Genomic DNA, 55,976 nt, shown 5'->3' with positions numbered 1-55,976 from the left:
CTTCAGCTGGGACGTTCCCGCCGATTACAACGCGGCCCACGATCTGGTCGGGAAACACGACGAACCCGACCGGGTCGCCCTGTATCAGGCCTGCCCGGACGGCCGCCGGGAGCGCTACACCTTCGCCGACCTCGATCGTCGGTCGGATCGGCTCGCCGCGGCGCTGGCCGATCGGGGGATCGGGAAGGGCGATCGGGTCGGGGTCGTGTTGCCGCAGGTGCCCGCGAACCCGGTGACGCATCTGGCCTGCTGGAAACTCGGTGCGGTCTCGATGCCCCTCTCGGTGCTTTTCGGCCCGGACGGGCTGGGGTATCGCCTCGAGGACAGCGGCGCGGCCGCCGTCGTCACCGACAGCGACAACTACGGGACGGTCGCTTCGGTTCGGGGCGACTGTCCGGCCCTCGAGACTGTCCTCGAGGTCGATTGGCGAAACGCGGGGGGCCACGACGGGGCGACGGCGTTCGGGGCGGCGATCGAGGCGGCCGATCCCGGCTTCCGGCCCGTCGAGACCGGCCCCGACACGCCGGGTATCATCATGTACACGAGCGGTTCGACGGGGCCACCCAAGGGCGCGTTACACACCCAGTCGGTCTGGGTCGGGCACTGTCCGGCCTTCCGGATGTACTTCGAACTCGACGTCTCCGAGGGGATCTTCTGGACGCCCGCCGACTGGGCGTGGATCGGCGCGATGGGCGATCTGCTCTTCCCGGCCTGGCACTACGGCCGGCCGGTCGTCGACTATCCGATGGAGGGCTTCGACGCCGACACGGCGCTTTCGATCATGGCCGAGTTCGACGTGACCTCGACGTTCCTCCCGCCGACGGCGATCCGGATGTTGATGGGAACCGACGTCTCGGCGTACGACCTCTCGCTTTCGGCGATCTGTTCGGGCGGCGAGCCGCTGACCTCCGAGATCCTCGAGTGGGCCGACGACGAACTCGGGGGCGTCGCGGTCAACGAACTCTACGGCCAGACCGAGGCCAACCTGCTCGTCTGCAACTGCCGGGAGTGGTTTCCCGCCGAGGCGGGCAGTATGGGCAAGCCGGTCCCCGGCCACGACGTCGCCGTCATCGACGGCGAGACGGGGACGGAACTGGATCCCGGCGAAGTCGGCGAGATCGCCGTCAAACACGGTGACGATCCGGTCATCTTCGAGGAGTACTGGAACGAGCCCGAACAGACCGACGCCGTCCGCGTCGGCGAATACCACCGGACCGGCGACCTCGGCGAGTTCGACGCCGATGGGTATCTCTGGTTCAAAGCGCGCGACGACGACCTCATCATCACCAGCGGCTACCGGGTCGGCCCCGGGGAGGTCGAGGACGCGATCCTCGAACACCCCGACATCGAGCAGGTCGGTGTCGTCGGCGTCCCCGACGAGATCCGCGGCGAGGTCATCAAGGCGTTCTGTCAGCCGGTCGAGGGGGCGGCGGCCGGCGACGACCTCCGGGAGTCGATCCGATCGCTGGTCAGAGAGAATCTCGCGAAACACGAGTACCCCCGCGAGATCGAGTTCGTCGAGTCGCTGCCGACGACCACGACCGGCAAGATCCGCCGGACGGAACTGCGCGAACGTGAAACGGAGTAGCAGTCGCCGGCGTTTTTGACGACAAACGATAGAAACCCGAACCGGGCGCTGTCGGGCGCTGTCTTCGGAAAAACGAGTAATACACGGAATCGCGCTAGCGAGGCCGGTGTGTGCTTACGAACCGATCGCGGGTTCGAGCGTTAGTTGCGGACGACGTTCGTCGCGCGGGGGCCCTTGGGGGCGTCCTCGATCTCGAACTCGAGTTCCGTTCCTTCCGTCAGATCCTCTCCGCCAACGTCCTCCATGTGAAAGAACACGTCCTCGTCGGAATCCTCAGTCGAAATGAAACCGTAACCGCCAGTGTCGTTGAAGAAATCAACCTTACCGTTTGACATTGCAAATAAACGTACAGTCGACACGCGTATAACCCTTGTGCGGGTCGCGGTACCACGAGTGTCGGCCGACGAACGACGCTTCGAGGGCCAAGGCGGGCCGGTCAGTCCGCGAGTTCGGCTCGTTCGAGGGCCTCGTCGGCGCCGTGACCCTCGTGAACGACGAGCGAGACCGCCCGGGCCATCCGTTCGGGATCGTCGTGCTGGAAGATCGTCCGGCCCATCGAGACGCCGGCGGCGCCGGCGTCCATCGCGCCCCGGACCGCACGAAGCGACTCGCGGTCGCCGTCCGGCGAGCCGCCGGCGATGAGCACCGGTCGGGCCGTCGACTCACACACGCTCTCGAAGCTCTCGGCGTCGCCGCTGTAACCGGTCTTGATGAGGTCCGCGCCGAGTTCCTCGCCGAGCCGGACGGCGTGGCCGAGCGCCTCCGGGTCGTCCTCCTCGGTGTCGGGACCGCGGGCGTACGTCATCGCGAGTACCGGTATCCCGTATTCGGCGGCCTCGTCGGTCAGCTGACCGAGTTTCTCGATCTGTTCGCGCTCGTACGTCGAGCCGACGTTTATGTGAAAGGAGACGGCGTCGGCGCCCGCACGCAGCGCGGCCTCGACCGAGCCGGTCGCCCGCTTGTCGTTCGAATCCGGGCCGATGACCGTCGAGCCGTTGAGGTGGACGATGTATCCCGCCCCGTTTTTGTTGCCGTGGACCCGGTGGGCGATCCCTTTCTGGGTCAAAACCGAGTCCGCCCCGCCGCGGGTGACGGCGTCGATCGTCGATTCGATGTCTTTGAGCCCCGTTACCGCACCGAGTGTGAGTCCGTGATCCATCGGAACCATGACGTAGCGGCCGTCGGTTCCGATGCGTCGCAGGCGTGCGTCGATCCCTGGTGTCATGGTATCTGTGAGTGTGAGAGGTTCCCTCATGTTCCTTCCGGTCGCGGACGACGCTCCTTGCCGGCCAGCGCCCCCGCTTTCAGCTCCGCCGCGAGTGATCGGAGTTTCCCGGCGGTCCGCTCGGTTTCCTCGCCGGTTTCGTGTCCTTCGGCGACGATATCGACCAGCGCTGAGCCGACGATCACGCCGTCGGCGCCCGCCGCGACGACCGCCTCGGCGTGTTCGCCCGTCGAGATACCGAACCCGACGGCCTTCGGGACGTCGTGGCCCTCCAGTCGGGCGAGCGTCTCCTCGGTCTGATCCGAGAGATCGGACCGCGCCCCGGTCACGCCCAGACGGGCCTGCACGTAGACGTAGCCGGAAACCCGCTCCATCATCCGATCGAGCCGATCGCCGGCTGTCGTCGGGGCGACGATGAAGATCAGATCGAGGCCGTACTCGTCGCAGTATCCCCCGAGCCGGTCGGCCTCCTCCGCCGGGAGATCGGGGACGACGACGCCTTCGATTCCGACCTCGGCGGCGCGCTCGACGAAGGGCCGAACCGGATCGGTGTCCTCGGGGCCGAACTGGTAGATCAGGTTGTAGTAGGTCATACAGACCAGGGGAACGTCGACCTCGAGCGCCTCGACGAACTCGAAGTAGCGTTCGGGCGTCATCCCGGATTCGAGCGAGCGGACGATCGCCTGCTGGATCGTCGGTCCCTCGGCGATCGGCTCCGAGAAGGGAAGCCCGAGTTCGATGACGTCGGCGCCGCCGGCCGCGAGCGCCTCGACGTACGAAAGCGAGGACTCGAAATCGGGGTCGCCGGCGGCGAGATAGGGGACGAACGCCGGCTCGTCGAAGGCGTCCGCGAGGGTCACGGTCACGGGTCGAACACCTCCATTCTCGGTGCGTTCTCCAGTTCGCGTTTGTCGGTCTCCTCGATCACGGCTTCCAGATCCTTGTCGCCCCGCCCGGAGACGTTGACGACGACCGTCTCGGGCAACTCGACCGAGCCGTCCCCGTCGGGGCCGGCGACCGTCTCGAGGAAGCCGAAGGCGTGGGCCGTCTCCAGGGCGGGGATGATCCCCTCCTCCTGTGAGAGCCGGTGGAACGCCTCGAGCGCCGCGTCGTCGTCGACGGCGGCCGGCGTGACCCGCCCCTCGTCGACGAGATGTGCCAGCTCCGGGCCGACGCCCGAGTAGTCCAGCCCCGAGGAGACGCTGTGGGACTCCATGATCTGGCCGTGGCTGTCCTGCAGCAGTTTCGTCCGCGCGCCGTGGAGAACGCCCTCCTCGCCGGTCGACAGCGACGCCGAGTGCGGGGCGACGCCGGCCTCCTCGTCGACCGAAAGCGAGGAGCCGCCGGCCTCGACGGCGTACAGCGAGACGTCCTCTTCGAGCAGGTCCGCGAAGGCGCCCATCGTGTTCGAGCCGCCGCCGGCGCAGGCGACGACCGCCCCCGGCAGTTCGCCAAACTTCTCGATCGATTGTTCGCGGATCTCCTCGGAGATGACCGAGTGGAAGTCCCGGACCATCGCGGGGAACGGTGCCGGGCCGACGATCGACCCGATGACGTAGTGTGTCGTCTCGACGGTGCTCGCCCAATCGCGCATCGTCTCGCTGATCGCCTCCTTCAGCGTGCCGCGCCCGACGTCGACCGGCGTCACCTCGGCGCCGTTGAGCCGCATCCGGAAGACGTTGGGCCGCTGGCGGTTGATGTCCCGGCGACCCATGTAGATCTCACAGGGCATATCCAGGTGGGCGGCGGCCATCGCCGTCGCGGTCCCGTGTTGGCCGGCCCCGGTTTCTGCGATGATCCGCTCTTTGCCCATGTACTTCGCCAGAAGGACCTGCCCGAGGGCGTTGTTGAGCTTGTGGGCGCCGCCGTGCAGCAGGTCCTCCCGCTTGAGATATATCTCGACCCCGTACCGGGCGGAGAGCTGATCGGCCCGTTGCAGTGGCGTCGGCCGACCGCCGAAGTCCTCGATCCGCGCCTCGAACTCGTCGACGAATCCGTCCTCGTTTCCGAGGACGTATCGTTCGTAGGCGTCGGTCAACTCCTCGATCGCGGGCATCAACGCCTCGGGGACGTACTGCCCGCCGTACTCGCCGAACTTCGTGTCTGGTTGGGACATGGTGTTATTTTCTCGAACCGCCGGTCAGCCGCGCCGTGTTCGCTCGTACGTCGCCGTCCATGATCGCGGAGCCGACGAGCAGGGCGTCGGCGCCCGCGTTCCGCATCCGCGAGACGTCCTCCCGCGTCGATACGCCGCTTTCGGCAATCAGCGTGACGCTTTCCCGCTTCCCTGCCGGAATCGTGCCGGCGACCCGATCGAAGGTGCCGAGATCGACCTCGAGTTTCGCCAGATCGCGGTTGTTCACGCCGACGATGTCCGCGCCGGCCGAAAGCGCCGCTTCGAGTTCGGCCTCGGTGTGGACCTCGACCAGAGCCTGAAACCCCCGACTTCTGGCCGCCTCCAGCATCGTTCCGAGGTCGTCCAGAAAGCGGGCAATCAACAGGACGACGTCGGCTTCGACGACATCGAGGTGCTCCTCACGGAGCAGAAAGTCCTTCCGGAGCACCGGAACGCCGACCGCCGTCCGGACCCGCCGGAGCGTCTCCGGGGAGCCACCGAAGTGCGTCGGCTCGGTCAGCACGGAAAGCGCCGCCGCGCCCCCTTCGACCATCGCCTCGGCGAGTTCGACGGGGTCGTCGGTCCGTTCGCCCTCGGTCGTCGGGCTGGTCGGTTTCAACTCGGCGATGATCGGCACCCGACCGTCGGCCTCGGCGGCCGCGATCGCGTCGGGGAGCGACCGCGGCCGCACCGACACCGGTTCGGAGCGGCCCGCCCGCCCATCGGCCGCATCCAGGATCGACCGGACGGCCGGAGCGAGCCCATCTCTGGTGTTCATTACTGTACATTAACGCACTCATTTGCACATAAGGATTGCGTCTCTGTCCCACGGGCCGTGCCGACAGACAGCCGCGGCTGTCCGCGTCGTCAACAGAAACGCCGAAACCGACGGGCCCCAGCGTTATATATCCGGGACGTCGCCGCCGAACTCCTCGATGAGCGCGGGGATGACCTCGAAGAGATCGTCGACGATGCCGTAATCCGCGATGTCGTAGATCGGCGCGTTCGGGTCGGTGTTGATCGCGACGATCGTATCGGAACCTTTCATGCCGGCGACGTGCTGGACGGCCCCGGAGATCCCGATCGCGATGTAGACGTCGGGCGTGACGACCTTCCCGGACTGGCCGACCTGGCGGTTCTGGGGGAGCCAGCCGTTGTCGACGATCGGCCGCGAGGACGAAAGCGTCGCGTCCAGGGCGTCCGCGAGCGCTTCGATCAGCGGGATGTTCTCCTCCTCTTCGATCCCGCGGCCGATCGAGACCAGCACCTCGGCCTCGGTGATGTCGACATCGCCCGCGCCGACCTCCTCGAAGCCCTTGACGGTCGTCCCGAGCGCCCCCTCGTCGATGTCGGTCTCGAAAGTCTCGACGGTCGCTTCGCCCCCCGCTGTCGCCGTCGGCCACTCTGCCGGCCGGACCGTCAGGACGTACTGCTCGGCGCCGATGTCGTAGGTTATCTCGACTTTCCCGCCGTACTGCTCGCGGGTGACCTCGACCGGATCGCTGCCCTCGAGGGCGATCACGTCGGTCACGAGCGGGAGATCGAGCTGTTCGGCCACCGCGGGCGCGTAATCGAGCCCGTTGACCGAGTTCGGCAACAGAAGCGCCGCCGGGTCGAGTTCGGCGTGAAGCTGTTCGATTGTCTGTGCGTAGATCCCGTGGTTGAACTCCTCGCCCTCCGCAACGGTGTAGATCGTGTCGACGCCCTCGCGGTTCAGTTCCTCGACGAATCCCTCGACGTCGCCGCCGATGACGGCCACGGCGAGGTCGGATCCGAGTTCGTCGGCCAACTCGCGGCCGGCGGTCACGAGTTCGAAGGAGACGTCCCGGAGGTCCCCCCGGCGGTGTTCGGCGACGGCCAGCACCGTCATCCGTCGACCACCCCCTTATCACGGAGGAACGCCGCCAGCTCGCCCGCGGTCTCCTCGGGGCTGCCCTCCCAGACGGTCGCGTCGCTTTCGGATTCCGGCTCGTACATCGACGTCCGCTCGACGGGCGAGTCGACGACGCCGGCGTCGAGTCCCAGATCCTCGAGGGAGTTGACCTCGAGTGGCTTCCGCTGGGCCTGCCGGATCCCCCGGAGGCTCGCATACCGCGGCTCGTTGATCCCCGTCTGGATCGTCAACACTGCGGGCAGCTCGACGTCGGTGAGCTCTTCGATCCCGCCCTCGAGTTCGCGGCGGACGGACGCGATTTCGGCGTCGGCATCGAGTTCGAGGTGGTTGACGACGGCGGCCCACTCGAAGCCGAGTTCCTCGGCCACGGCGACGCCCGTCGCCCCGTTGGCGTCGTCGCCGGCCTGTACGCCCGAGAGCACGAGGTCCGGGGCCTCCTCCTCGGCGACGGCGGTAATGAGTTCGGCTTTCGTCTCGACATCGAGGAACTGGGCGTCCTCGAGGGTGTCGTCCCACACGCGGATCGCCCGGTCGGCCCCCTTCGCCAGCGCCATCCGGATCGTCTCTTCGGCGCGTTCGGGGCCGACCGTGACGGTGACGACCTCGACGTCGTCGTGTGATTCGCTCGTCTGGACCGCCTCCTCGACGGCGTAGTCGTCCCACTCGTTGAGATCGTATTCGAGGGAGCTTTCGGCGATGTCGAGTCCGGAGATATCGAACTCGTCGTCGACTTCGGCTACCTCTTTGACTGTGACGAGTATTTTCATAACGGCTGGTACGCTATACTGACGGACGTTCGCGATTAAACGTTTCCGAAACGTCCGTCGTTTGCCGTCCCCCGCCGGATTTCGAACAATGTTCAGCCGCGTGTCTCAGGAGTCGTCGGTGTCGCTTTCGATGTCGCCGACGCCCTCGCCGGGGAGACTGATGAGGTTCTCCCTGCCGATCCGGAGTTTGTCGACCCGGTCTTCGTCGGCCATCGAGGACAAAAGCTGGGAGACCTTCGCGTTCGACCACCCGGTCTCTTTGACGATCGTCGCCTGCTTCATCCGGCCGCCGCTCTGCTCGAGGAGGTACTCGACCTGCTCTTCGTCCGAGAGGAGTTCGAAGTCCGGTTCGTCGTCCGCCTTCTCGACTGCGGACGCGGCCGAACCGTCGGCGTCGCCCCCGGCTTTCTCCCCCGGTGGCGGAGTCCCGGGGGCCGACGGCTCGGACGCATCCGGGCCGGCCGCCACGGGCTGTTCGTCGTCCTCCGTGGCCGTCTCACCCCGGCGGCGCGCCACTAGCAGGTAGACACCGAGCGACAGCGCCGCGAGGCTCAGCAGTATCGCCCCGCCGACGAGGGCGGTCGGGAGTTCGGACCCCTCCCCCTCCTCCTCGGTCGGCCCCGTCGAAACCGGGTGATACACGATCGAAAAGTACCCCGGCTCGAACGTCGCGGGTCCCTCCCAGTGGAGGTCGCCGTCCTCGGCCCCCACGGGCGAGGTCGTCGGGCCACCGTACCCCGGCGGCGCCCGGATCGTCAGCGACTGGCTCGCCCCGAGTCCGGGGAGCCAGGTGCCGTCGGTGGTGTTAAAGGCGTCGTCGACGTAGATCGCCCTCTCCTCTCCGACCCTCGCGAACGACTCCCAGGTGAACGATAGCCGGAGAACGCCGTATCGCTCCGTCTCCCCGTCCGCTCCGGTGTCGTTTACGATCCGGCTCTCACGCCGGACCGACGCGATCGACATCTCGCGGCCGCTGGCTTCGCTCGCCTCGGTCGCCGCCTGCTCGAAGGTGTCCGTTCCGAGATCGAAGCCGCTCTCGCCCGCCTCGAAATCACTCGCGAACGTCTCGAACGTCTCGCGTTCGTGCCCGTCGGCGATCGGGATCCGGGTCGTAACGTTCCACGCCGCGTCGCCGTCGGCCTCGAGTTGGACCTCGAGGTGGGTCCCGTCGGTCTGTTGCTGTCCGGCTGCCGGGACCGCCCCGAACACGACAGAACAGACGAGGAGGGCACACAGCAGGGTGGGGACCCGACACCGCATGCCTGGATCGTGGACACCCGGGCGGCAAAACACTTTCCATACCGGGATAAAACGTCTCCGGGCCGGATAAACGGTTTCGAGGCCTCTCGACGGCTGGATTCCGCGCCGATCGAGACGGCCGGGTTTTTGTTCTTCGGCAACGAGACCCGAATATGGTCGGTGCTCGCGTGCTCGTGGTCGCCCTCCTCCTCTCGATCGCCCCGATCGGCGGCGTCGTCGTCGCCGACACGTCCGGCGAGGACACCGCAGTGTCCCAATCTCACCCCCTCCCCCAGCAGACGGCGGAGTCGGATCGGCTGATGACGGTCGTGACCCCCGAAAACACCTCCGAGTACCTCGCGCCGCCGCCGGGAGAGACCGACCGGAACGACGGTCGACGAACCGGTCTCGACGTCGCCGCTGCGGTCGAGACCGACGCCCGTGGACTCGAGAGCGCCTACCGGAGGTCGACGCTCGAACGCAGATACCGGGACGCCGACTCGGACGCCGAACGGCGCGAGATCGTCGAGAACGGGATCGACCGCCTCGCCGAGCGGGTCGACGAGTTGCGGCAGACCGAACGGACCGCGGTACGGCGCTACAGCGACGGTGAGATCGATACGCGGGAACTGCTGTGGACGCTCAGTGTCGTCAGCCAGTCGGCGAGCGAGACAGACGCCACCCTCGAGTGGCTGGAGACGACCGCCGACGAGATCGGCGCCGAGCGTGTGGCCGAACGCGCCGCCGCCGAGCGGGTCCGGCTCGTCCCGACCGACGGCCCGGTTAGAACGCGGCTCGTCACCGCTCTTGCCGGCGGCAGTCCGGGCCGGATCCACGTCGAGACGGCGGCGGACGGCATCGTTATCGCCACTGTCGACCCGGCGACCGACACGTACCTCCGGGAAGCCTACGATCCGACCGCGAAAACCGAGGGCGTCGACGACCAGTTCGGGGAAAACCCATCGCCGGCCCTGGAACGGTTCGGGGAACTGTACCCGTGGTCGATCGACAGTTTCAGCTCGATCAGCATGCTCGGCCCGGAGCAGGCCCGCCTCTATCGCTTCGGGGCGACCCACTCACACGGCAACCTCGAGACGTATCTCGACGGCGGGTCGGCGGACGTCCTCTATGAACGACAGTGGATCAACGTCCGCGAGGCTCCCTCCTCGAACGTCGGACGAACCGACGGCGACCTCCGGGTCATCGCCACCACGACCCGGGCCGGAGGCCCCATCGGTATCGCCGTCCGTGATACGACGACCGGGCGCCCGGTCGACGGCGACGTCGCGTTGAACGGCGATCCGATCGGCTCGACCGGGGGCGACCAACTCTGGACGGTCGCGCCGCACGGCCAGACGACGATAAACGCGACCTACGAAGGTGAGACGATCTCGCTCGACGTGGATCTCGAGTAAAGCGACGGCCGACGGTTTATATACGACCGGGCGACCAAGGGGCCCATGCGTTCCCGTGGGCTCTCTCCCGTCATCGGTGTCGTCTGTCTGGTCGGTCTTACAGTCGGACTGGCGGCGGTCGTCGGACTGGCGGTTCCGACCGACGTCGCCTCCGAGCCGACCGTCGCAGCCTTCGACGCGTCCGTCGAACCGACCGGCGAACTCCGGATGACCCACCGGGGCGGGGATCCGATCGATCCCGGGGCGATCGATCTCGAGATCCGGATCGACGGCGATCCGCTCGAACGGCAGCCGCCGGTGCCGTTCTTCTCGGCAGGGGGGTTCGAGAGCGCCCCGAAAGGAGCGTTCAACAGCGCGAGGACGGAGCCGTGGCGGACGGGTGAGACCGCCTCGCTCCGTATCGCCGAGACGAACGAGCCGACGATCGAGGCGGGCGACACCGTCGTAATCCGCCTTACAGTCGACGGATACAGCGTCGCGGAACTGGAGACGACCGCCTAGCTCGACTCCCCGAGCGCCGATCCGTCTCCCTCCGCCGGTCCCGCCTCCGGCACGCGCGCGATCGTGGTGATCGCCCGCGGCGTCCCGGGCGCACGCTGTTGGATGCGGTGTTCGAACGCCTCGAACCCCGCCTCGGCGAACATCCGGTCGGCCTCGTTCTCGTCGTAAAACAGCATGATCGCGTCGGCCAGCGCCCCGAAGAGCGTCGTCTTCGGGTAATCCGGCCCGACGACCAGGACGGGACCGCCGGGTTTCGTCACGCGGCGGGCCTCCCGGAGGGCCGCGACGGGGTCGGGCCAGTACTCGATCGATCCCGACGACCAGTAGGCATCGAAGGTATCGTCGGCGAAGGGGAGCCGTTCGGCGTCGCCGCGGTAGAACTGTACGGGGCCGCGCTTGCCGAACTTCGAGAACGCCCGTTCGAGCTGGTGGGCCGACTGATCGAGTCCCCAGACGTCGTCGGTGTACTCCAGTAACCCTTCGGTCGCGAAACCGGTGCCACAGCCGACGTCGAGGACGCGGTCCCCGGACTCGATGCCGAACCACTCGAGAGCTTCATCGCGCATCTCCTCGTTCCAGATGAAGGGGTTGACCCTATCGTAGACCCGCGAGAGGTACTTATAAAAAAGGCGGGCGCGGGCCTTGTCTTCGAGAACTCCCATCGGTGTTCAGTTGGGTCCTTCGGGGCATAACTCCCCGGATTTTCCGCCCGGAACGTGGCTCATGCTTGGCCGAAACGGCCCGGAAATCGTGAACACTCATTACGGGGCCCGCCCACAGACGAAATATGTCTTTCGAGGAGATGGACGTCGACACCATCTGGATGGACGGCGAGTTCGTCGATTGGGACGACGCACAGGCCCACATCTTGACCCACTCGCTACACTACGGCACCGGCGTCTTCGAGGGCGCCCGGTGTTACGATACCGCGGACGGCCCGGCGCTGTTTCGCTGGGACGAACACCTCGATCGGCTCTTCGACTCCGCGAAGGTGCTCGACCACGACATCGACCATACCCGCGAGGAGATCACCGAGGCGACGCTGACTCTCATCCGCGAGCAGGACCTCGCGTCCTGTTATATCCGCCCGCTGGTGTACTACGGGTACAACAACCTGGGCGTCTCACCGGAGGAGTGTCCCTCACGGACGATGGTCGCCTGCTGGCCGTGGGGCGCGTACCTCGGCGAGGACGCGATCGAGAACGGCGTCGACGTGATGGTCTCCTCGTGGCGGAAACACGCCTCGAGCATGATCCCGACCAACGTGAAGGCGACGGGTCCCTATCTCAACTCGATGCTGGCCGGCGAGGAGGCCCGCCGGAACGGCTACGTCGAGGCGATCGTTCTCAACAAGGAGGGAAAAGTCGCCGAAGGTCCCGGCGAGAACGTCTTCATGGTGAACGACGGCGAGATATTCACGACCGGCCTCTCCGAGTCGATCCTCGATGGGATCACCCGTGATACGGTCATCGAACTCGCCCGCGATCTCGGCTACACCGTCCACGACGAGGCTTCCATCGGCCGTGGCGAGCTCTACACCGCCGACGAGCTGTTTTTCACCGGGACCGCCGCCGAGGTCACGCCCATCCGGAGCGTCGACGACACCGAAATCGGCAACGGATCCCGTGGCCCGATCACCGAGGAACTCCAACAGCAGTTCTTCGATCTCGTCGAGGGACAGCTCGGCGGATACGACGGCTGGTTCCTGCCGGTCTGACTGGATCCGACTCAAACGGGGATCCGGACGCCGCTTCGACGGTTCGTTTCGTCGCGTTCGGTTCCGGAGGGTGATCGCCCGAACGGCGGCTCGCCGACCGCCCAAGCCCGTCGATACGCCCGATACCTTACTGAATTTCAAGGAGAAAGCCCGTGTTTTAGCGCGGGGATGAATCCGACAAATTGGAACCAAGTCGTGCTTGTATCCACAGTTAGATATTCAATAGGAGTAACGGCTGTTTGGCACAGCCATCGGTACGCCTGTTCGACAAATCAACGGGGCAAATAGCCCCACAAAAACAGGTCGTCTCGTAAACCACAATATCCCAACGGCGGTCAGGAATCCTCTCGCTTCAGGGCGGGGTGGATGTCAATAGTTGGCAATCAGAGATATACTGAGACCTCTGTGTTAACTGGTAGCACGTTTGACGTCCCGATCAGACCGGAATCCTCCAGACTAGTTGGCAATCGACCGTATACCGCCCAGACCGACGTTCCGGTGGGTACAAACCCATGAGAGAACCCAAACGACGGAGCGTTCTGAAGACGCTCGGAAGCACAGGTCTCCTGTTGGCCGGCGGCGTCGGTGCCGCGAGCGCCGCCGGACGGGACGGAGCGAGCGACGACAGACAGCTGACGGTGTTCGCGCCGACCGACGAGGCGTTCAACGCTGTCGGGATCACCGAAGACAACGTCGGCGACCTCGACGACGAGTTTCTTTCGGACGTCCTTACCTATCACGTCACACCGGGACGGCGGTACGCCGAATCGGTCCTCGACGCGTCTCAACTGCCGACCTGAACGGGGACCCGATCGCAGTCGACGGTACGGCGCTGAACGGCGATCAGGCCGAGATCGCTGTGACCGACACCGAGTCGTCGAACGGCGTTATCCACGCCATCGACGGCGTGTTGCTCCCCCGAACCTGCGGGTGCGATCGACACGGTACCGAACGGAACGGAAAGAAACGGAACGAAACGGAACGAAACGGAACGGAGCGGCCGGTCAGTAGAAGGCGATCGGGGTTCCCGGCGACTCGTCGTTTTCGATCTTTTCGAGGGCAGATCCGAAGTCCGCCCGTGTGACCTCCGTCCGGCCGTCACGGATGGCGAACATCCCGGCCTCGGTCGCGAGGCTCTCGAGTTCGGCCCCGGAGAACCCCTCGGTGTCGGCCGCGATCGAGGCGAGATCGATCTCGGATGCGAGCATCATCCCGCGGGTGTGAATCTTCAGGATCTGTTCGCGCCCTTCGGCGTCGGGTTCGGGCACTTCGATGAGTCGATCGAAGCGGCCGGGCCGGAGGATGGCGCGATCGAGCATGTCGAAGCGGTTCGTCGCCGCGATGATCGAGATGTCGCCGCGCTGATCGAAGCCGTCCATCTCCGAGAGCAGCTGCATCATCGTCCGCTGGACCTCGGCGTCGCCGGAGGTCTTCGATTCGGTCCGCTTCGAGGCGATCGCGTCGATCTCGTCGATGAAGATGATCGCCGGCTCCCGCTCTTCGGCCATCTCGAAGAGATCCCGGACCAGCCGCGCCCCCTCGCCGATGAACTTCTGGACGAGTTCGGAGCCGGCCATCTTGATGAAGGTGGCGTCGGTCCGGTTGGCGACGGCTTTCGCGAGCATCGTCTTGCCGGTTCCCGGCGGGCCGTACAACAGGACGCCGGTCGGCGGATCGATGCCGACTTCGCTGAACTTCTCCGGGTTGGTCAGGGGGTCCTCGACGGCCTCCCGTACCTCCTGTATCTGGGTCTCGAGCCCGCCGATATCCTCGTAGACGACGTCCGGTTTCTCGGATATCTCCATCGCCTGTGCGCGCGCGTCGGTCTCGGCGTCGAGGACGGTCTGGATGGCAAAGGAATCGTTGATCGCGACCCGGTCGCCGGCCTCCAGCCGTTCGTAGAGCCGCGGCGAGACGTCGGTCAGCACTTCCTGGTTGTTGCCGTGTTGTTTGAGCAGTACCTGATCGTCGGTCAGTTCCTCGACTGTCGCCAGATACAGAGAGGAGGTCTTCAGCGCCTCGTTTTCCGCCTGGAGGTCCGTTACCTCCTCGCGGAGTTCCGATTGGCGGTCCCGTGCGGTTTCGAGCTGGGCCGTCAGCTCGTCGTGGACCCGTGAAACGTCGAGAAAGTGATTCCGAAGCGCGGCCAGCCGCTCCTCGACCGGCATGTCGGGATCGAGGTTGAGCGTCGGCCGGTCCGGGAGCGAGGGGCTATGCGACATTAGTGACGGCTACGGGTCGGAGGTTAAAAGGGCCTTTGGGTGGGGGAGACGCTTGCGACACCCGGTATCATGCCGTCCTCGATCGATCGTTCGGTCGCCTGGTCCCGGTCTACCTCAGTGACTCGAACTCCCCGAGGGTCTCGTCGTACCGTTCGATGGCTGCCTCGACGGGATCGGACGTCGACATGTCGATGCCGGCGGTTTCGAGCAACTCCAGCGGATACGCCTTCGACCCCGACCGGAGGAACTCCCGGTAGTCGGCCGCCGCGGACTCGCCGTCGCTCGTGATCCGGTCGACGATCGCGTTGGCCGCGCTGATCCCGGTCGCGTACTGATACACGTAGTAGGCCCGATAGAAGTGGGGGATCCGCATCCACTCACGGGCGATACGGTCGTCGACGGCGGCGGGCTCGTAGTACTCCGCTTTCAGCCCGCGGTAGAGGTCGTCGAGCCGATCCGGCGTCAGGGCCTCCCCCGCCTGCTCGAGTTCGTGAGCGCGGTGCTCGAAGTCCGCGAACATCGTCTGTCTGAACAGCGTCGAACGGAACCGCTCGAGGTACTCGTCGATGACGTGCCGGCGGAACCGGTCGTCGTCGACCGTCTCCAGCAGGTGCTGCGTCAAAAGCGCCTCGTTGACCGTCGAGGCGACCTCGGCGACGAAGATCTCATAGCCCGAGTAGACGTACGGCTGGGATTCGCTCGTCAGCTCGGAGTGCATCGAGTGGCCGAGTTCGTGGGCCAGCGTGTACATCGAGGCGATGTCGTCCTGGTAGTTCATCAGGATGTACGGCTGGCTGTCGTAGGTGCCGCCGCTGTAGGCGCCCGACTGTTTGTTCTTCGTCTCGTAGACGTCGACCCACCGCGAGTCGAGCCCTTCAGCCATCCGGTCTCGATACGCGTCCCCGAGGGGTGCGACGGCCTCGATCACGTACTCTCTGGCCCGATCGTATTCGAGATCCGGGCTCTCGCCGTCGGCCATCGGGGCGTATAGATCCCACATCCAGAGTTCCTCGAGTCCGAGCGCCTCGCGTTTGAGTTCGGCGTGTCGATGCAGAACATCGAGGTTCGCCTCGACAGTCTCGACCAGCGTGTTGTAGACCGAGACGGGGACGTTGGGCCCATCGAGGGCGGCCTCCCGGGCGGCGTCGTAGTGTCTCGCCGCGGCGAGTTTCTCGTCGGCTTTGACGCTGTTCTTGTAGGCGGTTCCGACGCTGTTGCGGTACTCCTCCCACTCGTCGTAGAAGGCCTCGTAGACCCGCCGTCGGAACGCCCGATCGGGGTGTTTCTGGAGCTTCGTGAAGTTCGAGAGCGTGATCCGCCGGGCGTCGCCGTCGGGACCCTCGACGGCCGGAAACTCCATGTCTGCGTTCGTCAGCATGTTGTAGACGTCCCCGGCCGCGCCGGTCACCTCGCTCAGATCGGCCAAAATCGCCTCGATCTCCGCCGACCGGGTGTGGGGCTTCATCCGCAGCGTGTCGTCGAAGTAGTGTTCGTAGGTCTCGAGGGCGGGGTTCTCCTCGATCAGCCCCGCGACGGTTTCCCGATCGAGTTCCTGTAGCTCGGGTTCGATGTAGCTCGCGGCGCTCGAGGCGTCGGCCGCGAGCGAGCGGCCCCGCGCGGCGAGTGCCTGGTAGGTCTGATCCGTCGTGTCTTCGTCCTTCCGCATCCGGGCGTACGCCGAGAGGTTCGAGACATCGCGCATGATCGATTCCCGAAGCCCCAGGACCGCCTCCAGCGTCGCGGCGCTCTCGGTGACACGACCCTCGTAGGCCGACAGTTCCTCGATCCGTTCCTCCGTTTCGGCGTAGGTCTCTTCCCACGCCCCGTCATCGGCAAACAGATCGGTCAGATCCCAGGTGTAGGCGTCGTCGATCTCGCTTCGCTCGGGCACGGAACTCATGTGGTATGATACGGGTAGCGATACCCTAAACCCGTCGTCCGACGGCGCGGCTCGGATTCGAAACGCGGGCTCACTCGGACGGTTCGACCGCCAAAAGCTCTCCGGCCACGCGGGCGCCGGCGAGCCGCCGTCGTCGCCGCCGTTCGAAGACCTCGCGGACGGCATCCAGCGCCCGATCGTCGACGCCGAACTCGACGCCAGGGTAGCGGACGTCGACGAGAACGAGCGGCTCGGGGGCGGCCGAACCGATCCCCCGGGGTCCCGAAAGCGGCGCCGGGGCAAGCGCCCGATCGATGAATTCCGGCGGTCGTTTTCCGGCGGCGACGGCATCGAGTACCGAAACGAGCCGGCGAACGAGCCGTCTGGCGAAGCCGCCCGCCCGGCAATCGACGACGAGGAACGCGCCGTCCCGACGAACGGACACCGAAAGCGCCCGTTCGGTCCCCTCGTCGTCCGGCGTGAAATTGTGAAAATCGTGTTCGCCGGACAGTTCTGTGGCCGCTTTCTCGGCCAGACCGTCGTCGGCTTCGGGTGCGTACAGAAAGTATCGATAGGCGCGTGCGGCGGCGTCGTGGGTCGCATGGAAGGGCTCCGGAACGTCCGCGGCGGCCCACGCACGGACCGACGCCGGGAGTTCGCCGTTGAGCGCGCGCGGCGAGAGCCAGGCCGGCGCCCCGAAGGCGACCGTCTGGGCGCGCGCGGAGACGCCGGCGTCCGTCCGTCCCGCCGCCGCGTAGCCGACCGGCGAGCCGTCCTCAAACTCGACCTCGAGGTCCAACAGAGCGTCGAAGAGGGCGTCTTCGACGGTCTCGCCGTGTGGCTGTCGCTGGAATCCGCGGTATTCGGTCCCGTCGTAGGCGAGCCGGAACGCGCGCATCTACGTTCGAACAGACGCCGGGTCGGTTTGTGCGTTCCGGAGCCGCGTTTTCGGTGTCGCTCTGTACGTTTGACCGTCTGAGAACGGGCTCTCTCGCGTCGGCTGGGGAAAAACCATTACAGAGAGTTTCATAGAACAGTTCATATGCTCCGTCAGCCGCCACAGAGAACCCCGGCTGTTCCATCATAAGCATAAAGACCTCAGATTATAATTATCAGGTAGCTAATAAAATGTTTGAGACAGGAGATGATTTCGATAATAAAAAGAATCGGATCCAACACGCTCATGCTTTTAGAAACGGGGGTTCATCGTACTATGTTCTCCATAAGGGTGGAAGAGACCCATATAAATTGCATATCGCTGACTGGCGGAAACTTGTCGCTGTTCAAGACCCAGAAGGAACGTTATACGTTTTTGAAGGATGGAGTGATCCAGTTAAGCCAGATCATAGTACTGGCAGCGTTGCCTGGTGGAACAGAAAGGAAGTAACTCGTCGTGAAGTTCCTGGGATACCCGTTGCTGTTATGACTGTCGAAGACAATCTACACATTCCTCCTAGTACCCCGACAAACTCAGATAAGGGCCCGAAGAGTGGGACAGTCAAACTCAAAGATGAACAAATCGTCGTAAGAGTTAGCGATAGCTTTGCTCCCAAGATATTCTCATCAATAAGTGGTGTGGATGTCGTGCGTGATGTGACTGACTCTGCCGAGTGGCGGGCTGACAAGGACCTATCGTAATAAAGTTTAGTAATAGCTTTGCTCACAACATGATCTCGTCACTAATCAGAGACATCATTCCCGCGTCGGCGCCGACGGTTTCCCCCGGCACGTCGACGACTGAAGCCGCACGATTGCTCCGCCGAGCCGACGTTCCCGCGGTTGTCGTCCTCGAAGACGACACGGTCGAGGGGATCGTCACCGAATCGGATATCGTCGCCATGGTCGCCGAGACGGACTCCCCACTGGACGTGAGGGCGGTCATGTCGACGCCCGTCCCGACGGTCTCGCCCGAGTCGACACTCATCGAGGTCGCCGACACGATGCGAGAACACGGAATGGGACAGCTCCCCGTCGTCGAGGGCACCGACTACCGCGGGGTGGCCTCCGTGGAGATGCTCGCCCCGTATCTTTCCCGCCACCGACTCGGTATCGATCCGGACCGGGGGGCGATCCGCGCCGAAGCGACCGACTCCGCGGAGATAGCGGTCGGGGACTGAAACCGTAGCGCGGTCTTCATACAGGTTCGGTACGTCGGCCGGCTTCCGTTCGGAGAAACGCCCGCGGCGGTATCGGCGTCCGATCGCTCAACAGCAGAACATAAACGGATACATCAGCGCGACGCGGTCGCCGTCCTCGAGTTCGGTGTCGAGTCCCTCGAGGTGTTCGTTGAACTGCCCGTTGATCGCCACGCGGGCGAACGCGCGGGTCTGTTCGCCCTCGGGGTTCTTCTCCCACGCTCCGGGGGGATCGTCGTCCGTCGGCGCCCAGCCGTTCGTCCGCGCTTCGTCTTCGGTCTCGGCGATGAGCATGTCGGCGACGTCGTACTCCTCGAAGAACGCCTCGAGGAACGCACGGAGCGTCGAGCCCGCAAACGAGTACTCGAAGCTGTGTTCTCCGATCTCGGTTCGGACGTGCCCGGTACACCGGACCTCGACCGTCGTCTCGGCGGCCGACTCGCCCCCCGACCGTTCGGTTATCGTCCCATCGCTGCTCATACCGTACTGTAGGGCACACCCGCCCCTGGGGATTCCGCCGAACATCTTCGATCGGCGCGCCCCGCCACGATCGGGCGCCGCTCAGGCGAAGTCCTCGTAGGTCGGCCGCCCCTCCGCCGGCGGGAACGAAGACAGCGGCGCCTGGGTCTGCTCGCCGGATTCCATGTCCTTGATCGTCACCGCGTCGTCTTCGAGGTCCTGCTCGCCGACGATCACGACCGTCCCGGCGCCGATCCCGTCGGCGTACGAGAGCTGATCGCCGAACCCCCGTCCCGAGAGGTCCGACTCGACGACATGGCCGAGCTCCCGGAGCTCCCGGGCGATCTCGAGGGCTTTCCGTCGGGTGTCGCCGACCGTCAGCACGTAATAGTCCGTTCCGGCCGCGTCCTCGGGCCAGACGCCGGCGCGCTGACAGAGCAGCGACAGCGTCTCGTGGCCGATCCCGACGCCGACGGCCGGTGTCGGCTCGCCGCCGTACCCCTCGATGAGGTCGTCGTAGCGCCCGCCACCGAAGACCGATCGGGAGACGTCCCCGGCAGTGTCGAAACACTCGAAGACGACGCCGGTGTAGTAGTCCAGCCCGCGGGCGGTCTCCAGAGAGACCGTACAGAACTCCCGGACGTCGAACGATTCGGCCGCCTCGAGGACGGCTCGCAGGTTCCCGACGGCCGCCTCGACGCGGTCGGTACCGGCGAACGCGATCAGCTCCCCGAGGTCGTCGGTTTCCAGCACCGAATCGAACGATTCGGCCTCCGATCGGGTCAGCCCCGCCTCGACGAGCAACTCGTAGTACGCCTCGGTGTCTATCTTCTCCTTTTTGTCGACCGCCCGGATCGCCTCGGTCGTCTCGACGTCGCTGTCGATCGATTCGAGCAGTCCGCCGAGGATGTCCCGGTGGGAGACCCGGAACTCGAAGTCTCCGCCGGTCAGCCCCAGATCGGTCATGACGTCGGCGGCCGCCGCGAGGATCTCGGCGTCCGCTTCGGGGTGATCGGAGCCGAATATATCGACGTTCGTCTGGTAGAACTCCCGGAACCGCCCCTGCTGGACCTGCTCGTAGCGCCAGAAGGGCCGCGTCGAGAACCACTTGATCGGCTTTCGGAGTTCGCCGCCCTTCGCGACAACCATCCGTGCGACCGTCGGCGTCAGCTCCGGGGTCAGCGCGACCTCCCGGCCGCCCTTGTCCTCGAAGGCGTACAGCTCCTCGACTATCTCCTCGCCGGACTTGTCGGTGTACAGTTGCGTCCGCTCCAGCGCCGGCGTCCCGATCTCCCGGAACCCGTAGCGCCGAACCCGGTCTTCGATCGTGTCCGTGACCGCCCGCCGGGCGGACATCTCCTCGGGGTAGAACTCCCGGAACCCCTTCAGGCCGTCGTACATGCCGAACCGTTCGGGGGCGATCCCCTAAAAGGTGCGATCCCCGTCGGCGGCGGACGCTCGAACGTCGCGCTCGGAAACGACAGCCAGCCCGAGTCGCTCCGTCCGGGGGTCGAAAGAATCTCTACGGATCTAACTACTCGTCGACGACGACCTCGACCGGTTCGTCCGCCTCGTCTTCGTCGATCGATTCGGCGGAGCCCTGCTGCTGGTAGAACAGCGCCGCGGCGACACCCAACACGAGCCACGACCGCCAGTTCGCCAAATTCAGCGTGTAGCCGACACCGAACGGTTTCTCGACGAGCATACCTTTGCCGGGTTGCCAGTAGGACGACATCATCCGGCCGATGGAGGGGCGTTCGAAATTATACGGGATACCGAACAGCTTGCCTGACTGCGGTTTTTCGGGCATGCTCGGGACTACGGCCGCGCGGAACTTATATGCACTCCCTTGCCGCCACCGATGGTATCGGATTCCCGGTTCCGGTCACTGATACCGGCCACGACGTTCGATGCTCCGTAACTGGCGGAGGACACGCTCTTCGCCCGCCTCGCGGTAGGCGTCCTCGAAGGCCTCGATCAGCGCCGCCGGATCGGCGGCCGTCCCGCCGAGGGCGCCCTCGAAGACGTGTAAGTCCATCGCATAGTCCTCGACGTCGTCGGTGTAGTACCCGAGCCCGAAGTCGATGAGCCAGGTCCGATCTGCCGAGACGCGGACGTTCCGCGGCGTCGGATCGCCGTGGACGAACCCGGCCTCGTGACAGCGCGCCAGGTGTCGGCCGACGGCCTCGACCCGCGATTCCGTGATCTTCTCGCCGAGATCGGCCGTGCCGACGAACTCGAACGCCAGCCGGCCCTCCGGGGGATCGACGTCGAAGACGACCGGCGTCGGGACGCCGAGCCGTCTGGCCTCGCTCGTGAGCCGCGCCTCGGTGCGCGTCCGCCGTCGCCGGAGCCGCCGGTCGAGTTCGGGGTGGCGGTACGCCTTCGAGAGCCGGCGCTTGTATGCCCGGCCGTCGTCGGTAGCGAGGTCGACGACCGCCTCCGCGCCCTGTTCGCGGTCGCCGTCCGCGCGTGACCGCTCGGCGGGCGTCCCCGAGCGCCACGTCACCGGGACCTCGTCGGGCCGGAAGTCCGGCAACACGCGCGAGTCATCGATCTGGATCGTGTCCCCGGCGTCGTACATTTTCGCCCCCAGCACCGCGACCATGCCGGCGTTGTCCCGGAGGAACTCCGGTTCCGGCGCGTAGAAGGCGGCGCCCCGCCCCTCACACATCGTCTCGAGCATCCCTTCGAGGCGGCCGTTCTGCCCGACCCCACCGCCCAACACGAGTTCCTCGGCCCCGGTCAGAGAGAGCGCTCGCTCGCTCACCTCGGTGAGCATCCCAAAGACCGTCTCCTCGAGTCCGCGACAGACGTCCTCGACCGGCGTCCCCTCGTCGTAAGCCGCTTTCGCCGCCGACGTGATCCCCGAAAACGAGAAATCCATCCCCTTGACGACGTAGGGCAACTCGACGTACTCGCCCTCCCGGGCGTGGGCTTCGACTTTCGGTCCGCCCGGGTGCGTCCAGCCGACGTGGCGGGTGAACTTGTCGAGGGCGTTGCCGACGCCGGTGTCCATCGTCTCGCCCAGCACCCGATACCGGCCGTCGTGGTAGCCGAGCACGTGGGCGTTCGCCCCGGAGGCGTTCAGACAGACGGGCGTGTCGAATCCCGAGCGGTGGCGGCCGATCTCCAGGTGGGCGACCATGTGGTTGACGCCGACAAGCGGCACGGAAAGCGCGCCCGCAAGCGCTCGCGCGGCGGTGCCGACGATCCGGAGACACGGCCCGAGTCCGGGGCCACGCGAGAAGGCGACGGCGTCGAGGGTCTCGGAGGGGTCCCCGTAGGTCGATTCGACCTCCCCGAGGATCGACTCGACCACGGTCGGGACCGCCTCCCGCATGTGTTCTGCGGCCTCTCGCGGGTGGATCCCGCCGCTGTCGGGCTGGTAGGCGTCAGAACGGATCGAGATGTCGTCGGTCGCGTCGTCGAAGACGGCCGCGCTGGCACACCAGGCGGTCCCCTCGATGCCGAGGACGCGGGTCACGGCCTACAGGTACTCGGTGTAACTGCACTTCCCGCAGTGTCTGCGGTCGCCATACTCCCCGAGGAACGTATCGCCACAGCGGGGACACTGCTCTCTGTCGGCCGTTCCGTCCTCGCCGTAGAGTTCGTAGCGCGCCATCCGAATTCAGGCCTCCTCCGCCTCGGGCTCGGCGTCGTCGCCGCTCTCCTCGGCGGCGATCTTGTTCCGCTTTAGGGCGTGGCCCTGTTCGACCGACTTCGCGTGGTCGGCGTCGTCGTAGATCTTCGCGTAGCCGACGGTCTTTCGCATCCCGTATTTCGTGTCGAGCTTGCGGACGACGACCTCGCCCGCGTCCTTGTTGAGCTTCGCCGCGAGCGAGTCGCGAACGGAGAGCCGCGAGGGCGTCGCCTCCTCGTGGGTCAGCTGAAACCGGACGTCAGTCCGGTGTAACATCGGGTTTTCGTCCTCCTCTATGATTTCGACTTCCATGGTTACGTTACCGTGAGATTCCCCCGAAACACCTAAAAGGATTTCGAAGCCGCGAACGGCGTCGTCAGACTCATTCCTGCCGGCGATACAGCGTTCGGCCGACCTCGAGGAGCAACACGACGACGACGGCGAAAAAAAGCGGCGGCCCGCCGAGCCGCCAGTCGTCTCCGAGTACGTACGCGACGTTCCCGACTACGATGATCGCCGCGCCGACTACGAACGGCCAGTGCTCCCGGAGCGACGCTCGGTCGATCGCCATGAACTGAACTCGCGGCCGGCCAAAAAAAGCCCTGCGTTGAACGTCTCACGCTGAACGCCCTACGGCGACAGGACCGATTCGATCCGATCGAGGTCACTCTGCATCCGCCCGATGAGCGTCCGGCAGCGTTCTCGAACCCCGGGATCGACCGGCACCAGCACCATCCCCTCCTCGGGCTGGCCGTAGACGACCGATCCGCCGTCGGGGACAGCCAGGACGGCCGGCAACGAGGCGAGGTCCTCCTCGCCGTCGACGACGACCACCGTCGGTTCGGGGTCGGCCAGCGCGGTCGCGATCGCCTCGAGCAGGTCGTCGGTGATCGTCGACTGGGGGTTGGCGACGTCGATCCGGCCGTCGAACTCCTCGATCGCGTCGAGTACGTCGCGTTCGACGCGTTCGCGTTTCGTCTTCCCGTCGACGATCGCCACCGTCGGCCGGTGCCCCGCCTCGAGCAGGTGGTACGTGACGATGTCGCCGACGGCGACGATCGGTTCGTCCGCCGCGGCGAGAAGCGCCCCGGGATCGGTGTAGACCTCCCCCAGCGGCTCCTTGAGGTCGTCGCGCATCCCGGCCGGCAGTTTCGCGAGGATTGTCGCCATCTCAGCGGACCTTCAGGGCGTACCGTCCGGCCTCGGTGATCCCCATCTCCTCGGCGATCCGGCTCTCCTCGGGGTGGGCGATGACGACGTAGCCGGCCCAGTCCTCGGTCAGCGAGTTCGACCCACAGGCGGGACACTGCTCGTCGCCCTCGACGTCGAGGACGCGGTGACAGTCCCGACACACCAATCGGGAGGCCATCTAGTCCCCCGCCTGCGCCTCGCGGCGCTTTCGTTCCTCTTCGAGCCACCCGTGTTTCCCGAGTCCCGGCTGTTTCGCCGTCAGGCCGATCTTCGAGTCCCGCGGGTTCCGCTCGTCGATGCTCTTGGTGACGATCCGTGCCCGGACGGAGTCGCCGACGCTCAACACCCGGTTGGAATCGCGGGAGGCGAGCTGTTGGTTCTCCTCGTCGTAGGCCAGATACTCGTCGGAGATCTGCGAGACGTGCAGCAGGCCGTCGACGGGGCCGATCCCGACGAAGGCGCCGAAGTTGACGACCTCGACGACCTCGCCGTCGACGACCTCCTGCATCTGGGGGTCGAAGGTGACCGCGTCGAACTCCGCCCGGTAGTAGACGCCGGGCCGGTTCGGCAACACGGCGCCGTCGCCGATGTCGTGGACCTTCGTGACCGAGACGACGCTGCCGACGTCCTCGTCCATCTGTCCCTCGAGTTTGTCCTGCAACAGCCGTTTGACGAGCTGGGGCGATACGTCCGCGAGGTGTCTGGGCGGTACCTCGACCGTATCTTTGAGTCGGACCCGTTTGTACATGTTATGGCTCAGTAATCTCGAATTTGGTTCGCCCGCGTAAACAGATTACGGGAACGTTCGCTTCAAGCAGCCGCTCTCTGAGCGGCATATCGCTCGTGACCGCGTACTCGGTTTCGGCCCGGCGGCCGATCTCGACGACCGCATCGTCCGCGTACGTCGCCCCGTGCTCGACCGTCTCACACTCCCGGCGTGCGAGGTCGCTCCCGACGCTTGCGGCTGTCGCCGCCTCGCCCGCGCCCCCGGCGAGCCGGTCGAGTTCCGAAAGGACGGCCTCGGGAACGACGGCGTCGTACTCGCCGAGGAGTCGATCGAGTTCCTCGAACGTCCGGACCCCGACCTCGACCGGCGCCATCAGTGCGTTCGTATCGAGCACCACGCGCATCACCGCAACGTTCCGACGCCGATGAGCCGCCAGCGCGCGCCGACGCGTCGGTTGACCGCGATCTTTGCGCCCGACGCTGCACAGACGGGGCGTTTCAGCTGCACTTCACACTCGTCGTCCCGCGCGCTCGTGACCGATCCGACCGTCGTCGCCGTCCCGACGGTGAGCATCAGCGGCTCGCCCGTGCTGATCGGCTCGATCTCGTCGGTCTCCTCCCCGACGACCCGATCGAGCAACTCGACGTCCATCGTAAAGCGCTCGTGGGTCGGCGGCAGCGATCCCGGCGGCCCGGCGACCTGTCCGGCCAGCGCGTCGCCTTTCGTCAGCGAGGGATCGAGCCCCGTGCCGACGCCGAGGAGTCCCCCCGGCGTGGTCTCCTCGACGAACTCGCCGCCGGCCTGCAGCGACCGGACCGCCGTCTCGACGGGGTGATACTCGGAGCTGCCGCCCTCCTCGATCTCCCGGCCCGGTTTGATCTCGATATCGTCGTCGACGGCGAGACGGCCCTGCGTGAGCGAGCCGCCGACGACGCCGCCCGTGAGGTCCTCCCAGGTCGTCCCCGGTCGGTTGATATCGAACGACCGGGCGATCTGCAACTGCGCGTCGGCGTCCGGGTCGCGTTCGGGCGTCGGAATCTCCTCCTCGATCGTCCCGATCAGCAGATCGGTGTTCGCGCCCTGCTGGGCGGAGACCGGGACGATCGGCGCGTCCTCGGCGACCGTCCCCTCGACGAACGCCTCGATCTGCTCGTAGTTCCGGACCGCCTGCTCGCGGTCGACCAGATCGATCTTGTTCTGGGCGATGACGATGTTCTCGATCCCGATGATGTCGAGCGCCATCAGGTGTTCTTCGGTCTGTGCGCGCGGTACGGGCTCGTTGGCGGCGATGACTAACACGGCGCCGTCCATGATCGCGGCCCCCGAAAGCATCGTCGCCATGAGCGTCTCGTGTCCCGGCGCGTCGACGAACGACACCGTTCGGAGGTGCTCGCTCTCGGAGCCGTCCGGACAGCTCTCCTCGACAGTGTACCGCTCGGGTTCCTCGAGGTCCGGACACTCCCGGAACGTCGCGTCAGCGTAGCCGAGGCGGATTGAGATGCCACGTTTCATCTCCTCGGAGTGTTGGTCGGTCCACGCCCCGGAAAGCGCCTCCACGAGGGTCGTCTTCCCGTGGTCGACGTGGCCGACCAGCCCGATGTTCACCTCCGGTTGTCGGTGTTTCTGCGTCATTTAGTAATGACGTGAATATCCATTCCTGGGCCTGATAAACCTACTGTTCCGCGCTTCGCCGGACTGTCCGCTCGGAGCCCGGATCGCCCGCGCCACGGCGGCCTCCGTCCCGCTCGTTGCGCTTTTCGGGGGAGATACAACACCCTTAAAACGTGTCAGCGCCCAAATCCGTCAAATGACTTCATCCACCGCCGGCGAGGCCGGCACCGACCCCACAGATCGGGTCGTCTACGATCTCGCTCCCGGCTGTACCCTCGACGATGCCGAGGAGGGGGCTCTGTATCTGGCGACCGTCAACGGGGTCGTCGAGTACGGCGTCTTCGTCGATCTCTCCAAGCACGTCTCCGGACTCGTCCACGAATCGAACCTCGACGGCGAGTACGCCGTCGGCGACGAACTGATAGTCGAACTCGTCGAGATCCGCGAAAACGGCGATATCGGATTCGAGGACGTCGATCTCGATCCGGATTCAACCGATCGAACCGCCGTCATCCCCGACGACGACGTCGACATCGGGGGGCTCTCCGGCCGGATCGGCGAGACGGTCTCCGTCGAAGGCGACGTCGTCCAGATCAAACAGACCGCGGGGCCGACGATCCTCTCGATCCGCGACGGTACGGGGATCGTCCCCGCCGCCGCCTTCGAAGCTGCCGGCGTCCGTGCCTATCCCGAGGTCGATCTCGACGACGTCGTCCGCGTGACCGGGACCGTCGAGGCTCACGAGGGCGCCCCACAGCTCGAGGTCGATCAGCTCACCCGATTCGACGGCGCGGCCGAACGCGAGGTGCGGGCGTCCGTCGACGCCGAACTCCGGGCGCGCGCCGAGCCGGCCGAGACCGAGCCGCTCATCGAGTGGCCGGCCTTCGAGACGCTCCGGGAGGACCTCGAGGACATCGCCCGGCGGCTCCGGACCGCCGTGTTGGACTCCCGGCCGATCCGGGTCCGACACCACGCCGACGGCGACGGGATGTGTGCGGCGTTGCCGGTCCAACTCGCCGTCGAGAACTTCATCGCCGAGGTCCATGCCGACCCCGACGCCCCGCGACACCTGTTCAAGCGCTCGCCCTCGAAGGCGCCCTTCTACGAGATGGAGGACGTCACCCGCGATCTCAACTTCGCCCTGGAGGACGAGGAGCGTCACGGCCAGCGGCTCCCGCTGCTCTTTATGGTCGACAACGGATCGACCGAGGAGGACGTCCCCGCCTACCGGGCGCTCGACCAGTACGACGTCCCGATCCTCGTCGCCGACCACCACCATCCCGACCCCGACGCGGTCGCCCCGTTCCTCGAGGCCCACGCCAACCCCTACCTCCACGGCGAGGACTACCGGATCACGACCGGGATGATGTGTGTCGAGCTGGCGCGGATGATCGATCCCTCGATCACCGACGACCTCGAACACGTTCCGGCGGTCGCCGGCCTTGCGGACCGATCGAAGGCCGACGCGATGGACGAGTATCTGGACCTCGCGGCCGAGGCGGGATACGAGAAGGACGATCTGGACGACATCGTCGAAGCGCTCGATTACGCCGCCCACTGGCTCCGATACCAGTCCGGCCCGAACCTGATCAACGACGCGCTCAATCTGGACTGTGACGACGAGGCCCGCCACCGCGAACTCGTCGACTTTCTCTCCTCGCGAGCCCGGCGGGACGTCGAGGAACAACTCGCGGACGCCGAACCCCACGTTGAGCACGAACAGCTCGACAACGGCACACACCTCTATCGGCTCGACGTCGAGAACCACGCCCGGCGGTTCACCTACCCGGCGCCCGGGAAAACGACCGGCGAACTCCACGACCGGAAAGTGACCGAGACCGGCGATCCCGTCATCACGATCGGCTACGGTCCGGACTTCGCCGTGCTCCGGTCCGACGGCGTCCGTCTGGACATCCCGAACATGGTCTCGGAACTGCAGACGGAAATCGAGGGCGCGGGCGTCTCCGGGGGCGGTCATCTCGTCGTCGGCTCGATCAAGTTCGTCCCCGGGATGCGCGAGTCCGTCCTCGAGGCCCTCGTCGAGAAGATGGAGGCGGCCGAACTCGACGAGGAGCTCCGGAGTACGCTCCTCAGGGACGACTGACCCCCGTCACCACTGCCAGTCGGTGACCGTCTCCCGTTCGCCGACGAACTCCAGCCGGCGGGCGAAAAGCAGCGTTCCGGCCCCGACGGCGGCGACCGCAGCCAACAGGCCCGCCGGCAGCGCGCGATCGCCCCCGTCGCTTTCCCAATCGTCCTCGAAGACGCCCGCGTAGTAGGCTGCCGCCGCCGATCCCTCGAGTGCGACGAGGACCTCCCGGTTGTTCGACTGTGCCGATCGGTCCCAGTTGAGGCTGCCGAGGACGGCCGTGTCGTCGATGACGACGCCTTTCGTGTGGATCTTTTCGTATCTCTCGCCCTCGGCGTCGTCGACACGCGCCTCGAGATCCCAGCCTTCGGCCGCCGAACGGCGGTTCAGCCACTCGATCAGTGCGGCGTTGTCGTCCTCGACGTACCAGCTTCCGCCGAGATGGATCCGGACGCGAACCCCGCGGGCGGCGGCCGCGAGGACCGCTTCGAGGAGGCGGTTCTCCCGACTGCCGATCCGGACCTGCTGGAGAAGGATCCGGTCGTCGGCCGCCTCGATCCGTTCGCGGAGCGCGTCGGCGGCGTTGTCGGGCGCGACGAGCACGGTCGTGTTCTCGACTTCGATCCGCTTCGGAGTGTGTTCGGCGCCGTATCCGCCGACCGCGGGGTCGACGTCGGTGAACGTCCGCCCCTCCCGGTAGGCGTCCCAGGCTGTCGCCGCCCGCCACGTTCGGTCGGCCTCGTGGATCGACGCGAGGGTCGCCGCCGCCCGGTCGTCCTCGAGGACGACTCCCCACCCGCGGCTCGATTTGCCGCCGAGCCCGGCGGGTTTGAAGTTCTCGGTCGCGACGATCGCCCGGTCGTCGACGACTGCGTACTTCGGGTGGTGGTATCGATAACGGGTGTAGGGCCCCGACAGCACTCGCACGTCGACGCCGCCCTCGACCAGTCGGTCGAGCGTTCGGGCCTGCCGGTCGCTCATCCCGCCGACCGGCGCGCCGTCGAGGAGGACGCTGACCACGAGGCCCTCGGCGGCAGCCTCGAGTAGCGCCTCCGCGATCCGTTCGTCGGTGAACGTGTAGCCACCGACGAGGATCCGTTCGTCGGCTGTCTCGAGCTCCCCGACGGCCGCGTCGGGTGCGTCCGGAAGGACGAACGCCCTCGCGGAACCGCCGTCGGTTCGGATCGGATCGTAATCGGTCGCCCCGATCGGCTCCCACGTTCCGGTCTCGAAATCCCGCCGTTCGGCTTCCGGCGCGTTCCGGTACCGCGCGCTCGAGACGACCTCGCCGTCCGCCCGGAGTTCGAGCCGCTCCCCGTCGTTGGCCAACCGGAGCCGGCCGGCGAGCGGGACGATCGGGTATTCGGTGTGATCTTTCGCCGCCCCCGGCTCCACGGCGACGGCGATTGTCCCCTCGACCGTCCGGTTCGGGAGCCGGGCGGTCGTCTTCCCGTCGGTGAGCGTCCACCCGGTGGTGTTCGTCGGCCCCTCGAACCGGACGGCGACGAACTCCCCCGAATCGCCGTCGGCGACGGGGTTCGGGTAGGCGGATACGAGCGTCGCGTCCGTCGACTCGACGGCGGGTTCGGCCGCGGTGACGCCGGCGACGAACACGCCGCTCGGTAACGCGAGCGCGATCACGATCGCCGCGACGATTCGTCCGAGCACGGGCGGTGTGGTCCCGGCTTCCTACAAAAACCTTCCCCGAACACCCGGCCGTCAGCCGGTGTTTTTCATGCCGGCGGCGATCCCTTTGACTGTCATTCTGAGCGCCCGCTCTTGGGCCGCCGACCGGTCCGGCTCCGCCAACAGCCGCAACTGCAGCAGGTTCAGCGGGTCGACGTAGGGGTTCCGCCGCCGGAGGCTCTCCTCGAACCACCCCGAAAGCGGGAGCGGATCGCCCCCGGTGATCGCCCCGATCAGCTCGATCGTCCGCTCGTATTCCCTTCGAATCCTCGGGAAGATCCGGTCCGCGAGATCGTCCTCGGCCAGCGCCGCGTACTCCGTGGCGATCGTCATGTCGGTCTTCGCGAGCGCCATGGCGGCGTTATCGAGCATCGTCCGGAAGAACGGCCACGAGTCGTACATCTCCGCGAGCGTTTCGATGTCTCCCCCGTCGTCGAGATACGCGTCCAGCCCGGTCGCAAGCGAGTACCAGCCGGGCATGATGCATCTCGCCTGCGTCCACGCGAAGACCCACGGGATCGCCCGCAGATCCTCGACCGATCGCTCGTCGCTTCTGGAGGCGGGCCGCGAACCGAGATTGAGGTCCTCGATGACCGTGATCGGTGTCGCCTGCTCGAAGAAGGGAACGAACCCATCCGTCTCAAGCAGTGCCCGATAGGCCTCTCTGGCGGCCGTTGCGCCGGTCTCCATCGCTTCGATCCACTCGTCTTCGACTGGCTCGGTCGGCTGTTCGATCGCTCTCTTTCGGGCCCGGAGCTGTGCGTTGAGCATCTGTTCGAGCTCGCGTTCGGCGATCCGCGGGTTGGCGTACTTCTCGGCGATCACTTCGCCCTGTTCGGTGAACTTTACCTCGCCGGTCACCGTCTCGTTCGGAAGCGAGAGCAACGCGTCGTTCATCGGCCCGCCGCCACGGGAGATCGAGCCGCCGCGGCCGTGAAAGAGCCGCAACTCGACACCGTAATCCGCACAGATCTCCGCGAGCCGCTTTTGGTTTCGCTGGAGCGACCACTGGGCGGCGAAGAAGCCGTTCTCCTTGCACGAATCCGAGTACCCGAGCATGACCTCCTGTGTCCCGTCTCTGGCCGAAAGCGCCGCCGCGTAGGCGTCGTTTTCGAAGAGCGTCCCGATGATCCGTCTGGCCCCCGAGAGGGCGTACTCGGTCTCCAGAAGGGGCACGACGTCGATCCCGGAGTGGCCGGGGAGATCGACGACGTCGACCTGATCGGCCAAAAACAGCACCTCGAGGACGTGGCTCGGCTCCTCACACATCGAGATGCAGTACGCGTCGACCGCGTCGGTCCCGTACTCGCGTTGCCACTCGGCGAGGCGGTCGAACCGGGTGAGGACGCGTCCGGCGGTCTCGTCGAGTTCCTCGAGGTCCTCGAACGGAAGGATCGTTTCGTCCTCCTCGATCGCGTCGGTCAGGAACTCGACCCGTTCGCTCTCGTCCATCCCGGCGTAGTCGATCCCCTCCCGGGCGAGCGCCTCCTCGAGCGCTACGGTGTGGTTCTCCCGGTGGTCTCTGAGATCGAGCCCCGCGAGCGTGAACCCGAACGTCTCGACCTGCCTGCGGATCGGGTCGACGTGGGCGGCGGCGACGTCCCCGGCCCGGTTCGCCCGCAGATCCTCTGCGATCGCCTCGAGGTCGGCCTGGAGTTCGTCGGCCCCGTCGTACTCCCCGGGCCGGACAGTGCCGACACGATCGAGCCGTTCGCGCATCAACCGCAGAAGCTGTCGGTACGGTTCGTCCGGGTAGTCCTGCTCGGCCGTGGCGGCGATCGACGGGAGCACGTTCTCGTGATGCGAGAGCCGCTCGTCGACCGCCATCCCGACCTCGACGTGGTCGGTGTCCTGGCTCAACATCCCCGAGAGCCGCGTCAGTTCCTCGCGGTACTTCTCGAGGACGACGCGTCGCTGTCGCGACAGCGTCTCGGCCGTCACCGCCGGCGTCACGAAGGGGTTGCCGTCCCGGTCGCTCCCGGCCCACGATCGGAACTCGAAGAGCTTCGGCACGTGGCGGTCGGACCCGAAAGCGGAGCGAGCGGCGAGGGCGTCCCCGAGTTCCTCGTAGATCTCGCCGACGACGTCGAAAAGCGTGTTTTCGAGGTACCACTGGACGTTCAGCGCCTCGTCGGTCGGCTCCGGCTGTCGCTTTCGGATCTGTGGCGTCTGCCAGAGACCCGTCACCTCCGCGCGGAGGTCCCGATCTACCTGTTCGGCCTCCTTGTCGGTCATGAGCCGTTCGTCGAGCGTCTCGATCGACGCCGCGACCGACCGGAGCTTCGCTTTTATACTCTTCCGGCGGGCTTCGGTCGGGTGTGCGGTGAACGTCGGCTCGATGTGGACGTCCTCGAGTACCGATTCGATCGTCTCGGGTCCCTCGCCGGCGAGCGCGTCGACCGCCGCCTCGAGGCCGTCGTCGGGGATTCCGGCCTGCGATTGCTCGCGGAGGGCTCTGACTCGTTCGCGCTCCTCGGCGAGGTTGATCAGCTCGAAGTAGGCGGTGAATGCCCGTGCGGTGACGAGTTCCCGGTCCGTATCGAGTCCCTCCAGTTCGGCCCGGACCGAACCGATGTCGCCCTCGCCGTTTCGCCGGTCGATCGATTGCTGTCGGAGAGACTCGACGGTCTCGAACGCGTCCCGGGATTCCTGGGCTTCGATCGTCTCGCCGAGCATCGAACCCAGCTCCCGAATGTCGCGCTGTATGTCGCGCCGGTGGAGTCGCATGCGAACGTGTTCCGACGAGAAACACATAAATCACGTCCATCGACAACGTATGTCATGGTTGAAAACCGGGGTTCTCTCTCGGATACTCATCAGTTGGCAAATCCTCCGGATCCGGTGAAAGCGCGTCGACTGCCGGTTATCCTTTATTTTGTCCCGCTTCCTTCAGGCGGTCGCCTCGCGTGCGAGCTCGGCCTCGTGTTGGACAGTGTAGACGCGGTCGTCGGCGTACTCGGCGGCCGCCCGCAGGGCGCGCTCGGTGCCGATCCGGACGAGCGCCCACGCCGCCGAGGCGCGGACCTCGTCGGCCTCCCCTTCGTCGGCCAGCCGCGCCGACAGCGGTTCGATCGCGCGGGTATCGCCGACGAGCCCAAGCGCGCGGGCGGCGATCGATCGGACGTCGGGGTTTTCGTCGGCCATCGCGTTCGCGATCGCCTGGCTGGCCTCCTCGCTGCCGATCTCGCCGAGCGCCCGGATCGTGACCTTCTGCAGCGGCGGGTTCCCGCTGTCGACGAACTCGACGAGCGTCTCGACGGCGCGCTCGTCGCCGATCTTCCCGAGGACCTCGATGGCGCCCTGATCTCGCCGCTGGGCGAGTTCCTGCATCGGTTCGAGCGCTTCCTCGGGGCCGAGCCGTCGGAGGGCGTCGATGCAGTTTTCCTGCATGAACTCCGAATCGAGCGACTCGAGCGCCATGAGGATCGGCTCGGGGTCGCTTTCGGCCTCGGCGATCCGGACGACGCCCAGCTCCGGCGGGAAGTCCTTCCGCGTCTCGGGCGTCAGCCGATCGTAGAACCCCTCCCGGCGGAGCTGTTCGGCGATCTCGAGGTCGTCCCACTCCTCGGCATCGTCGAGCGCCGTCCCGAGTTCCTCGACCGCCTCCAGGAGGGCGGCGATCGTCGCGGCGTCCTCGTCGGCATCGAGCCGGCCGTCGGCGGCCGTTTCCCCGACCGCCTCGACGGTTTCGGCCATCGCCCCGTCGTCCTCGCCGTCGGGGTCGAACCCCTCCCCGAGTTCATCGCCCGACGTCTCGAGGAACGTCTCGACGGCCGCCCGAACGTCCGGTTTCCCGTCCCGCGTCCAGCGCGTATCACGTATCCGTGCGGCGGCGTCGGCCGCGTCGCTTTCGACGTCCTCGCCGTAGGGGCCGCGCTGGTCCTCGATCCCGTCTCTGAGGTCCGAGAGCCGGTCCTCGAGCGGTTCCTTCGGGTTCTCGGGCTCCTCCTCGTCGTCCTCCGGCTCGGGCACCGGAAACTCCGCGTCTCCGAGGTCCGCCTCGAAGGCGTCGGCGTCGGCCTCGAGGCCGTCCAGATCGGCCTCGGTCTCGGCCGCCTCGAGGGCCGCCTCGAGGTCATCGAGGCGGGATTCGAACGCCTCGATCTCGGAGTCCGGTTCGGTGGTCTCGTCTTCGTCTCCGTCCTCGACAGCGTCCTCCTGTTGCTCGTCGGTTTCGCTCCCGTCGTCGGGGCTCGGTACGGTTTCGTCCTCGGCCTCCGTCTCGGGATCGGCCGCCGCCTCGTCGTCCCCGTTGCTCATGCCGTAGTGTGCGTCGGAACTATCAAAGAGCGTTTCCCTTCGGTGGAGACGTTCCCGATCCGATCGGGCGTCCTACCAGTCGATCAGGTTCAGGCCTCCCGCCAGTAGACGAACGGTGCGAGAACGAGGTACGCGACCGCAAAGAGCAAAAGCGCCCGCGGGAGCGTTCGACTCGCGACGGTCGGGAAAAGCACCGCGAGGAACTGCAGGCCGCCGAGGATCGTGGCGTCACGCGCGTACAGATCGGGGTACGTGACCGGCGCGACCATCAGGTAGCCGAACAGCGCGGTCGTGCCGACCAGCACGACCGGGTCGGTGATCCCGGCGAGATACGCCGCCGCGAGGATCGTCGCGGCGAGCGTCGTCTGGACGCCCTCGGTCTTCGGGCCGTCGCTGTCGTGGAGGGTATAAAAGCCGAGCCTGACGACGGCGACCGCGACGTAGACAGCGGGAACGGCGACGGCGGCGACGGAAAGCGGCGAGGCGAACGTCGGGGTCGGGATCGGGGTGCCCCCGCTCGCGACCACGTACACGAGGACGGCCGGCGCGACGCCGAACGAGGCGACGTCGGCCAGCGAGTCCAGGTGCGGGCCGACGGCCGTTCCGCCTCTGATCCGGGCGATGATCCCGTCGAGGCCGTCGCCGATGGCGGCGAGCAACACGAGCCGGGCGGCCAAGCCGGGGTCTACGACGGCGACGGCGACCGCGACGAACCCGAGCGCCGCGTTCGCGACCGTCACGAGGTCGGCCAGCCCCAGGCGTCCGAGCAACCGCGGCTGCATGGCGTTGTCTCGCCGATCGGCGACGGCCGTCTTAGTAGGTTCGCTTCCGTCCGGGATCGGGGTACATATGTCGGTTCGGTTCCAACCGCCGGTATGGACCGACGTGCGTTCCTGCGGGTCGCGGGTGCCGGGTGCGCCGTTTCCCTTTCGGGCTGTCTCGGCGGCGTGGTCGACGGACTCGGGATCGGCGGGCTCAGCGACGAGGACTTCGATATCGGCATGTCGGCGAACGCCTTCCTCCCCGAGGAGTACGAGGTTTCGGCCGGCGAGACGGTCGTCTGGGGCAACAACGGCTCCCGGGGCCACACAGTCACGGCCTACGAGACGATCCCGGCCGACGCCGAGTACTTCGCTTCGGGCGGTCACGACGACCCCGGGACGGCCCGCGATGCCTGGTACGAACGCGGCGACGGCAACATCTCGCCCGGGGAGACGTACGAACACACTTTCGAGATACCCGGCCGATACAACTATTTCTGTATCCCGCATGAATCCGGCGGCATGGTCGGCGCGATCGTCGTCACCGACTGACTGTCGATCCGGCGACCGGACGATCGTCGGCCGGGTGGCTCACAGCGCCCGTCGACGCGCGAACGACAACCCTTATTCGCAGGGCATTCACATCGGGATGCATGGACGTGTCGGTACCGGAAGTCGACTACACGGAGTACACCAACAGGGAGCTGGTGGCCGTCCCGCTCACGCTGTTAGGGGTCGCTCTGGCGATACTCGTCGTCGCGACCGTTATAAGCGGTACGCCGGTGGCGCTCGGGATCGAGTTCACCGGTGGCACGGAGATGCAGGTCGTCACCGACGAAAGCCAGGCGGAGATCGAGTCGACCTTCGATGGCGAGGTGAGCTCGATCACGCCGATCGCCGGGCAGTCGAACGCCTACCAGCTGACGTTTCAGGCCGACGACGCGGACCCGATCCTCCAACAGGCGGAGGGGGCCGGCTACGAGGTCGAATCGATCGGCGAACGCTCGGCGAGCTTCGCCGCCGACTCACAGCGACAGGCGCTTTTCGCCCTCCTGATCGCGTTCGGCGGCATGGCCGCCCTGGTCGCGTTGATGTTCCGGACGTTCGTGCCCTCGATCGCCGTCATCGCGTCGGCGTTTTCCGATCTCGTGATCCCGCTGGCGCTGATGCGGCTCTTCGGGATCGAGCTGACGCTCGGGACGGTCGCGGCGCTTTTGATGCTCATCGGGTACTCCGTCGACTCGGATCTGCTGTTGAACAACCACGTCCTCCGACGGCGTGGTGACTTCTATACGTCCACGTTCCGGGCGATGCAGACCGGGGTGACGATGACGGTTACGTCGATCGCGGCGATGATCGTCATGACGGTCGTCGCCTCGCTGCTCGGCATCCCGCTTTTGCCCGACGTCGGACTCATCCTGGTCTTCGGGCTGTTGACCGATCTGATGAACACGTACCTGCTCAACGTGAGCCTGCTCCGGTATTACAAATACGAGGGGGTCGCGAAATGAAACTCCACTTCAAAAAACACTGGCGGATATGGTTGCTCGTCGTCTTCGTGCTCGTGAGTACGGTCGCCGTCTTCGCGCCACTGGGCGGCGACGGCGGGATCACCGGCCCCGCGGAGGACGAGACGAACACTGCCGGCTCTCAGTATACGAACCTCCAGTTCGGTCTCGAACTCTCCGGTGGGACGCAGGTCCGGGCCCCCTTCGTCGGGATGTCCGTCTCCGATCTCGAGTTCGGTCCCGACGCCGAATCCGAAATCGAGGGCACACTCCAGTCGGAACTCGGACTCGGCGCGGGCGACGTCCGGGCGGACGCCGAGGCGGGAACCGTCGAGGTGTTCGACGACAGCGTCGCCGGCAACACCACGCGGGCCGAGTTCGCCGACGCGCTCAGTGCGGCCGGCTACGAGGTCGAGGAATCGGACGTCCGGATGGGCGTGACGGCCGACACCCGCGAGGGCGTCGAGGACGTCCTCAACGACCGGCTCAGGGAGCGCGGGCTCGGCGGTGGCACGGCTTCGCAGGTGACGGCCCCCGGCCAGCGGTACATGGTCGTCGAGGTTCCCGGTGCCAACCGCTCGGAGGTCATCGACCTCATCGGCGACCGCGGACAGGTCGAGATCCTGGCGCTGTACCCCGGCGACGGTGGCTACGAGACGCAGTCGCTGCTCAGCCAGTCCGACCTCGCCGAGATCGGCGGCGCCCAGCAGGAGCAGGGCGAGACGTTCGTGCCGATCCGTCTCAACGAACAGGCCGGCCAGCGCTTCGGTGATGCGATGCGCGAGAACGGCTTCGATCAGCAGGGCGGTACGCGGTGTAGCTACGAACTCGAGCGGTCCCTCGAGGAGAACATGGACGACGACCCCGGCCGGTGTCTGTTGACGGTGCTGGACGGCGAGGTCGTCTTCGCCGCCGGCGTCGCCCCGAACCTGGCCTCCTCGTTCGAAAGCGGCGCGTTCGACGAGGACCCCTCCTACCGGACGACCACGACCTCCTTCGAGGACGCCCGCGAACTCGAGATCAACATGCGGACCGGCGCGCTCCGGACCACCCTCGACATCGATGAACGGGGCACGACGTTCTTTTTGCTTCCGAGCCTCGCAGAGCGGTTCAAGCCGCTTTCGATCGTGACCGGCGCCGCGGCGGTGCTGGCGGTGTCGTTCATGGTCTTCCTCCGGTACCGCCGGCCGGAGATCGCCGCGCCGATGATACTGACGGCCGCCGCCGAGGTGTACATCCTTTTGGGCTTCGCGGCGGCGGTGAACCTCGCGCTCGATCTGTCCCACATCGCCGGGTTCATCGCGGTCATCGGCACCGGGGTCGACGACCTCGTGATAATCGCCGACGAGATCATGCAGCAGGGGGACGTCAGCACCTCCCGGGTGTTCGAATCGCGGTTCCGGAAGGCCTTCTGGGTGATCGGCGCCGCGGCGGCGACGACGATAATCGCCATGTCGCCGCTTGCGGTGCTGTCGCTCGGCGAACTGCAGGGCTTTGCCATCATCACCATCGTCGGCGTACTCATCGGCGTGCTCATCACCCGGCCGGCCTACGGGGACATCCTCCGGATCCTCGTGTTGCGTAACGAGTGATCGGCTCGGTGGTGGGCCGCGCTTCGAAGCCCTTTCGGCGCTACACCCGAACACTGTGGCATGACGTTTCGTGACGGGACGCTTGTCGACTGGCACGAGTGGGGCGAGACGGCCTTCGAGACCGCCGATCGGACCGGAACGCCCGTGCTCTGTTCGCTGACGGCGCCGTGGTGTGAGTGGTGTGACCGGATGGACGAACGAGTCTACTCGGACCCGAAACTCGCCGCCAACGTCGGCGACAGCTTCGTTCCCGTCCGCGTCGACGTCGACAGACACCCCCGGATCCGCGAGCGGTACAACATGGGCGGCTTTCCGACGACCGTCTTTCTGACGCCCGACGGCGAGGTACTTTCGGGGGCGACGTATCTGGGCCCCGACGGGCTCCGGCAGGTCCTCGATAGCGTCCGGGCCACCTGGGACGCGAAGGGAGCGAGTGCGGGCCGAATCCCCCGGTCGCTGCGGGGCGGCGACCGGCCGGCCGGCGAGGTGACCGCCGGGATCGAGGCCCACATGGTCGAGCAGGTCGCGGCCGCCTTCGATGGGGAGTTCGGCGGCTGGGGGACCGACGCGAAGTTCCCGCTTTCGGAGACGATCGAGTTCGCGCTCAAACGCGACCGCGACCGCGGGACACGGACCCTGGAGGCGGTCCGGACACACCTGTTCGACACCTACGACGGCGGGTTCTACCGCTTCGCCGAGACCCGCAGGTGGGGCGACCCCCACCGCGAGAAGCTGATCGACGAGAACGCGGCGCTACTTCGGGCGTTCACGACGGGGTATCTCTACACCGGCGAGGAGTCCTACCGGGGGACGGCCGAACGGACCGTCGAGTACCTGACGACGACCGGCTGGACGGGAGAGGCGTTCGCCGCCAGCCAGGCCGCGGGCGATTACTACGCCCTCGAACCGACCGAACGCGAGGAGGCCGAGCCTCCGTACGTCGATCCGACCGTCCTGGCGGACCGCAACGGGATGGCCGCCGCGGCGCTTTTCGGTTTCGCCGCCGTGACCGACCACGAGGGGGCGGCCCGGTACGCCGAACGGGCCCTCGAGTACGTCCTCGAGACGCTCGCCGACGACGGCCGGGTGCGGCACTTCGAGGGGGCGGACAGCGAAACCGGTCTGCTCGTCGATCACGCACGCCTTCTCGCTGGGCTGACCGCGGCAGCGCAGGTGACCGGTCCCGACGGCTGGCTCGGTCCCGCCCGATCGATTGCCGAGGAGGCCATCGACCGGCTGGCTGCCGCGGACGGATCGTTCAGTGACGGATCGCCGGAGGGGGCTGGACTGCTCGATCGGCCGCTGTACCCGATCGGGACGAACGCCGAGATGGCTCACGCGCTGCTCGATCTCGCGGCGCTGACCGGCGAGGCCCGCTACGGGGACGCCGCGACCGACGCGCTTTCGGCCTTCGCCGGCGCCTACGACCGGATGGGCGTCGAAGCGGCCGGCTACGCTGCGGCGTGTGCCCGGGCCCACTACGATCCCCTCGTCGTCCGGACGCCGCCTTCGGGGACCGACCTCCACCGGGCGGCGCTGCGGATCGCCGACCACGAGAAGGTCGTCGTCCCGGAGGACCGGGAGGACGCCGTCGCCGTCCGGGCCGGCGAGCCGACCGCGCCCGCGGAAACGCCCGAGGAACTGCTCGAGCGAGCAGGGGACGGTCCGACACGCTAGCCGGCTCCTCCGCGGCGGCTTCGGTCGGTGAATCCGCCACAAGAACAATATCTCTGGTGGTCGTGATTCCGATCCATCGCGATGAACGACGAGGCCCTCCGAACACTTCTGGATCTCACCCGGGACAAGGTCGTCGTCGTGGACGCTGAAGGGACCTACCGGTACGCCAACGCCGCCATGGAGCGGATTCTCGGCTACGACCACGACGCTTTCATCGGGACCGACGCCTTCGAGTACATCCACGAGGCGGACCGGGACGCCGTCAGGTGTGTTTTCGATCGGCTCGTCGCGACCGAGGCGGATCGAACCGAAACGGTGACCTACCGCCACCAGGCCGCCGACGGCTCGTGGGTCTGGCTCGAGAGCCGGATGTGGAACCAATCGAACTCGGCGCTCGACGGCTACGTCGTCAGCTCCAGAGACGTCACCGCCCGCAAGGAAGCCGAGACTCTGCGGGAGGAGACAGAGACCCGGCTCAGACAGCTCGCGGCGAACACCGACGACGTGCTGTGGATGTTCACGGCCGACTGGAACGAGTTACTCTTCGTCAACGAGGCCTTCGAGGAGCTCTGGGGGACCCCCCGGGCCGACCTTCGGGAGGATCCGACGCGGTTTCTGGGCGGGATCCACCCCGACGACAGACCCCGCGTACGCCGGGCGATGGAGCGGATCTCCTCGGGTGAATCGATCGAGATAGAGTATCGCGTCAACAGGGATCTGTCGTTCCGACGATGGGTCTGGGTTCGGGGACACCCGGTCGTCGAGGACAGCGAAGTCACCAAGGTCGCCGGCTTCGTGCGCGATATTACCGACCGCCGCCGCCGCCAGCGCCAGCTACGGGTGCTCGATGATCTGCTCAGACACAACCTCCGGAACACGATGAACGTAGTTCTCGGTAACGCCGGACTCGCCCGCGAATACGGTGACGACGATATCGAGGCGTGGATGGATACCGTGATCGAGACCGGGACGGAACTGCTCGACACCGTGGAGAAGGAACGCCGGATCGTCGACACCCTCGTCGACGTTGGCGATCCCGTTTCGACCGATCTCTCGGGGATTCTCGAGGACGCGCTCGCCGAGATCCGGTGTCGGTATCCCGACGCGAGGATCGAGGCCGAACTCCCCGAGGCGGTCTCGGTGATCGCCGTCCCGGAACTTCAAGACGCGGTCCGCGAACTCCTCGAGAACGCGATCGAACACGCCCCCTGTCCGCCCGAGGTCGAACTCCGCGTCGAAGCCGGACCGAAATCGGTCTCGGTGCTGATCGGGGACAACGGGCCACGGATTCCGGGAAACGAGATCGAGCCGCTTTTTTCCGATGCCGACCCGAGCGCCGTCTACCACGGGACCGGGCTCGGGCTGTGGCTCGTCTACTGGATCGTCGACATCTGCGACGGAACGCTCGGGTTCGGTCGCACCGACGACGACACCGGAAACGTCGTCTCGGTTCGGCTCCCCCGGGCGACGTGACTCACTCGCCGTTGACTTCCGCTTTCAGCCGTCCGAACTCGGCGACGCGTTCGGCGTGGGCGTTGTGCTGGTGGATCGACTCGTCGTTGGACTGTTCCATCCGGACGATCGCGTCCTCGGGCAGGTCGGGGTAGGCTCCGACGACGCCCTCCGCCATCGACCGGACGCAGTCCTCGACGAACTTCGCGTCGCTGTGGCTCTCGAAGGTCATGTGGTCCTCGTCGGGTCGCTTCGCGAGGTTGTAGATCCGTGCGCTCATCGAATCGCGCGCGATGTCGATGAGTTCGTTGAGATCGACCGGCGGCTGGCCGTCCGTCTCGACGGTCAGGGTCGCGTGACCGCGCTGGGAGTGTCCGGGCTGGGGGACTTCGGCGAGGAACTCGTCGATCGTCTCCCGGTCGACGTCGAGCCCCTCGAGGACGTCCCGGGCCCGCGATTCGCTCATGCCCTGCGAGCAGGGACAGACGGTCATGCCGACGACGTGACAGCCGATCTCCTCTCCGGTGGTGCCGTCGTCGTGGGCCGTCGCCGACGCGATGATATCAGCCGTCGCCTGTGTCGGTCGGTCAGTCGCCGGTGTCTTCTCGCGGATCACGTACTCGGCTTCCATCCGGACTTCCGCCCGTGTCGTGTATTCGTGTTTCTCGATGAGGCGCTCGGCGACGTCGCCACAGACGTCCTCGACGCGGAGCGTGGGCTCGGAGACCGCCTCCTCGAGCATCTCGTCGACGACCTCCATGTTCCGGCTCATATCCGCGCCTTTCCGCCATTCGGGCAGGTCGACGAACACCTCGAACTCGGCCATCAACACGATCGGTCGGTCGTCCCCGCGGTGGAGTTTGACGAGCTTTTCGACGCCGGTCACTCCGACGCGGTTGAGACCGACGCTGATGTCCGGGCTCGATGCCTGTACGTCCGGCAGCTGCTGGCTCATTAACCATTTAAAAGAGAGGAGCGCCGTTATGGCTTTCGGAAGGGGCAGGCGGCTTCGGCCACCGCCCTCTCGCCCCGTCCTACTCGAGTTTCTCCAGCGCCGCGAAGAAATCCAGCGACGGTCCGGCGACCCGGACGGGGTCGGCCGCCGGTTCGAGCGTGACGCGCGTCGGCGGCTCGAGGCGCTTTCGGGTCCGACCGTCGGCGACGGCGACGGCGCCGTCCGCGTCCGAAAGCGCGACCGTCAGTGTCCCCCCGATCGGGACGGCCAGCGACGGCATCGATCCCTCGGCACACATCTCGGTGACGACGAACGCCCCGACGTCGGGGTGGACGAGCGGGCCGTCCTCGCTGAGGTTGTACGCGCTCGATCCGGTCGGCGTCGCGACGAGGACCCCGTCGGCGTGTCCTCCAGAGTACAGCTTTCCGTCGACGCGGATCTCGATCCCGAGACCGTTGTCGCGGCCCCGCTGTGGCCCGAGTATCGACACCTCGTTGACGGCCGGCGGGAGCGTCCACTCCCCGTCCCCGCCCTCCGCCCGTATCTGTGGCAGCTCCCGGAACTCGGCGTCGCCGCGCTCGATCCGTTCGGCTGCCGTCCGGACGGCCTCGAGACACTCCTCCGGGGAGACGGCGTTCAGAAACCCGACTTCGCCGAGGTTGACGCCCATGATCGGCGTCGGGGACACTTCCCGGGCGGTAAAGAGGAAGGTGCCGTCCCCGCCGATAGAGACGACGATATCACACGCCGACAGCTCGGCGACGGGCTCGCCGGGGATTCCGAGACGGTCGCCGGTCAGTTCGTCGACCGAGACCGTCGCGTCGACGTTCTCCCGGATCCGCCCGGCGAGTTCGACGGCCCGAGGTGTATTTCGCTTTGCGACGACGCCGAGATGCATCGGATCGGCCTTCGACAGCCGGCGACAAAAGCCCCCCGAACCGCCGGCGACGGGATCGGTTCCCGAACTTCGACGCAATATTAAGGTTCCCGGGACCCAACGTCGGGTATGCACCAGTCGATCGGGGGATCGCGATGAGCGACGACGACTGGTTCGAGAGCGGCGACGACGGGGATCCCGAAAAGCGACCGGACGATGCGGACGCCGGGGACGACGACTGGTTCGAAAGCGGCGACGGGAAACCCGACGAGCAGCCGGTCGATACGGACGCCGGCGGCGAGCCCTCGACGGAGGACTTCGAGGCGGCCTTCGATGCGGGATCCGGCGACGAGCCCTCGATGGAGGACTTCGAGGCGGCCCTCGACGCCGATGCCGGCGGCGAGGGGGGTCCCGACTTCGACGAGGATTTCGATTCGGACATCCCGCGGCTCGATCTCGGGATCCGGGGGCTCGACGAGATGATCCAGGGTGGGGTCCCCGAACGCTCCCTGATGGTCGTCATGGGCTCGGCCGGGACGGGCAAGACCACCTTCGGACTACAGTTTCTCAATCGGGGTCTCCGGGAGGACGAGCACGCGGTTTATATCACCTTAGAGGAGAGCCAGGATGCGGTCCGGCAGGCGGCCGTCGAGAAGGGCTGGCCCTTCGACGAGTACATCGACGACGACCGTCTGGCGATCGTCGACCTCGATCCGATCGAGATGGCCAACAGCCTCACCTCGATCCGGGGTGATCTCCCCCGGCTCATCGAGGACTTCGACGCCGACCGGCTCGTGCTCGATTCGGTCTCGCTGCTCGAGATGATGTACAACGACCCCGCAAAGCGCCGGACCGAGGTCTTCGATTTCACGAAGTCGCTCAAACGGGCCGGCGTCACCACGATGGTGACAAGCGAGGCCAGCGACACGAACACCTACACTTCGAAACACGGCATAATCGAGTACCTCACCGACGCGGTCTTCGTTCTCCAGTACGTCCGCACGGAGTTCCAGGAGACGCGACTCGCCGTCGAGATCCAGAAGATCCGCAACGCCAACCACTCCCGGGAGACGAAACCCTACGAGATCACCGGCGAGGGGATCTCGGTGTACCGGCAGGCGAACATCTTCTGAGAAGGCCCGTTACACTCCCGTGATCTGTCACGTCCGAGGCGGTCGCGTCTCAGCTTTCCTCGGGGTACGCCGCGAGCACCGGCTTGACCGAACTGGCGAGTTCGTCGACCCGCTCCATCGACATCGAGTCGGTCGTGATCCACACGCCGCCCAGCCCCTCGATAACGCGCGTGAGATAGCCGTGTTCGAACATCCGTACCGTCGCCCGGTACTCTCCGAGCTGTGAGTTCCGGTACAGATCGTCCGCATGAAACCCCGCCCGCTCCAGTTCGGCGAACCCGGTGAGATCGGCCGTCCGCTCGAGGTCCGAGCGGAGATAGAGCTGCTCGACGTCCTCGTCGGTGAAGTAGGTAGTACTCCGGAGCTCGTCGCCGATCCCTGTCCGACAGACGCTGATCAGTTCGTCCCCGAGGCGTCTCGGTCCATAGTGGCATGTAGCACACCGGTGGGTAATAGTGATGGGGGGGAAACGGCCCCCGAGACGCGCTCGGACACGACCGGAGCCTCCGACCCCACTACGGCACGACCAGAACCTTCCCCAGGACGCTTTCCTCCATCACGGCACGGTGGGCCTCGGCGCCGTCCTCGAGCGGGTACGTCCGGTCGATCACGACCTCGAGGCGGTCGTCGGCCACGAGTTCCGCGAGCGCCTCGAGGATCGGGGCGATGTCCGGCATGCCCGGGTGCCTCGAGAGGTTCGACATGCTCATCATATGGATATCGAGCTCCTTCGACCGGGCCGGAAACGTCGTCGGGAACGTCGTCTCCTCGCCGGCGATGATCACCACATCGCCGCCGATTCCCGCGATCTCGACGTCGGCCTCGATGTACTCGTCCGGCATGTGATCGAGGACGACGTCGGCACCCCCGGTCGCCTCCCGGGCCGCCTCGAGTAGATCCTCGCGTCCGTAGTCGATGACGCGTTCGGCACCCAGCCCCTCGAGGGCGTCGTGATACTCCGGCCGGGCGGTACAGACCGCCGATACCCCCATCGCGTCCGCGAGCCCGACGGCGACGTGGCCCACGCCGCCGTTGCCGCCGTGGACGAACGCGGACTCGCCCGGCGTGACCCCGGCGTGATCGACCAGCGCCCGCCAGGCCGTCACGCCGACGAGCGCGACCCCGGCACCCGCCTCGAAGCCGACCGCCTCGGGAAGGAGCGCCAGCAGGTCCGTCGGGACGGCTGCGAACTCGGCGAAGGACCCGCCGGTGAACCGGCCGGTGTGTAGCCCCGTCGCGAAGACGCGATCGCCCGGTTCGAACCCGGCGACTTCCTCGCCCACCTCGACGACGACGCCGGCGAGATCGGAGCCGGTCGTCTTCGGTGCCCCCGGATCGCTCCCCGCACGGAGCTTGGCGTCGACCGGGTTGACGGCCGCGGCCTCGATCTCGACTAGCACCTCCCCGTGGCCCGGTTCGGGCCGGTCGATCGACTCGTACTGTAGGACCTCCGGACCGCCGGCTTCGTGATAGCGAACTGCGTACATCGCGCTTCTCTTCCCGGGGATCGCCTAAAACGTTACCGCGTGCCGTGTCGGGTCGTCCCACCCGTGAACGCGGCGACCGGGGTCAACCCCCGGTTTCAGGCGCGCCCGGAGACGACCTCCACCTCGTGTTCTCCGTCGACTCGGTAGCGTCGACCCGCCCACTCGAACTCCCGGCATACGATCCCCGAGGCCGCGCCGAACGGGACGGCGAACATGCCGGGGAACGCGAGGAGGACGGTCCGGCGTTCGATCCCGAGCAGGCGATAGATCACGGCGAGCAGTGCGGTCGATCCGAGCGCCGTCGGGAGGGTGGCGAGAACGGCGGCGGCCACGAGGACGACCCCGACCGCGACCGTCGCGTAGTGGCCTTCGTGGACGTGCGTCAGGCGGTTGAACCTGATCGCCCGGTTCGCAACGTCTCCGAGCGCGCCGGACACCTCGACCGGCGTCACCATCGAACGGACCGGGTGCGTCCCGCCCAGATGCTGTGAGAGCAGCCCGTCGTCGCTCAGCACGGTCCGGAGATCGTCGATCAGCTCCCCGACCTCGAGGTCTTCGCGGGTGAACGTGACGCCGCCACCCCACGCGTTGCCGCCCCAGTTCCCGACCCCGAGGTAGAACGGCAGCGTCGAGAAGACGACCGTCCACGCCTCGACGAGGCGCCACCAGCCGTCGCCGTAGAAGTACGGGATCGCCGTCGCGGGACCGTGAGCCCGTCCCGCCGAAACCAGCTCGTCGAGCCAGTCGTCGTCCCGCCGGAAGTCGGCGTCCGTCCAGACGAACCGGTCGTTTTCCGCCCGTTCCATCCCGTATGCCATCGCGTTCGCTTTGCCCGAACAGCCGGCCGGTTCGCCCGCGACGAGTACTTCGACGCCCGCCGGCGTCCCACGGCCGGCGACCGGATCCGACGCCGAATCGCAGATCACGAGCAGTTCGTCGCCCGCCCGGAGCTGGCCGGCCAGGTCCTCACAGGCGGGTGTCCACTCCGGTGTCGGGACCAGCACGCTGACCGGATCTCGATCGACCGGCATCGCTCAGTCCCGGCCGTGTCTCGTCAGACATCTCGGAAGACCGATCAGCTCGACGGGTTCGGAGTTGTCGGGCGAGTAGACGACCATCTGGCCTTTCTCCATGTAGGGAACCTTCCCCTCCAAGTTCGAGGGGATGTTGACCGCCTTGATCGCGTCCTCGTCGCCGAGGTTGAGAACGACCGTCGTGTTGATCTGCTTGAAGATCGGGTCGGCGATGTCCTGTGGATCCTGCGTGATCAAAAAGAGGCCGAGCCGCTCCTTGCGGCCCTGCTTTGCGGCTTCGGCGAACTTGCCGATCACCTTCCGCGCCTGGACGCTGTCGGCGTCGGTGAGGAAGTTGTGCGCCTCGTCCATCCCGATCACCAGCGGTGTCTCTTTGATCCGGGCGTGGTCGGGATCGTTCGAGAGTTTCTCGTCGATCAAAAGCGAGGCGACCGCGAGCACGACCGTCGTCGTCGCCCGCGAGTCGTTGATGTGGTAGGTCGGCACCGTCGTCGCGCCGCCCGGGCGGACGAACTCGGAGACGAGGTCGGTGATCGGCGGCGCATCGCCATCGAAGACGCCGCCGAACCCCCGGACCCGCCGGCGGATCGCGTCGAAGGTGGCCTCGTGGACGCGCCCCGACTCGTCGAGTTCCTCCTTCAGCGCCGGATCGTCGAGGAACGATTTGAACTGCTCGTAGGTCCCCCCTTCGCCGTACTGGCTCTTAAACTGCGGCAGGAGAACGCTCACGAGCGCCCCGTACTGGTTGTCGTTGAGCCCGCTCGAGGCGACGAGCCAGGGGTTGTCGTGGACCATCGAGAAGGGGATCGTGAAGGCGATCTGTTCGGCGCCGTGGTGGGCGGCGGCGTAGCTGGCGTCCTCGACCGTCGGGACGAACGCCTTCGTGTCCTCGATCCCGCCGTGGGCAACCCCCTCCCGTTCGAGGCGGCGCTCGTACTCTCCGTCGATTTCGGGGTTGTCGTCGTGCAGCTGGGCGTACTCGTCCTGTGGGTCGAACTGGATCAACGCGGGCGCGACCGTCCGGCCGTCATCGGTCGGGTAGCGTCTGTCCTCGGCGAGGTACTGTCTGAGGACGTTCTTGGCGGCGTGGGTCTTGCCCGATCCCGTCCCCCCGGCGACGAGCGTGTGTCTGAACACGAGCGGATCGCCGGCCTCGTAGTCGTCCTTCAGCCGGTAGTCGATCGTCGGCGGGGTGGCGGCGGTCCGGACCTTCTCGCCGCCGACCGCGAGGTGTCCGAGGAAGACGCCAGACTCGGGGATCTTCAGCCCCGTCTTGATCTCGGCGTCGTCCTCGGCCTGTCTGACGACGGTTTCGGGCTTCGGCACCCGGTCTGTCATCCGGCGTTTGAGTTCGCCGTCCTCCGAATAGAGGACGGCAACGGGCTCCAGCGTCGCCATGAACTTGTAGTCGTTCTCGTCGACACCGTCCCGCCGCATCGCCCGGCGGGCGTGGATCTCCGTCGCGTCGTCCGAGCGGAACTCCTGGGCGTACTCGAGGGCGACGATCCGACAGAAGAGCCGCTCGCCGTCCGGATAGGCGGCGACGAGGTAGCTGCCGATGCGGACCGACGACCGGTTCTCGACGGTCACATACGCGCGCAGGCGAGTGTCGTCGTCCCGCTCGCTGATGATTAGCCCTTCCGAGGCCGACAGCGTGCCGATCCCGCGATCCTTGCCGACCGGCGAGACCGAAACGGGATCGAAGCCATCGTCGTCGTCGCCGTCGGTCGTTCCCCCCTTTTCGGCTGGCGTCTCCGCCCCCTCGTTTGCCGCGGGCGCCGACCGCTCGCCGTCCCCCTCGTCGGGATCGTAGTTCGCGAAATCGCCTAGATCGGACATACGACCACTGTCGCGGCCGTCGAACAAAAACCCCCGCGTGCCGGGGCGGAAGTGGTTTCCTGCCGTTTCGGGATCCCCCGCTTTTCGCCGTTCTCCGTCCCGAGTCGGCCCGCGGTGGATACGCCACAAAAGGAACAAGAATTTAAACGCCGCGAGGGAAGTGAGCGACACTATGGGCAAGAAGTCGAAGGCCAAGAAAAAGCGGCTCTCGAAACTGGAGCGACAGAACAGCCGCGTCCCGGCGTGGGTCGTCATGAAGACCGACCAGGACACGATGCGCAACCACAAGCGCCGCAACTGGCGGCGGAGTGACACGGACGAATGAGCACCGAATTCGACGAACGCGTCATGACCGTCCCGCTGCGGGACGTCCTCGCGGGATCGGAAACGGACCGTGCCGACAAGGCGATGAGCCTCGTCCGATCGCATCTGGCACAGCACTTCAACGTCGACGAGGACGCCGTCCGGCTCGATCCCTCGATCAACGAGGCGGTCTGGGAGCGCGGGCGCTCGAAGCCGCCGCGGAAACTCCGGGTTCGCGCGGCGCGCTTCGAGGAGGCCGGCGAGGCCGTCGTCGAAGCCGAGACCGCATAACGTGCTCCGGGCGGCACTCTCCGGGTCCGCGTACGTCGGCGTCTTCGCGCGTGCGACCGACGACTGTCTGCTCGTCCGCCCCGACATCGAGGAGTCGCTACTGGAGGACTTCGAGGCGGAACTCGGCGTCGAGGCGGTCCCGACGACCGTCGCCGGCTCGGGGACAGTCGGCGCCCTCGCCGTCGGCAACGGGAACGGCCTGCTCCTCAGCGAGCGCGTTACCGACCGCGAGCGAGACCGCATCGAGGAGGCGACCGACCTTCCCGTGGTCGAACTCCCCGGCCGGATCAACGCCGCGGGCAACGTCGTCCTCGCCAACGACCGGGGGGCGTTCGTCCACCCCGACCTCTCGCGGACGGCGATCGGCGCAGTCGAGGAGGCCCTCGAGGTTCCCGTCGAGCGCGGGATGATCGCCGACGTCAGGACGGTCGGGACCGCGGCCGCCGTCACCGACCAGGGGGTGCTCTGTCATCCGAAGACGACCGACGAGAAACTCGACTTCTTCGAGGAGCTCTTCGGCGTCTACGCCGATATCGGGACGATCAATTACGGCGGGGCGCTCGTCGGCTCGGGGCTGATCGCGAACTCGCACGGCTACGTCGCCGGCCAGGAGACGACCGGCCCCGAACTCGGTCGCATCGAGGACACGCTCGGCTACATCGAGTAGCGATCCGACGTCCGGCCGTTTTTCCACCGTTTTCTCACCGGGAGCCGCGGATCCGTTTCGCAACTACCAAATAGCCGCTTTCCGAACCGACGGATGATATAATTATGGCCAGGCCAGAGGTTCTCGACCGAATAAAAGAGGCCGAAAGCGAGGCTGACGACATCGTCGCCGACGCCGAGGAGGCGCGAGAAGAGCGCATCGCCGAGGCCCGCGAGGAGGCCGACCGCATCCGCGAGGAGGCCCGCGAGGAGGCCGACGCGATGAAACGAGAGCGCATCGAGGAGGCCCGCGAGGAGACAGCGGCCGAGCGCGAAGAGATCCTCGCCGAGGGCAAGGCCGAACGTGAGGCGCTCGAAGAACGCGCGGGCGAAAAACGCGACGAGGTGGTCGAATACACGGTCGATCTGTTCACGGAGGCGGTGCATGCTCAGACCTGAGCGGATGAGCCGGGTCTCGGTGACGGGATCCAAACGCGTGATGGACGACGCCATCGAGGCGATCCACGATCTGAACCAGCTACACGTCACTGAATACGACGACACCTGGGAGGGGTTCGATCCCGGCGACCCGGTCGAGGGCGCCGAGGAAGCCGCACAGAAACTCGTCACCGTCCGCGCACTCCAGAGTACGCTCGACGTCACCGAGGAGGACGCCGGCCGGGCGCGCATCATCGGCGACGAGGAACTCGAAGCCGAACTCGAAGAGACCCGAAAGCACGTCAACGAACTCGACGACCGGCGCTCGGATCTGGCGGACGAACTCCGTGAGATCGACGACAAGGTCGATACTGCCCGTCCGTTCGCGGAACTCGGGATCGATCTCGATCTGTTCTCCGGGTACGACTCGCTGACGGCGGCGGTCGGGGAGGGCGACGCCGACGCGATCCGGGGCGCCCTCGCGGACGCCGAGGCGGTCGAGGAATACGAACTCTTCGAGGCGGGCGACTTCCTCGCGCTGTTCGTCTACCCGGACGTCGACGTTCAGGACGCCCTCGTCGGGGTGTCGTTCACCGAGTACGAGGTGCCGGACCTCGACGAGGAGGGCGGGGCAACGAGCCCCGAAGACTACATCGAGGACCTCCAGCATCGGCGTCGACGGATCGAGTCCGAACTCGAGACCGTCGAGAACGAACTCGAGGACCTCCGCCACGAGGTCGCCGGCTTCCTGCTGGCCGCCGAGGAGAAACTCTCGATCGAGGTCCAGAAACTCGAGGCGCCGCTGACGTTTGCGACCACCGAGAACGCCTTCGTCGCCGAGGGATGGATCCCGACCGAGCAGGTCACGGAGATGGAGGCCACACTCGAGTCGGCTGTCGGCGACCACGTCGAACTCGAGGAACTCGAGCGTGCTTCCTACGACGAAGACGGTCACGCACACGAGCGCGAACCCGTCGAGAGCGGTGAGGGCGAGACAGTCGCCACCGACGGCGGCACGGAGATGAGCGGCGGTTCGCCGCCAGTGGTCCAGAGCAACCCCGGACCGGTCAAACCGTTCGAGACCCTCGTCGGCGTGATCAACCGTCCGAACTACAACGAGCTCGACCCGACGGTTATCCTGTTTCTGACGTTTCCGGCCTTCTTCGGGTTCATGATCGGCGATCTCGGATACGGGCTCCTCTATATCGCGTTCGGGTTCCTGTTGATGCGTCGCTTCGAATCCGACGCGATCCGATCGCTCGGCGGCGTCGGCGTCGCGGCCGGCGTCTTTACGGCCGTCTTCGGCGTCCTGTACGGCGAGTTCTTCGGGCTCCACCAGCTCGGCGAGATCGTCTGGGGCGGTAACCCGCCGATCCACAAGGGGCTGACCCCGACCCACGCCGACTACGCGCTCGGGTGGCTCGTCGTGAGCCTGCTCGTTGGGGTGGTCCATCTCGCCATCGGGTGGATCATCGACTTCTATCAGAACCTCTCGCATGGCCTCGTCGATGCGGTCCTCGAGAGCGGCTCGTGGCTGCTGATGATGTTCGGCCTGTGGGCGTGGATCTTCGCCGACGCGCCGCCGACCGGCGCGGCGCCGGGTCTCCTCGTCGGCGCCGAAAGCGGCGTCTTCGCGGGGCATCCGTTCGCCTTCGGGTTCACCGGCTTCGATCCCGTCATCGGGCTCGTGGGCCTTGCGGCGTTCGCACTCGGGTTCGTGTTGCTCGTTCTCGGCGAGCCGATGGAGGGCGTCGAGTTCCTCAACGTGCTCGTGAACGTCCTCTCGTACACCCGGATCACCGCGGTGTTGCTCGCGAAAGCGGGGATGGCCTTCGTGGTCAACCTGCTCGTCTTCGGCGTCTACGTCACCGAGGAAACCCACGGCGGCGAGACGGTCGATGCGTGGCACTTCGGCCTCGGGGGAATGCCCGAAAGCGCCGGGACGACCTTCCACGGCTACGAGGTCGTCGAGATCATGTCCCCGGGACTGGTTCACGGCAGCGTCGCCGCCATCGTCGGCGGCGTTCTCGTCCTCGTCATCGGGCATCTGATCGTGCTGGCGCTGGGTATCACGAGCGCCGGCCTGCAGGGCGTGCGTCTCGAGTACGTGGAGTTCTTCGGGAAGTTCTACGAGGGCGGCGGCGAAAAGTACGAACCGTTCGGTCGCGAGCGGACCTACACGACCGAGGACTGACCCCGGCCCCGCGTTCTCCCGGTAGCTCCGACCTTCGATCCACCGCGTCTTTCGTCCTGTTCGCATCGTTCGGGTTCGAACTGTGTCCGCCTCCGGAACCCATGACTGCACCTCTCACGCTGCGTGTCGCCGTTTTCGACGGTATTTGGGAAGCTTTATGAAGATAGTAGGATCATATCCGCTTGTTCGGAAACGAGTCAACCCAACAGGAACTTAATACATATGATGGAACTCGCCGCAGCCTTGAGCAGTGTTGCACCGGTACTCCAAGCAGCAGAAAACGCCGGCCCGGCCCTGACAGCCCCCGGCGCGGCCGCGCTTGCGGTCGGCCTCGCCGCACTCGGCGCGGGGATCGCCGAGCGCGGTATCGGCGCTGCCGCGATGGGTGCGATCGCCGAAAACGAGGACCTCTTCGGCCGGGGACTTATTATGACCGTCCTGCCGGAGACGCTCGTTATCCTGGCTCTGGTCGTCGTCTTCGTCGTCTAAACCGCCACGCAATTTTCCAAACAATGAGTCTTGATACGGTCGTAGAGGACATCCGAGACGAAGCCCGCGCGCGTGCGGAGGAGATCCGCTCGGAGGGCGAAGAGCGCGCAGAAGAGATCGTCTCCGAGGCCGAACGCGACGCCGAAGACATCCGCGAGGAGGCCGAACGAGAGGCCGAACGGACGATCCAACAGGAGCGCGAGCAGAAACTCTCGAGTGCGAAACTCGAGGCCAAACAGGAACGGCTCGATGCCCGTCGCGGGATCATCGAGGACGTCCGAGACGACGTCGAAGCCGAGGTCGCCGCCATCGACGGCGACGAGCGAGCCGAGTTGACCCGGACGCTCCTGGACGCTGCAGCCGGAGAGTTCGAGGGCGCAGACACCGTTACCGTCCACGGACGGGACGACGACGAGGAGTTGCTCTCGACGGTTCTCGAAGAGTACGACGGATTCGATCTCGGCGAACCGATCGAGTGTCTCGGCGGCGTCGCCGTCGAGTCCGAAGAGTCCCGCGTTCGTGTGGACAACACCTTCGATTCCGTCCTCGAAGACGTCTGGGACGATAACCGGCGCGAGATCAGCGCACGGCTCTTCGAAGAATGAGCGTCAGAACCGAGGGAAGTTCGAACTACGAATACGTCACGGCGCGGGTCCGGTCCCGGCGGGCGAAGCTGTTCGACGAGGACGACTACCGGAAGCTGGTCCGGATGGGTCCAAGCGAGATCGCCCGGTTCATGGAGGAGACCGAATACGAGACGGAAATGAACGCCCTGGGGGCGCGACACTCGGGGATCGATCTCGTCGAGTACGCGCTCAACGAGAACCTCGCAAAGCACTTCGACGACCTGCTGACGTGGTCCGAGGGGCCGCTCTACGGGTACATCGCCAACTATCTCCGGAAGTTCGACACCTGGAACGTGAAGACACTCATCCGTGGTGTCTACACCGACGCCGACCGGGAGGACATCCAGGACGACCTCATCCGGACCGGCGAGTTCTCCGATGACTTCCTCGATCGGCTCGCCGACGCGACGAGCATCGAGGAACTGGTCGAGTTGCTAGAGAACACGATCTTCGGCGAACCGCTTGCGGACGCCTTCTCGGACTACGAGAGCGAGGGCGTGCTCGTTCCCCTCGAGAACGCGGTCGATCGCGCCTTCTATGCGCACCTGATGGACGACATCGGCACGCCGGAGCCCGACACGCCGACGGCGCTGTACCGGGAGTTCCTGCAGGCCGAGATCGACTTCCGGAACGTCCGGAACGCGCTCCGGATCGCCAGAAGCGGCGCGGACATCGATCCGGCGGCGTACTTCATGGAGGGCGGTCGGCTCTTCCGGGCCGAGGAAATCAGACAGCTCGCGTCGAACACCGAGGAACTGGTCGCCCGTATCCGCGAGAGCACCTACGGCGACGATCTGGCCGACGCGCTCGAAGACCTAGAGGACGCCGACAGCCTCATCGGATTCGAACACGCGCTCGATTCCGCGCTCCTCGAGTACTCCCAGAAGCTGTCGAACCGGTACCCGCTGTCGGTCTGTCCGGTCCTGTCGTACGTGCTCGCGAAGGAACGGGAAATCGAGAACATCCGTGCGATCGCCCGCGGCCGGGAGGCCGGACTCTCCGTCGATGAGATCGAAACGGAGCTGGTACAATGAGCCAGGAGATCGCCGTCGTCGGCAGTCCGGATTTCACGACCGGGTTCCGTCTCGCAGGCGTTCGCCGGTTCGAGGACGTCCCGGACGCCGAGAAGGACGAACGGCTCGATGAAGCCGTCACGTCGGTACTGGACGACGACGGCGTCGGTATCGTCGTCATGCACGACGAGGACGTCGAGCACCTCTCACGTACAGTTCGACAGCGCGTCGAAACGAGCGTCGAACCGGTCGTCGTCACGCTGGGTGGCGGCACCGGTTCGGGGAACCTGCGCGAGCAGATCAAACGCGCCATCGGCATCGATCTGATGGACGAGTAATGCAATCATGAGTCAAGCAACCGCAACCGAAACTACGGACGAGGGCGTGATCGAGAGCGTCAGCGGTCCAGTCGTGACCGCCACCGATCTCGATGCCCGGATGAACGACGTCGTCTACGTCGGTGACGAAGGCCTGATGGGCGAAGTCATCGAGATCGAAGGCGACATCACGACGATCCAGGTGTACGAGGAGACCTCCGACGTCGCCCCCGGGGAACCGGTCGAGAACACGGGCGAACCGCTCTCGGTCGACCTCGGCCCCGGCATGTTGGACAGTATCTACGACGGCGTCCAGCGCCCGCTGGACGTACTCGAAGAGAAGATGGGCGCCTTCCTCGATCGGGGTGTCGACGCCCCCGGGATCGACTTAGAGAAGACCTGGGAATTCAACCCCGAAATCGAGGAAGGCGACGAGGTCGCCCCGGGCGACGTCGTCGGGATCGTCCCCGAAACCGAGAGCATCGACCACAAGGTACTGGTCCCGCCCGGCTACGAGGGCGGCGAGGTCGTCGCCGTCGAGTCGGGGAACTACACCGTCGACGAGGCGGTCGTCGAACTCGACAACGGCGAGGAGATCCGGATGCGCCAGGAGTGGCCGGTCCGGGAACCCCGACCCACGGTCGAAAAGGAGACGCCGACGACACCTTTGATCTCCGGCCAGCGCATCCTCGATGGGCTGTTCCCGATCGCGAAGGGCGGGACGGCCGCGATTCCGGGGCCGTTCGGCTCCGGGAAGACGGTCACCCAACAGCAACTCGCCAAGTGGGCCGACGCGGACATCGTGATCTACGTCGGCTGTGGCGAGCGCGGCAACGAGATGACCGAGGTCATCGAGGACTTCCCCGAACTGGAAGACCCCAAGACAGGTAAACCGCTCATGTCCCGGACGTGTCTCATCGCGAACACGTCGAACATGCCCGTCGCGGCGCGTGAATCCTGTGTGTACACCGGGATCACGAT

The 55,976-nt window shown here is 66.4% G+C and carries 57 protein-coding genes and 2 pseudogenes (1 of these 59 running past the window's edge); 25 read left to right on the top strand and 34 right to left on the bottom strand.

The features are described from left to right. A protein-coding gene (locus KM295_RS11210) for an acetate--CoA ligase (RefSeq protein ID WP_256030043.1) crosses the window boundary here: on the top strand, positions 1-1,588 show its 3' portion. The gene continues 53 nt to the left of window position 1, outside the view; 1,588 of the gene's 1,641 nt are visible here — the last part of the coding sequence; the start codon falls outside the window, past its left edge; the stop codon is at positions 1,586-1,588. Between the two features lie 140 nt (positions 1,589-1,728). On the opposite strand, the gene KM295_RS11205 is transcribed toward KM295_RS11210, so the two are convergent. The 8 genes from KM295_RS11205 to KM295_RS11170 all read right to left on the bottom strand — a co-directional run bounded on the left by KM295_RS11205 (position 1,729) and on the right by KM295_RS11170 (position 8,850). Continuing rightward, positions 1,729-1,923 carry a cold-shock protein gene (locus KM295_RS11205; protein ID WP_256030042.1) on the bottom strand — a complete coding sequence of 65 codons (195 nt, stop codon included), beginning with the start codon at positions 1,921-1,923 and terminating at the stop codon, positions 1,729-1,731. A gap of 101 nt (positions 1,924-2,024) precedes the next feature. Then, complete coding sequence (locus tag KM295_RS11200; RefSeq protein WP_256030041.1) at positions 2,025-2,813, bottom strand: 2-amino-3,7-dideoxy-D-threo-hept-6-ulosonate synthase; 789 nt, start codon at positions 2,811-2,813, stop codon at positions 2,025-2,027. A gap of 26 nt (positions 2,814-2,839) precedes the next feature. Continuing rightward, positions 2,840-3,673 carry a tryptophan synthase subunit alpha gene (gene trpA / locus KM295_RS11195; RefSeq protein ID WP_256030055.1) on the bottom strand — a complete coding sequence of 278 codons (834 nt, stop codon included), beginning with the start codon at positions 3,671-3,673 and terminating at the stop codon, positions 2,840-2,842. A 2-nt stretch (positions 3,674-3,675) separates the two neighbouring features. Further along, positions 3,676-4,929 carry a tryptophan synthase subunit beta gene (gene trpB, locus KM295_RS11190; RefSeq protein ID WP_256030040.1) on the bottom strand — a complete coding sequence of 418 codons (1,254 nt, stop codon included), beginning with the start codon at positions 4,927-4,929 and terminating at the stop codon, positions 3,676-3,678. Between the two features lie 4 nt (positions 4,930-4,933). Then, positions 4,934-5,707 carry an indole-3-glycerol phosphate synthase gene (gene trpC, locus KM295_RS11185; RefSeq protein WP_256030039.1) on the bottom strand — a complete coding sequence of 258 codons (774 nt, stop codon included), beginning with the start codon at positions 5,705-5,707 and terminating at the stop codon, positions 4,934-4,936. A gap of 123 nt (positions 5,708-5,830) precedes the next feature. Then, positions 5,831-6,799, bottom strand: a complete 969-nt coding sequence (locus KM295_RS11180; RefSeq protein ID WP_256030038.1) for an electron transfer flavoprotein subunit alpha/FixB family protein — start codon at positions 6,797-6,799, stop codon at positions 5,831-5,833. Further along, the gene (locus tag KM295_RS11175) at positions 6,796-7,590 is read right to left on the bottom strand and encodes an electron transfer flavoprotein subunit beta/FixA family protein (protein ID WP_256030037.1); all 795 of its coding nucleotides are present in this window, start codon (positions 7,588-7,590) and stop codon (positions 6,796-6,798) included. Before KM295_RS11175 ends, KM295_RS11180 begins: the two co-directional genes overlap by 4 nt. A 105-nt stretch (positions 7,591-7,695) precedes the next feature. Next, positions 7,696-8,850, bottom strand: coding sequence for a helix-turn-helix transcriptional regulator (locus KM295_RS11170; protein ID WP_256030036.1), 1,155 nt, complete (start codon positions 8,848-8,850; stop codon positions 7,696-7,698). 152 nt (positions 8,851-9,002) lie between these two features. Between KM295_RS11170 and KM295_RS11165 the strand changes: the two genes are divergently transcribed. Then, positions 9,003-10,244 (top strand): DUF7096 domain-containing protein, encoded by a 1,242-nt coding sequence (locus tag KM295_RS11165; RefSeq protein ID WP_256030035.1) that lies wholly within the window; start codon positions 9,003-9,005, stop codon positions 10,242-10,244. 45 nt (positions 10,245-10,289) lie between these two features. Beyond that, complete coding sequence (locus KM295_RS11160) at positions 10,290-10,745, top strand: type IV pilin domain-containing protein (protein WP_256030034.1); 456 nt, start codon at positions 10,290-10,292, stop codon at positions 10,743-10,745. Here the strand turns inward: KM295_RS11160 and KM295_RS11155 are convergent. Then, entirely contained in the window at positions 10,742-11,407 is a 666-nt protein-coding gene (locus KM295_RS11155; RefSeq protein ID WP_256030033.1) for a methyltransferase domain-containing protein, read from the bottom strand. The two genes, KM295_RS11160 and KM295_RS11155, sit on opposite strands and share 4 nt — an antisense overlap. A 125-nt stretch (positions 11,408-11,532) precedes the next feature. Here KM295_RS11155 and KM295_RS11150 point away from each other — a divergent pair, with 125 nt between their 5' ends. The 3 genes and pseudogenes from KM295_RS11150 (at position 11,533) to KM295_RS17080 (ending at position 13,546) form a co-directional block, all read left to right on the top strand. Next, on the top strand, positions 11,533-12,462 hold the full coding sequence (locus tag KM295_RS11150; protein ID WP_256030032.1) for a branched-chain amino acid transaminase: 930 nt from the start codon (positions 11,533-11,535) through the stop codon (positions 12,460-12,462). Between the two features lie 221 nt (positions 12,463-12,683). Then, positions 12,684-12,776, top strand: a pseudogene (locus tag KM295_RS11145) (zinc ribbon domain-containing protein); the annotation flags it as partial. A gap of 198 nt (positions 12,777-12,974) precedes the next feature. After that, positions 12,975-13,546, top strand: a pseudogene (locus tag KM295_RS17080) (fasciclin domain-containing protein). On the opposite strand, the gene pan2 reads toward KM295_RS17080, so the two are convergent. From pan2 to truA, 3 genes are all read right to left on the bottom strand, one after another. After that, the gene (gene pan2, locus KM295_RS11130) at positions 13,467-14,684 is read right to left on the bottom strand and encodes a proteasome-activating nucleotidase Pan2 (RefSeq protein ID WP_256030030.1); all 1,218 of its coding nucleotides are present in this window, start codon (positions 14,682-14,684) and stop codon (positions 13,467-13,469) included. The pseudogene KM295_RS17080 and the gene pan2 sit on opposite strands and share 80 nt — an antisense overlap. Before the next feature lie 109 nt (positions 14,685-14,793). Then, entirely contained in the window at positions 14,794-16,584 is a 1,791-nt protein-coding gene (pepF, locus tag KM295_RS11125) for an oligoendopeptidase F (protein WP_256030029.1), read from the bottom strand. A 70-nt stretch (positions 16,585-16,654) separates the two neighbouring features. Then, a complete protein-coding gene (gene truA / locus KM295_RS11120; RefSeq protein ID WP_256030028.1) occupies positions 16,655-17,461 on the bottom strand; it encodes a tRNA pseudouridine(38-40) synthase TruA in 807 nt (268 codons plus the stop codon). A 230-nt stretch (positions 17,462-17,691) separates the two neighbouring features. Here truA and KM295_RS11115 point away from each other — a divergent pair, with 230 nt between their 5' ends. Both KM295_RS11115 and KM295_RS11110 read left to right on the top strand, forming a co-directional pair. Beyond that, positions 17,692-18,201, top strand: a complete 510-nt coding sequence (locus KM295_RS11115; protein ID WP_256030027.1) for a hypothetical protein — start codon at positions 17,692-17,694, stop codon at positions 18,199-18,201. Positions 18,202-18,230: 29 nt separating this feature from the next. Then, the gene (locus tag KM295_RS11110) at positions 18,231-18,680 is read left to right on the top strand and encodes a CBS domain-containing protein (protein ID WP_256030026.1); all 450 of its coding nucleotides are present in this window, start codon (positions 18,231-18,233) and stop codon (positions 18,678-18,680) included. Between the two features lie 87 nt (positions 18,681-18,767). Here the strand turns inward: KM295_RS11110 and KM295_RS11105 are convergent, their stop codons facing one another. The 12 genes from KM295_RS11105 to KM295_RS11050 form a co-directional block, all read right to left on the bottom strand. Then, a complete protein-coding gene (locus KM295_RS11105) occupies positions 18,768-19,178 on the bottom strand; it encodes a MoaD/ThiS family protein (protein ID WP_256030025.1) in 411 nt (136 codons plus the stop codon). Positions 19,179-19,259: 81 nt separating this feature from the next. Next, positions 19,260-20,558 carry a histidine--tRNA ligase gene (hisS, locus tag KM295_RS11100; RefSeq protein WP_256030024.1) on the bottom strand — a complete coding sequence of 433 codons (1,299 nt, stop codon included), beginning with the start codon at positions 20,556-20,558 and terminating at the stop codon, positions 19,260-19,262. Positions 20,559-20,691: 133 nt separating this feature from the next. Next, a complete protein-coding gene (locus KM295_RS11095) occupies positions 20,692-20,967 on the bottom strand; it encodes a DUF5808 domain-containing protein (RefSeq protein ID WP_256030023.1) in 276 nt (91 codons plus the stop codon). 75 nt (positions 20,968-21,042) lie between these two features. Further along, positions 21,043-22,644 carry a bifunctional N(6)-L-threonylcarbamoyladenine synthase/serine/threonine protein kinase gene (locus KM295_RS11090; RefSeq protein WP_256030022.1) on the bottom strand — a complete coding sequence of 534 codons (1,602 nt, stop codon included), beginning with the start codon at positions 22,642-22,644 and terminating at the stop codon, positions 21,043-21,045. A 3-nt stretch (positions 22,645-22,647) separates the two neighbouring features. Continuing rightward, positions 22,648-22,782, bottom strand: a complete 135-nt coding sequence (locus KM295_RS11085; protein ID WP_256030021.1) for a 30S ribosomal protein S27ae — start codon at positions 22,780-22,782, stop codon at positions 22,648-22,650. Positions 22,783-22,788: 6 nt separating this feature from the next. Next, complete coding sequence (locus KM295_RS11080) at positions 22,789-23,112, bottom strand: 30S ribosomal protein S24e (RefSeq protein WP_256030020.1); 324 nt, start codon at positions 23,110-23,112, stop codon at positions 22,789-22,791. 70 nt (positions 23,113-23,182) lie between these two features. After that, positions 23,183-23,371, bottom strand: coding sequence for a hypothetical protein (locus tag KM295_RS11075; protein ID WP_256030019.1), 189 nt, complete (start codon positions 23,369-23,371; stop codon positions 23,183-23,185). Positions 23,372-23,430: 59 nt separating this feature from the next. Further along, positions 23,431-23,970, bottom strand: a complete 540-nt coding sequence (locus KM295_RS11070; RefSeq protein WP_256030018.1) for a GTP-dependent dephospho-CoA kinase family protein — start codon at positions 23,968-23,970, stop codon at positions 23,431-23,433. Between the two features lies 1 nt (position 23,971). Next, a complete protein-coding gene (gene spt4, locus KM295_RS11065) occupies positions 23,972-24,169 on the bottom strand; it encodes a transcription elongation factor subunit Spt4 (RefSeq protein WP_256030017.1) in 198 nt (65 codons plus the stop codon). After that, positions 24,170-24,739, bottom strand: a complete 570-nt coding sequence (locus KM295_RS11060) for a DNA-directed RNA polymerase (protein WP_256030016.1) — start codon at positions 24,737-24,739, stop codon at positions 24,170-24,172. A 1-nt stretch (position 24,740) separates the two neighbouring features. Continuing rightward, positions 24,741-25,121, bottom strand: a complete 381-nt coding sequence (locus tag KM295_RS11055) for a PIN domain-containing protein (RefSeq protein WP_256030015.1) — start codon at positions 25,119-25,121, stop codon at positions 24,741-24,743. Then, on the bottom strand, positions 25,121-26,350 hold the full coding sequence (locus KM295_RS11050) for a translation initiation factor IF-2 subunit gamma (RefSeq protein ID WP_256030014.1): 1,230 nt from the start codon (positions 26,348-26,350) through the stop codon (positions 25,121-25,123). The genes KM295_RS11055 and KM295_RS11050 overlap by 1 nt, the downstream gene beginning before the upstream one ends. Positions 26,351-26,525: 175 nt before the next feature. Between KM295_RS11050 and KM295_RS11045 the strand changes: the two genes are divergently transcribed. After that, the gene (locus KM295_RS11045; RefSeq protein ID WP_256030013.1) at positions 26,526-28,433 is read left to right on the top strand and encodes a Hef-associated nuclease; all 1,908 of its coding nucleotides are present in this window, start codon (positions 26,526-26,528) and stop codon (positions 28,431-28,433) included. Positions 28,434-28,439: 6 nt separating this feature from the next. Here the strand turns inward: KM295_RS11045 and KM295_RS11040 are convergent, their stop codons facing one another. From KM295_RS11040 to KM295_RS11025, 4 genes are all read right to left on the bottom strand, one after another. Then, entirely contained in the window at positions 28,440-30,086 is a 1,647-nt protein-coding gene (locus tag KM295_RS11040; RefSeq protein ID WP_256030012.1) for a phospholipase D-like domain-containing protein, read from the bottom strand. 51 nt (positions 30,087-30,137) lie between these two features. Further along, positions 30,138-32,831, bottom strand: a complete 2,694-nt coding sequence (ppc, locus tag KM295_RS11035; RefSeq protein WP_256030011.1) for a phosphoenolpyruvate carboxylase — start codon at positions 32,829-32,831, stop codon at positions 30,138-30,140. 162 nt (positions 32,832-32,993) lie between these two features. Then, on the bottom strand, positions 32,994-34,364 hold the full coding sequence (locus KM295_RS11030; protein WP_256030010.1) for a HEAT repeat domain-containing protein: 1,371 nt from the start codon (positions 34,362-34,364) through the stop codon (positions 32,994-32,996). 89 nt (positions 34,365-34,453) lie between these two features. Beyond that, positions 34,454-35,146, bottom strand: coding sequence for a protein sorting system archaetidylserine synthase (locus KM295_RS11025; protein WP_256030009.1), 693 nt, complete (start codon positions 35,144-35,146; stop codon positions 34,454-34,456). Between the two features lie 93 nt (positions 35,147-35,239). On the opposite strand from KM295_RS11025, the gene KM295_RS11020 reads away from it, so the two are divergent. The 5 genes from KM295_RS11020 (at position 35,240) to KM295_RS11000 (ending at position 41,375) form a co-directional block, all read left to right on the top strand. Further along, positions 35,240-35,677 (top strand): plastocyanin/azurin family copper-binding protein, encoded by a 438-nt coding sequence (locus KM295_RS11020; protein ID WP_256030008.1) that lies wholly within the window; start codon positions 35,240-35,242, stop codon positions 35,675-35,677. A 101-nt stretch (positions 35,678-35,778) separates the two neighbouring features. Further along, positions 35,779-36,636, top strand: coding sequence for a protein translocase subunit SecF (secF, locus tag KM295_RS11015; RefSeq protein WP_256030007.1), 858 nt, complete (start codon positions 35,779-35,781; stop codon positions 36,634-36,636). Next, positions 36,633-38,225, top strand: coding sequence for a preprotein translocase subunit SecD (locus tag KM295_RS11010; protein ID WP_256030006.1), 1,593 nt, complete (start codon positions 36,633-36,635; stop codon positions 38,223-38,225). The genes secF and KM295_RS11010 overlap by 4 nt, the downstream gene beginning before the upstream one ends. 60 nt (positions 38,226-38,285) lie before the next feature. Further along, positions 38,286-39,902 carry a DUF255 domain-containing protein gene (locus KM295_RS11005; RefSeq protein ID WP_256030005.1) on the top strand — a complete coding sequence of 539 codons (1,617 nt, stop codon included), beginning with the start codon at positions 38,286-38,288 and terminating at the stop codon, positions 39,900-39,902. Positions 39,903-39,983: 81 nt separating this feature from the next. Beyond that, positions 39,984-41,375, top strand: coding sequence for a PAS domain-containing sensor histidine kinase (locus KM295_RS11000; RefSeq protein WP_256030004.1), 1,392 nt, complete (start codon positions 39,984-39,986; stop codon positions 41,373-41,375). 1 nt (position 41,376) lies between these two features. On the opposite strand, the gene mptA is transcribed toward KM295_RS11000, so the two are convergent. Together mptA and KM295_RS10990 are read right to left on the bottom strand one after the other, a co-directional pair. Further along, on the bottom strand, positions 41,377-42,309 hold the full coding sequence (gene mptA / locus KM295_RS10995) for a GTP cyclohydrolase MptA (RefSeq protein ID WP_256030003.1): 933 nt from the start codon (positions 42,307-42,309) through the stop codon (positions 41,377-41,379). Between the two features lie 79 nt (positions 42,310-42,388). After that, a complete protein-coding gene (locus tag KM295_RS10990) occupies positions 42,389-43,207 on the bottom strand; it encodes an NAD(+)/NADH kinase (RefSeq protein WP_256030002.1) in 819 nt (272 codons plus the stop codon). 134 nt (positions 43,208-43,341) lie between these two features. Here KM295_RS10990 and KM295_RS10985 point away from each other — a divergent pair, with 134 nt between their 5' ends. Beyond that, the gene (locus KM295_RS10985) at positions 43,342-44,319 is read left to right on the top strand and encodes a KaiC domain-containing protein (RefSeq protein WP_256030001.1); all 978 of its coding nucleotides are present in this window, start codon (positions 43,342-43,344) and stop codon (positions 44,317-44,319) included. A gap of 49 nt (positions 44,320-44,368) precedes the next feature. Here the strand turns inward: KM295_RS10985 and KM295_RS17075 are convergent, their stop codons facing one another. The 4 genes from KM295_RS17075 to KM295_RS10965 form a co-directional block, all read right to left on the bottom strand. Beyond that, complete coding sequence (locus KM295_RS17075; protein ID WP_418904788.1) at positions 44,369-44,773, bottom strand: DUF7522 family protein; 405 nt, start codon at positions 44,771-44,773, stop codon at positions 44,369-44,371. Between the two features lie 61 nt (positions 44,774-44,834). Continuing rightward, positions 44,835-45,806, bottom strand: coding sequence for a zinc-binding dehydrogenase (locus KM295_RS10975; RefSeq protein WP_256029999.1), 972 nt, complete (start codon positions 45,804-45,806; stop codon positions 44,835-44,837). Between the two features lie 95 nt (positions 45,807-45,901). Then, positions 45,902-46,837: a glycosyltransferase gene (locus KM295_RS10970; protein WP_256029998.1), complete on the bottom strand. Its 936-nt coding sequence runs from the start codon at positions 46,835-46,837 to the stop codon at positions 45,902-45,904. A 3-nt stretch (positions 46,838-46,840) separates the two neighbouring features. Further along, on the bottom strand, positions 46,841-48,679 hold the full coding sequence (locus tag KM295_RS10965; RefSeq protein ID WP_256029997.1) for an ATP-binding protein: 1,839 nt from the start codon (positions 48,677-48,679) through the stop codon (positions 46,841-46,843). A gap of 172 nt (positions 48,680-48,851) precedes the next feature. Here KM295_RS10965 and KM295_RS10960 point away from each other — a divergent pair, with 172 nt between their 5' ends. From KM295_RS10960 to KM295_RS10915, 10 genes are all read left to right on the top strand, one after another. After that, on the top strand, positions 48,852-49,004 hold the full coding sequence (locus KM295_RS10960; RefSeq protein WP_256029996.1) for a 50S ribosomal protein L39e: 153 nt from the start codon (positions 48,852-48,854) through the stop codon (positions 49,002-49,004). Continuing rightward, positions 49,001-49,273, top strand: coding sequence for a 50S ribosomal protein L31e (locus tag KM295_RS10955; RefSeq protein ID WP_256029995.1), 273 nt, complete (start codon positions 49,001-49,003; stop codon positions 49,271-49,273). The genes KM295_RS10960 and KM295_RS10955 overlap by 4 nt, the downstream gene beginning before the upstream one ends. Before the next feature lies 1 nt (position 49,274). Next, complete coding sequence (locus KM295_RS10950; protein ID WP_256029994.1) at positions 49,275-49,940, top strand: translation initiation factor IF-6; 666 nt, start codon at positions 49,275-49,277, stop codon at positions 49,938-49,940. 104 nt (positions 49,941-50,044) lie between these two features. Next, the gene (gene ahaH / locus KM295_RS10945) at positions 50,045-50,377 is read left to right on the top strand and encodes an ATP synthase archaeal subunit H (protein ID WP_256029993.1); all 333 of its coding nucleotides are present in this window, start codon (positions 50,045-50,047) and stop codon (positions 50,375-50,377) included. Then, complete coding sequence (locus tag KM295_RS10940) at positions 50,364-52,550, top strand: V-type ATP synthase subunit I (protein WP_256029992.1); 2,187 nt, start codon at positions 50,364-50,366, stop codon at positions 52,548-52,550. The genes ahaH and KM295_RS10940 overlap by 14 nt, the downstream gene beginning before the upstream one ends. Before the next feature lie 222 nt (positions 52,551-52,772). Then, positions 52,773-53,039, top strand: a complete 267-nt coding sequence (locus KM295_RS10935; protein WP_256029991.1) for a F0F1 ATP synthase subunit C — start codon at positions 52,773-52,775, stop codon at positions 53,037-53,039. 23 nt (positions 53,040-53,062) lie between these two features. After that, positions 53,063-53,644: a V-type ATP synthase subunit E gene (locus KM295_RS10930; protein ID WP_256029990.1), complete on the top strand. Its 582-nt coding sequence runs from the start codon at positions 53,063-53,065 to the stop codon at positions 53,642-53,644. Beyond that, positions 53,641-54,699: a V-type ATP synthase subunit C gene (locus KM295_RS10925; RefSeq protein ID WP_256029989.1), complete on the top strand. Its 1,059-nt coding sequence runs from the start codon at positions 53,641-53,643 to the stop codon at positions 54,697-54,699. The genes KM295_RS10930 and KM295_RS10925 overlap by 4 nt, the downstream gene beginning before the upstream one ends. Then, positions 54,696-55,016, top strand: coding sequence for a V-type ATP synthase subunit F (locus KM295_RS10920; protein WP_256029988.1), 321 nt, complete (start codon positions 54,696-54,698; stop codon positions 55,014-55,016). The genes KM295_RS10925 and KM295_RS10920 overlap by 4 nt, the downstream gene beginning before the upstream one ends. A 7-nt stretch (positions 55,017-55,023) precedes the next feature. Continuing rightward, on the top strand, positions 55,024-55,976 hold a 953-nt coding region (locus KM295_RS10915; protein ID WP_256029987.1), incomplete at its 3' end, for a V-type ATP synthase subunit A.

It is taken from the genome of Natronomonas aquatica, from assembly GCF_024449025.1.
In the GTDB taxonomy this organism is placed as follows: Archaea; Halobacteriota; Halobacteria; order Halobacteriales; family Haloarculaceae; genus Natronomonas; species Natronomonas aquatica.
The sequence above is the reverse complement of the archived record's forward strand: the minus strand, read 5'-3'. Positions and strand labels throughout refer to the sequence as shown.

Coding starts and splice junctions, on each gene's coding strand:
- KM295_RS11205 (WP_256030042.1), bottom strand. CDS start 1,923: ATGTCAAACGGTAAGGTTGATTTCTTCAACGACACTGGCGGTTACGGT.
- KM295_RS11200 (WP_256030041.1), bottom strand. CDS start 2,813: ATGACACCAGGGATCGACGCACGCCTGCGACGCATCGGAACCGACGGC.
- trpB (WP_256030040.1), bottom strand. CDS start 4,929: ATGTCCCAACCAGACACGAAGTTCGGCGAGTACGGCGGGCAGTACGTC.
- trpC (WP_256030039.1), bottom strand. CDS start 5,707: ATGAACACCAGAGATGGGCTCGCTCCGGCCGTCCGGTCGATCCTGGAT.
- KM295_RS11180 (WP_256030038.1), bottom strand. CDS start 6,799: ATGACGGTGCTGGCCGTCGCCGAACACCGCCGGGGGGACCTCCGGGAC.
- KM295_RS11175 (WP_256030037.1), bottom strand. CDS start 7,590: ATGAAAATACTCGTCACAGTCAAAGAGGTAGCCGAAGTCGACGACGAG.
- KM295_RS11170 (WP_256030036.1), bottom strand. CDS start 8,850: ATGCGGTGTCGGGTCCCCACCCTGCTGTGTGCCCTCCTCGTCTGTTCT.
- KM295_RS11165 (WP_256030035.1), top strand. CDS start 9,003: ATGGTCGGTGCTCGCGTGCTCGTGGTCGCCCTCCTCCTCTCGATCGCC.
- KM295_RS11160 (WP_256030034.1), top strand. CDS start 10,290: ATGCGTTCCCGTGGGCTCTCTCCCGTCATCGGTGTCGTCTGTCTGGTC.
- KM295_RS11155 (WP_256030033.1), bottom strand. CDS start 11,407: ATGGGAGTTCTCGAAGACAAGGCCCGCGCCCGCCTTTTTTATAAGTAC.
- KM295_RS11150 (WP_256030032.1), top strand. CDS start 11,533: ATGTCTTTCGAGGAGATGGACGTCGACACCATCTGGATGGACGGCGAG.
- pan2 (WP_256030030.1), bottom strand. CDS start 14,684: ATGTCGCATAGCCCCTCGCTCCCGGACCGGCCGACGCTCAACCTCGAT.
- pepF (WP_256030029.1), bottom strand. CDS start 16,584: ATGAGTTCCGTGCCCGAGCGAAGCGAGATCGACGACGCCTACACCTGG.
- truA (WP_256030028.1), bottom strand. CDS start 17,461: ATGCGCGCGTTCCGGCTCGCCTACGACGGGACCGAATACCGCGGATTC.
- KM295_RS11115 (WP_256030027.1), top strand. CDS start 17,692: ATGTTTGAGACAGGAGATGATTTCGATAATAAAAAGAATCGGATCCAA.
- KM295_RS11110 (WP_256030026.1), top strand. CDS start 18,231: ATGATCTCGTCACTAATCAGAGACATCATTCCCGCGTCGGCGCCGACG.
- KM295_RS11105 (WP_256030025.1), bottom strand. CDS start 19,178: ATGAGCAGCGATGGGACGATAACCGAACGGTCGGGGGGCGAGTCGGCC.
- hisS (WP_256030024.1), bottom strand. CDS start 20,558: ATGTACGACGGCCTGAAGGGGTTCCGGGAGTTCTACCCCGAGGAGATG.
- KM295_RS11095 (WP_256030023.1), bottom strand. CDS start 20,967: ATGCCCGAAAAACCGCAGTCAGGCAAGCTGTTCGGTATCCCGTATAAT.
- KM295_RS11085 (WP_256030021.1), bottom strand. CDS start 22,782: ATGGCGCGCTACGAACTCTACGGCGAGGACGGAACGGCCGACAGAGAG.
- KM295_RS11080 (WP_256030020.1), bottom strand. CDS start 23,112: ATGGAAGTCGAAATCATAGAGGAGGACGAAAACCCGATGTTACACCGG.
- KM295_RS11075 (WP_256030019.1), bottom strand. CDS start 23,371: ATGGCGATCGACCGAGCGTCGCTCCGGGAGCACTGGCCGTTCGTAGTC.
- KM295_RS11070 (WP_256030018.1), bottom strand. CDS start 23,970: ATGGCGACAATCCTCGCGAAACTGCCGGCCGGGATGCGCGACGACCTC.
- spt4 (WP_256030017.1), bottom strand. CDS start 24,169: ATGGCCTCCCGATTGGTGTGTCGGGACTGTCACCGCGTCCTCGACGTC.
- KM295_RS11060 (WP_256030016.1), bottom strand. CDS start 24,739: ATGTACAAACGGGTCCGACTCAAAGATACGGTCGAGGTACCGCCCAGA.
- KM295_RS11055 (WP_256030015.1), bottom strand. CDS start 25,121: ATGCGCGTGGTGCTCGATACGAACGCACTGATGGCGCCGGTCGAGGTC.
- KM295_RS11050 (WP_256030014.1), bottom strand. CDS start 26,350: ATGACGCAGAAACACCGACAACCGGAGGTGAACATCGGGCTGGTCGGC.
- KM295_RS11045 (WP_256030013.1), top strand. CDS start 26,526: ATGACTTCATCCACCGCCGGCGAGGCCGGCACCGACCCCACAGATCGG.
- ppc (WP_256030011.1), bottom strand. CDS start 32,831: ATGCGACTCCACCGGCGCGACATACAGCGCGACATTCGGGAGCTGGGT.
- KM295_RS11030 (WP_256030010.1), bottom strand. CDS start 34,364: ATGAGCAACGGGGACGACGAGGCGGCGGCCGATCCCGAGACGGAGGCC.
- KM295_RS11025 (WP_256030009.1), bottom strand. CDS start 35,146: ATGCAGCCGCGGTTGCTCGGACGCCTGGGGCTGGCCGACCTCGTGACG.
- KM295_RS11020 (WP_256030008.1), top strand. CDS start 35,240: ATGGACCGACGTGCGTTCCTGCGGGTCGCGGGTGCCGGGTGCGCCGTT.
- secF (WP_256030007.1), top strand. CDS start 35,779: ATGGACGTGTCGGTACCGGAAGTCGACTACACGGAGTACACCAACAGG.
- KM295_RS11010 (WP_256030006.1), top strand. CDS start 36,633: ATGAAACTCCACTTCAAAAAACACTGGCGGATATGGTTGCTCGTCGTC.
- KM295_RS11005 (WP_256030005.1), top strand. CDS start 38,286: ATGACGTTTCGTGACGGGACGCTTGTCGACTGGCACGAGTGGGGCGAG.
- KM295_RS11000 (WP_256030004.1), top strand. CDS start 39,984: ATGAACGACGAGGCCCTCCGAACACTTCTGGATCTCACCCGGGACAAG.
- mptA (WP_256030003.1), bottom strand. CDS start 42,309: ATGAGCCAGCAGCTGCCGGACGTACAGGCATCGAGCCCGGACATCAGC.
- KM295_RS10990 (WP_256030002.1), bottom strand. CDS start 43,207: ATGCATCTCGGCGTCGTCGCAAAGCGAAATACACCTCGGGCCGTCGAA.
- KM295_RS10985 (WP_256030001.1), top strand. CDS start 43,342: ATGAGCGACGACGACTGGTTCGAGAGCGGCGACGACGGGGATCCCGAA.
- KM295_RS10975 (WP_256029999.1), bottom strand. CDS start 45,806: ATGTACGCAGTTCGCTATCACGAAGCCGGCGGTCCGGAGGTCCTACAG.
- KM295_RS10970 (WP_256029998.1), bottom strand. CDS start 46,837: ATGCCGGTCGATCGAGATCCGGTCAGCGTGCTGGTCCCGACACCGGAG.
- KM295_RS10965 (WP_256029997.1), bottom strand. CDS start 48,679: ATGTCCGATCTAGGCGATTTCGCGAACTACGATCCCGACGAGGGGGAC.
- KM295_RS10960 (WP_256029996.1), top strand. CDS start 48,852: ATGGGCAAGAAGTCGAAGGCCAAGAAAAAGCGGCTCTCGAAACTGGAG.
- KM295_RS10955 (WP_256029995.1), top strand. CDS start 49,001: ATGAGCACCGAATTCGACGAACGCGTCATGACCGTCCCGCTGCGGGAC.
- ahaH (WP_256029993.1), top strand. CDS start 50,045: ATGGCCAGGCCAGAGGTTCTCGACCGAATAAAAGAGGCCGAAAGCGAG.
- KM295_RS10940 (WP_256029992.1), top strand. CDS start 50,364: ATGCTCAGACCTGAGCGGATGAGCCGGGTCTCGGTGACGGGATCCAAA.
- KM295_RS10935 (WP_256029991.1), top strand. CDS start 52,773: ATGATGGAACTCGCCGCAGCCTTGAGCAGTGTTGCACCGGTACTCCAA.
- KM295_RS10930 (WP_256029990.1), top strand. CDS start 53,063: ATGAGTCTTGATACGGTCGTAGAGGACATCCGAGACGAAGCCCGCGCG.
- KM295_RS10925 (WP_256029989.1), top strand. CDS start 53,641: ATGAGCGTCAGAACCGAGGGAAGTTCGAACTACGAATACGTCACGGCG.
- KM295_RS10920 (WP_256029988.1), top strand. CDS start 54,696: ATGAGCCAGGAGATCGCCGTCGTCGGCAGTCCGGATTTCACGACCGGG.